This window comes from Nocardia jiangsuensis, assembly GCF_042650385.1.
Lineage (GTDB): Bacteria > Actinomycetota > Actinomycetes > Mycobacteriales > Mycobacteriaceae > Nocardia > Nocardia jiangsuensis.
The window spans coordinates 264,365-319,538 of the sequence record NZ_JBHSAX010000003.1; the positions used below are offsets into that span (position 1 = coordinate 264,365).

General features: G+C 71.0%; 57 protein-coding genes (2 of these 57 cut by a window edge). 17 read left to right on the forward strand and 40 right to left on the reverse strand.

The window, feature by feature from the left end; genetic code table 11:
• Positions 1–884, reverse strand: the 5' portion of a protein-coding gene (locus ACFO0B_RS03135; protein WP_378610742.1) for an ATP-binding cassette domain-containing protein. 82 nt of this gene lie to the left of the window's left edge; 884 of the gene's 966 nt are visible here — the first part of the coding sequence; the start codon lies at positions 882–884; the stop codon falls past the left edge of the window.
• 443 nt (positions 885–1,327) lie between these two features.
• On the opposite strand from ACFO0B_RS03135, the gene ACFO0B_RS03140 reads away from it, so the two are divergent.
• From ACFO0B_RS03140 to ACFO0B_RS03155, 4 genes are all read left to right on the forward strand, one after another.
• A complete protein-coding gene (locus ACFO0B_RS03140; protein WP_378610743.1) occupies positions 1,328–2,746 on the forward strand; it encodes a condensation domain-containing protein in 1,419 nt (472 codons plus the stop codon).
• Positions 2,743–4,179 (forward strand): condensation domain-containing protein, encoded by a 1,437-nt coding sequence (locus tag ACFO0B_RS03145; RefSeq protein WP_378610744.1) that lies wholly within the window; start codon positions 2,743–2,745, stop codon positions 4,177–4,179. The genes ACFO0B_RS03140 and ACFO0B_RS03145 overlap by 4 nt, the downstream gene beginning before the upstream one ends.
• Entirely contained in the window at positions 4,160–5,443 is a 1,284-nt protein-coding gene (locus ACFO0B_RS03150) for a peptide synthase (RefSeq protein WP_378610745.1), read from the forward strand. Before ACFO0B_RS03145 ends, ACFO0B_RS03150 begins: the two co-directional genes overlap by 20 nt.
• Positions 5,444–5,558: 115 nt before the next feature.
• Positions 5,559–6,065 carry an O-acetyl-ADP-ribose deacetylase gene (locus tag ACFO0B_RS03155; RefSeq protein ID WP_378610746.1) on the forward strand — a complete coding sequence of 169 codons (507 nt, stop codon included), beginning with the start codon at positions 5,559–5,561 and terminating at the stop codon, positions 6,063–6,065.
• A 28-nt stretch (positions 6,066–6,093) separates the two neighbouring features.
• On the opposite strand, the gene ACFO0B_RS03160 is transcribed toward ACFO0B_RS03155, so the two are convergent.
• From ACFO0B_RS03160 to ACFO0B_RS03240, 17 genes are all read right to left on the reverse strand, one after another.
• Positions 6,094–6,747 carry a GAD-like domain-containing protein gene (locus tag ACFO0B_RS03160; protein ID WP_378610747.1) on the reverse strand — a complete coding sequence of 218 codons (654 nt, stop codon included), beginning with the start codon at positions 6,745–6,747 and terminating at the stop codon, positions 6,094–6,096.
• Between the two features lie 131 nt (positions 6,748–6,878).
• Positions 6,879–7,313 (reverse strand): NADAR family protein, encoded by a 435-nt coding sequence (locus ACFO0B_RS03165; RefSeq protein ID WP_378610748.1) that lies wholly within the window; start codon positions 7,311–7,313, stop codon positions 6,879–6,881.
• Positions 7,314–7,344: 31 nt separating this feature from the next.
• Complete coding sequence (locus ACFO0B_RS03170; RefSeq protein ID WP_378610749.1) at positions 7,345–8,121, reverse strand: MerR family transcriptional regulator; 777 nt, start codon at positions 8,119–8,121, stop codon at positions 7,345–7,347.
• Between the two features lie 41 nt (positions 8,122–8,162).
• Positions 8,163–9,695 (reverse strand): flavin-containing monooxygenase, encoded by a 1,533-nt coding sequence (locus ACFO0B_RS03175; protein ID WP_378610750.1) that lies wholly within the window; start codon positions 9,693–9,695, stop codon positions 8,163–8,165.
• Positions 9,692–10,591, reverse strand: a complete 900-nt coding sequence (locus ACFO0B_RS03180) for a ferritin-like domain-containing protein (protein WP_378610866.1) — start codon at positions 10,589–10,591, stop codon at positions 9,692–9,694. Before ACFO0B_RS03180 ends, ACFO0B_RS03175 begins: the two co-directional genes overlap by 4 nt.
• 39 nt (positions 10,592–10,630) lie before the next feature.
• The gene (locus tag ACFO0B_RS03185) at positions 10,631–11,629 is read right to left on the reverse strand and encodes an alpha/beta hydrolase (protein WP_378610751.1); all 999 of its coding nucleotides are present in this window, start codon (positions 11,627–11,629) and stop codon (positions 10,631–10,633) included.
• A 58-nt stretch (positions 11,630–11,687) separates the two neighbouring features.
• Positions 11,688–12,701, reverse strand: a complete 1,014-nt coding sequence (locus tag ACFO0B_RS03190; RefSeq protein WP_378610752.1) for a fused (3R)-hydroxyacyl-ACP dehydratase subunits HadA/HadB — start codon at positions 12,699–12,701, stop codon at positions 11,688–11,690.
• A 38-nt stretch (positions 12,702–12,739) separates the two neighbouring features.
• A complete protein-coding gene (locus tag ACFO0B_RS03195) occupies positions 12,740–13,765 on the reverse strand; it encodes a protein kinase family protein (protein ID WP_378610753.1) in 1,026 nt (341 codons plus the stop codon).
• A 76-nt stretch (positions 13,766–13,841) separates the two neighbouring features.
• Positions 13,842–14,066, reverse strand: a complete 225-nt coding sequence (locus tag ACFO0B_RS03200) for a hypothetical protein (protein WP_378610754.1) — start codon at positions 14,064–14,066, stop codon at positions 13,842–13,844.
• Between the two features lie 10 nt (positions 14,067–14,076).
• A complete protein-coding gene (locus tag ACFO0B_RS03205; RefSeq protein WP_378610755.1) occupies positions 14,077–15,057 on the reverse strand; it encodes an NAD-dependent epimerase/dehydratase family protein in 981 nt (326 codons plus the stop codon).
• 55 nt (positions 15,058–15,112) lie between these two features.
• On the reverse strand, positions 15,113–15,670 hold the full coding sequence (locus ACFO0B_RS03210; RefSeq protein ID WP_378610756.1) for a TetR/AcrR family transcriptional regulator: 558 nt from the start codon (positions 15,668–15,670) through the stop codon (positions 15,113–15,115).
• Positions 15,671–15,702: 32 nt separating this feature from the next.
• A complete protein-coding gene (locus tag ACFO0B_RS03215) occupies positions 15,703–17,154 on the reverse strand; it encodes a DHA2 family efflux MFS transporter permease subunit (protein WP_378610757.1) in 1,452 nt (483 codons plus the stop codon).
• A gap of 10 nt (positions 17,155–17,164) precedes the next feature.
• The gene (locus tag ACFO0B_RS03220) at positions 17,165–17,740 is read right to left on the reverse strand and encodes an NADPH-dependent FMN reductase (RefSeq protein ID WP_378610758.1); all 576 of its coding nucleotides are present in this window, start codon (positions 17,738–17,740) and stop codon (positions 17,165–17,167) included.
• A 33-nt stretch (positions 17,741–17,773) separates the two neighbouring features.
• Positions 17,774–19,216: an NADP-dependent phosphogluconate dehydrogenase gene (gene gndA / locus ACFO0B_RS03225; protein WP_378610759.1), complete on the reverse strand. Its 1,443-nt coding sequence runs from the start codon at positions 19,214–19,216 to the stop codon at positions 17,774–17,776.
• A gap of 290 nt (positions 19,217–19,506) precedes the next feature.
• A complete protein-coding gene (locus tag ACFO0B_RS03230) occupies positions 19,507–20,472 on the reverse strand; it encodes an alpha/beta hydrolase (protein ID WP_378610760.1) in 966 nt (321 codons plus the stop codon).
• A gap of 27 nt (positions 20,473–20,499) precedes the next feature.
• Positions 20,500–21,213 carry an alpha/beta fold hydrolase gene (locus ACFO0B_RS03235; protein WP_378610761.1) on the reverse strand — a complete coding sequence of 238 codons (714 nt, stop codon included), beginning with the start codon at positions 21,211–21,213 and terminating at the stop codon, positions 20,500–20,502.
• A 109-nt stretch (positions 21,214–21,322) separates the two neighbouring features.
• A complete protein-coding gene (locus ACFO0B_RS03240; RefSeq protein WP_378610762.1) occupies positions 21,323–22,333 on the reverse strand; it encodes a GlxA family transcriptional regulator in 1,011 nt (336 codons plus the stop codon).
• Between the two features lie 74 nt (positions 22,334–22,407).
• Here ACFO0B_RS03240 and ACFO0B_RS03245 point away from each other — a divergent pair, with 74 nt between their 5' ends.
• On the forward strand, positions 22,408–22,995 hold the full coding sequence (locus tag ACFO0B_RS03245; protein ID WP_378610763.1) for a TetR/AcrR family transcriptional regulator: 588 nt from the start codon (positions 22,408–22,410) through the stop codon (positions 22,993–22,995).
• Positions 22,996–23,209: 214 nt separating this feature from the next.
• On the opposite strand, the gene ACFO0B_RS03250 is transcribed toward ACFO0B_RS03245, so the two are convergent.
• Positions 23,210–24,499, reverse strand: a complete 1,290-nt coding sequence (locus ACFO0B_RS03250) for a family 1 glycosylhydrolase (protein ID WP_378610764.1) — start codon at positions 24,497–24,499, stop codon at positions 23,210–23,212.
• 231 nt (positions 24,500–24,730) lie between these two features.
• Here ACFO0B_RS03250 and ACFO0B_RS03255 point away from each other — a divergent pair, with 231 nt between their 5' ends.
• Positions 24,731–25,357, forward strand: coding sequence for a TetR family transcriptional regulator (locus ACFO0B_RS03255; RefSeq protein ID WP_378610765.1), 627 nt, complete (start codon positions 24,731–24,733; stop codon positions 25,355–25,357).
• A 198-nt stretch (positions 25,358–25,555) separates the two neighbouring features.
• Here the strand turns inward: ACFO0B_RS03255 and ACFO0B_RS03260 are convergent, their stop codons facing one another.
• Positions 25,556–26,215, reverse strand: coding sequence for an HAD family hydrolase (locus ACFO0B_RS03260; protein WP_378610766.1), 660 nt, complete (start codon positions 26,213–26,215; stop codon positions 25,556–25,558).
• A gap of 53 nt (positions 26,216–26,268) precedes the next feature.
• Positions 26,269–27,162 (reverse strand): SGNH/GDSL hydrolase family protein, encoded by an 894-nt coding sequence (locus ACFO0B_RS03265; protein WP_378610767.1) that lies wholly within the window; start codon positions 27,160–27,162, stop codon positions 26,269–26,271.
• Between the two features lie 99 nt (positions 27,163–27,261).
• On the opposite strand from ACFO0B_RS03265, the gene ACFO0B_RS03270 reads away from it, so the two are divergent.
• Positions 27,262–27,873: a hypothetical protein gene (locus ACFO0B_RS03270; RefSeq protein ID WP_378610768.1), complete on the forward strand. Its 612-nt coding sequence runs from the start codon at positions 27,262–27,264 to the stop codon at positions 27,871–27,873.
• Between the two features lie 43 nt (positions 27,874–27,916).
• On the opposite strand, the gene ACFO0B_RS03275 is transcribed toward ACFO0B_RS03270, so the two are convergent.
• From ACFO0B_RS03275 to ACFO0B_RS03290, 4 genes are all read right to left on the reverse strand, one after another.
• Positions 27,917–29,503, reverse strand: a complete 1,587-nt coding sequence (locus ACFO0B_RS03275) for an MDR family MFS transporter (RefSeq protein ID WP_378610867.1) — start codon at positions 29,501–29,503, stop codon at positions 27,917–27,919.
• Between the two features lie 60 nt (positions 29,504–29,563).
• On the reverse strand, positions 29,564–30,037 hold the full coding sequence (locus ACFO0B_RS03280) for a MarR family winged helix-turn-helix transcriptional regulator (protein ID WP_378610769.1): 474 nt from the start codon (positions 30,035–30,037) through the stop codon (positions 29,564–29,566).
• A 117-nt stretch (positions 30,038–30,154) separates the two neighbouring features.
• Positions 30,155–30,790: a pentapeptide repeat-containing protein gene (locus ACFO0B_RS03285; RefSeq protein WP_378610770.1), complete on the reverse strand. Its 636-nt coding sequence runs from the start codon at positions 30,788–30,790 to the stop codon at positions 30,155–30,157.
• 36 nt (positions 30,791–30,826) lie between these two features.
• On the reverse strand, positions 30,827–31,270 hold the full coding sequence (locus tag ACFO0B_RS03290; RefSeq protein WP_378610771.1) for an anthrone oxygenase family protein: 444 nt from the start codon (positions 31,268–31,270) through the stop codon (positions 30,827–30,829).
• 88 nt (positions 31,271–31,358) lie between these two features.
• Between ACFO0B_RS03290 and ACFO0B_RS03295 the strand changes: the two genes are divergently transcribed.
• Positions 31,359–31,949, forward strand: a complete 591-nt coding sequence (locus ACFO0B_RS03295) for a TetR/AcrR family transcriptional regulator (protein WP_378610772.1) — start codon at positions 31,359–31,361, stop codon at positions 31,947–31,949.
• A 193-nt stretch (positions 31,950–32,142) separates the two neighbouring features.
• Here the strand turns inward: ACFO0B_RS03295 and ACFO0B_RS03300 are convergent, their stop codons facing one another.
• Positions 32,143–33,090, reverse strand: a complete 948-nt coding sequence (locus tag ACFO0B_RS03300) for a GlxA family transcriptional regulator (protein WP_378610773.1) — start codon at positions 33,088–33,090, stop codon at positions 32,143–32,145.
• A gap of 98 nt (positions 33,091–33,188) precedes the next feature.
• On the opposite strand from ACFO0B_RS03300, the gene ACFO0B_RS03305 reads away from it, so the two are divergent.
• The gene (locus ACFO0B_RS03305) at positions 33,189–34,070 is read left to right on the forward strand and encodes a DJ-1/PfpI family protein (protein ID WP_378610774.1); all 882 of its coding nucleotides are present in this window, start codon (positions 33,189–33,191) and stop codon (positions 34,068–34,070) included.
• Here the strand turns inward: ACFO0B_RS03305 and ACFO0B_RS03310 are convergent.
• Entirely contained in the window at positions 34,043–35,299 is a 1,257-nt protein-coding gene (locus ACFO0B_RS03310) for a glycosyltransferase (RefSeq protein ID WP_378610775.1), read from the reverse strand. The genes ACFO0B_RS03305 and ACFO0B_RS03310 overlap by 28 nt on opposite strands.
• Before the next feature lie 78 nt (positions 35,300–35,377).
• On the opposite strand from ACFO0B_RS03310, the gene ACFO0B_RS03315 reads away from it, so the two are divergent.
• Positions 35,378–35,956 carry a TetR/AcrR family transcriptional regulator gene (locus tag ACFO0B_RS03315; RefSeq protein WP_378610776.1) on the forward strand — a complete coding sequence of 193 codons (579 nt, stop codon included), beginning with the start codon at positions 35,378–35,380 and terminating at the stop codon, positions 35,954–35,956.
• Positions 35,957–35,959: 3 nt separating this feature from the next.
• Here ACFO0B_RS03315 and ACFO0B_RS03320 read toward each other — a convergent pair whose 3' ends face one another.
• The 3 genes from ACFO0B_RS03320 to ACFO0B_RS03330 all read right to left on the reverse strand — a co-directional run bounded on the left by ACFO0B_RS03320 (position 35,960) and on the right by ACFO0B_RS03330 (position 37,967).
• The gene (locus ACFO0B_RS03320) at positions 35,960–36,586 is read right to left on the reverse strand and encodes a TetR/AcrR family transcriptional regulator (protein ID WP_378610777.1); all 627 of its coding nucleotides are present in this window, start codon (positions 36,584–36,586) and stop codon (positions 35,960–35,962) included.
• Between the two features lie 10 nt (positions 36,587–36,596).
• Positions 36,597–37,097 (reverse strand): DUF1772 domain-containing protein, encoded by a 501-nt coding sequence (locus ACFO0B_RS03325; protein WP_378610778.1) that lies wholly within the window; start codon positions 37,095–37,097, stop codon positions 36,597–36,599.
• A gap of 87 nt (positions 37,098–37,184) precedes the next feature.
• Entirely contained in the window at positions 37,185–37,967 is a 783-nt protein-coding gene (locus ACFO0B_RS03330) for an MBL fold metallo-hydrolase (RefSeq protein ID WP_378610779.1), read from the reverse strand.
• 162 nt (positions 37,968–38,129) lie between these two features.
• Here ACFO0B_RS03330 and ACFO0B_RS03335 point away from each other — a divergent pair, with 162 nt between their 5' ends.
• Entirely contained in the window at positions 38,130–38,885 is a 756-nt protein-coding gene (locus ACFO0B_RS03335) for an SDR family oxidoreductase (protein ID WP_378610780.1), read from the forward strand.
• Between the two features lie 37 nt (positions 38,886–38,922).
• On the opposite strand, the gene ACFO0B_RS03340 is transcribed toward ACFO0B_RS03335, so the two are convergent.
• The 5 genes from ACFO0B_RS03340 to ACFO0B_RS03360 all read right to left on the reverse strand — a co-directional run bounded on the left by ACFO0B_RS03340 (position 38,923) and on the right by ACFO0B_RS03360 (position 43,181).
• Entirely contained in the window at positions 38,923–39,432 is a 510-nt protein-coding gene (locus ACFO0B_RS03340; RefSeq protein WP_378610781.1) for an SRPBCC family protein, read from the reverse strand.
• Positions 39,433–39,467: 35 nt separating this feature from the next.
• Complete coding sequence (locus tag ACFO0B_RS03345) at positions 39,468–40,673, reverse strand: PrsW family intramembrane metalloprotease (protein WP_378610782.1); 1,206 nt, start codon at positions 40,671–40,673, stop codon at positions 39,468–39,470.
• The gene (locus ACFO0B_RS03350; protein WP_378610783.1) at positions 40,670–41,341 is read right to left on the reverse strand and encodes a hypothetical protein; all 672 of its coding nucleotides are present in this window, start codon (positions 41,339–41,341) and stop codon (positions 40,670–40,672) included. The genes ACFO0B_RS03345 and ACFO0B_RS03350 overlap by 4 nt, the downstream gene beginning before the upstream one ends.
• A gap of 68 nt (positions 41,342–41,409) precedes the next feature.
• On the reverse strand, positions 41,410–42,600 hold the full coding sequence (locus ACFO0B_RS03355) for an NADH:flavin oxidoreductase (RefSeq protein WP_378610784.1): 1,191 nt from the start codon (positions 42,598–42,600) through the stop codon (positions 41,410–41,412).
• Positions 42,597–43,181 (reverse strand): TetR/AcrR family transcriptional regulator, encoded by a 585-nt coding sequence (locus tag ACFO0B_RS03360; protein WP_378610785.1) that lies wholly within the window; start codon positions 43,179–43,181, stop codon positions 42,597–42,599. The genes ACFO0B_RS03355 and ACFO0B_RS03360 overlap by 4 nt, the downstream gene beginning before the upstream one ends.
• Positions 43,182–43,284: 103 nt before the next feature.
• Here ACFO0B_RS03360 and ACFO0B_RS03365 point away from each other — a divergent pair, with 103 nt between their 5' ends.
• Positions 43,285–43,932, forward strand: coding sequence for a TetR/AcrR family transcriptional regulator (locus ACFO0B_RS03365; RefSeq protein ID WP_378610786.1), 648 nt, complete (start codon positions 43,285–43,287; stop codon positions 43,930–43,932).
• Positions 43,933–44,118: 186 nt separating this feature from the next.
• On the opposite strand, the gene ACFO0B_RS03370 is transcribed toward ACFO0B_RS03365, so the two are convergent.
• Positions 44,119–44,961, reverse strand: a complete 843-nt coding sequence (locus tag ACFO0B_RS03370) for an LppX_LprAFG lipoprotein (protein ID WP_378610787.1) — start codon at positions 44,959–44,961, stop codon at positions 44,119–44,121.
• Positions 44,962–45,389: 428 nt separating this feature from the next.
• On the opposite strand from ACFO0B_RS03370, the gene ACFO0B_RS03375 reads away from it, so the two are divergent.
• The 3 genes from ACFO0B_RS03375 (at position 45,390) to ACFO0B_RS03385 (ending at position 49,984) form a co-directional block, all read left to right on the forward strand.
• Positions 45,390–46,853: a fatty acid desaturase gene (locus ACFO0B_RS03375; RefSeq protein ID WP_378610788.1), complete on the forward strand. Its 1,464-nt coding sequence runs from the start codon at positions 45,390–45,392 to the stop codon at positions 46,851–46,853.
• Positions 46,854–46,984: 131 nt separating this feature from the next.
• Positions 46,985–48,097, forward strand: coding sequence for a type III polyketide synthase (locus ACFO0B_RS03380; RefSeq protein ID WP_378610868.1), 1,113 nt, complete (start codon positions 46,985–46,987; stop codon positions 48,095–48,097).
• Between the two features lie 36 nt (positions 48,098–48,133).
• The gene (locus tag ACFO0B_RS03385) at positions 48,134–49,984 is read left to right on the forward strand and encodes an ATP-binding cassette domain-containing protein (protein WP_378610789.1); all 1,851 of its coding nucleotides are present in this window, start codon (positions 48,134–48,136) and stop codon (positions 49,982–49,984) included.
• 44 nt (positions 49,985–50,028) lie between these two features.
• Here ACFO0B_RS03385 and ACFO0B_RS03390 read toward each other — a convergent pair whose 3' ends face one another.
• On the reverse strand, positions 50,029–50,658 hold the full coding sequence (locus tag ACFO0B_RS03390) for a hypothetical protein (protein ID WP_378610790.1): 630 nt from the start codon (positions 50,656–50,658) through the stop codon (positions 50,029–50,031).
• 101 nt (positions 50,659–50,759) lie between these two features.
• Between ACFO0B_RS03390 and ACFO0B_RS03395 the strand changes: the two genes are divergently transcribed.
• Positions 50,760–51,686: a DUF5996 family protein gene (locus ACFO0B_RS03395; RefSeq protein ID WP_378610791.1), complete on the forward strand. Its 927-nt coding sequence runs from the start codon at positions 50,760–50,762 to the stop codon at positions 51,684–51,686.
• Positions 51,687–51,750: 64 nt separating this feature from the next.
• Here the strand turns inward: ACFO0B_RS03395 and ACFO0B_RS03400 are convergent, their stop codons facing one another.
• Positions 51,751–52,755, reverse strand: a complete 1,005-nt coding sequence (locus ACFO0B_RS03400) for a polyprenyl synthetase family protein (protein ID WP_378610792.1) — start codon at positions 52,753–52,755, stop codon at positions 51,751–51,753.
• Positions 52,752–53,711 (reverse strand): terpene synthase family protein, encoded by a 960-nt coding sequence (locus tag ACFO0B_RS03405; protein WP_378610793.1) that lies wholly within the window; start codon positions 53,709–53,711, stop codon positions 52,752–52,754. The genes ACFO0B_RS03400 and ACFO0B_RS03405 overlap by 4 nt, the downstream gene beginning before the upstream one ends.
• Positions 53,712–53,910: 199 nt before the next feature.
• Between ACFO0B_RS03405 and ACFO0B_RS03410 the strand changes: the two genes are divergently transcribed.
• Positions 53,911–54,411 carry an SRPBCC family protein gene (locus tag ACFO0B_RS03410; RefSeq protein WP_378610869.1) on the forward strand — a complete coding sequence of 167 codons (501 nt, stop codon included), beginning with the start codon at positions 53,911–53,913 and terminating at the stop codon, positions 54,409–54,411.
• Position 54,412: 1 nt separating this feature from the next.
• Here ACFO0B_RS03410 and ACFO0B_RS03415 read toward each other — a convergent pair whose 3' ends face one another.
• Positions 54,413–55,174, reverse strand: the 3' portion of a protein-coding gene (locus tag ACFO0B_RS03415; RefSeq protein WP_378610870.1) for an NDMA-dependent alcohol dehydrogenase. It continues 366 nt past the right edge of the window; only the last 762 of its 1,128 coding nucleotides appear in the window; its start codon lies beyond the right edge, outside the window; its stop codon occupies positions 54,413–54,415.

Genomic DNA, 55,174 nt, shown 5'->3' on the forward strand with positions numbered 1-55,174 from the left:
ACCTCGAGCACCTCGACGTCGCTGTCGCGCAGCGCGATCAACAGCTCCGGGAGCCGGGCATTGTCGATGGCGGGTACCGCCAGCCTGCCCTCGCCCGCGGAGACCGCGGCGGTGTCGCCGAGGAAACGGTGCACCACCCCGATGGCGACGGTGAGGTCGGGGTCGGGCACCCGCAGCGTGAGGGTGGCGGTGCCGATGCCGGCCTTGAGCTCGTCGGCGGTGCCGTCGGCGACCAGCCGGCCGTGGTCGATGACCACGATCCGGTCGGCGAGTTCGTCGGCCTCGTCCAGATACTGCGTCGTCAGCAAGACGGTGGTTCCCTCTCGTACCAGATCGCGGACGGTCTGCCACATCTGCGCGCGGGTCCGGGGATCGAGTCCGGTTGTCGGCTCGTCCAGGAAGAGCAGCGGTGGCCGGGCGACCAGGCTGGCGGCCAGGTCGAGGCGGCGCCGCATGCCGCCCGAGAAGTGCTTGAGCGCGCGGTTTCCCGCCTCGGTGAGCCCGAATTCGTCGAGCAGCTCGTCGGCGCGGTGCTGTGCCTCGCGGCCGGAGCGGCCGAGGAGCCTGCCGAAGATGGCGAGGTTCTCCCGCGCGGTCAGCTCCTCGTCCACCGAGGCGTACTGCCCGGTGAGGCCGATCAGCGAGCGCACCGCGGTGGCCTCGCGCACCACGTCGTAGCCGAAGACCGCCGCGCGCCCGGCATCCGGCCGCGTCAGCGTCGCGATCATCCGGACCATGGTGGTCTTGCCCGCCCCGTTGGGGCCGAGCACCGCGCAGACACTTCCGGACGGGACCGTCAGGTCGATACCGTCCACGGCCCGGAAAGCGCCGAAGGATTTGGACAGCCCCGTTGTTTCGATGGCGGGAACCGGGCCCCCGGACATGATTACCCCCTGCTCGCTCGAGTGTCGGAATTAAAGTACAGCATTGCTCTAAATCGCTTGCGACACTGCGAAGCGCTGCGCCAGCATATGGTCCGCAATGGGCTGGAGCAATGTGATGAGCAATCCGTGATTCGATACGCTCCCCGCCATGGATGGGTGAAACCGCGCGTTCACACAAAAGAAATTTTCGAGCGGTCGCCGATAGCCAGTTCGATCGGCCCCGAAACCCTTACCAGGCAGTATGTCCGAAAATATTGATGGTGATGAAGGCCACTCGGGGTCGGTGAGAGGGTTCCCGGGTGGTCCCCCTACGCTGACAACGGTGTGCGGATCAGGTTTCGGTGCAGGGGCCGCAGAGTAGCGATTTTCGAAACGCAGGCTTTTTACGTACATTCTCGTCGTCGTCAGCATGCGGTCAGCAAAATGAATGGGGCGTCTTCCAGATGGAATTCACAGAGCTTGCCGACTACCCGCTGCCCGCGGGCACCCTCACCGAATGGGTGCCCGCCGTGCCGGGTGATCCGTGGCGTCCGGACAACCGGCCGCTGAGCTGGATCCACGAGGAGCACTGCGCCCGAAGACAGGCCGATTCCGGCCCCGGTTCGTGGCTCGGCACCATCTTCGAGATCCCGGATCGCTACGACGAGCAGGCGCTGCGGGAGACGCTCCGGCGCTGGATCGCCCGGCACGAGACCTTCCGGACCACGGTGCGGCCCGGCACCGAGGGCGCCCCGCGCTGGAACCGGTTCGGCGTCCGCGCCGACGAAGTCGACGTCGCGCCGCGCCACGTCGGCGCGCTGCGCACCGGAACCCGCGTCTACCAGCACATCACCGACTTCTTCGAGGCCAGGCTGGCACCGACGCGCTGGCCGCACTGCCTGCTCGCCACCGTCACCGATCCGGTGCCCGCCCGCCCCGGTGGCGGCTTCCTGCTGGTCTTCGGCGCCGACCACTCGGTCATGGACGCGTACTCGATGATGCTGGCCATCAGCGAGATCCAGCGCCTCTACCGCGAGGTGCGCACCGGCGAGCCCGCCGCGCTGCCCGAGGTCGGCAGCTGCGTGGACTACGGCGGCATCGAGCGCGGCTACGGCGACGAGCTGACCCCCGCGCACCCGGCGGTGCGCGGCTGGCAGCAGTTCCTGCGCCGCTGCGGCGATCGCTTCCCCGGCTTCCCGCTCGACATCGTCTCCCCGCGCAGGCCGACCCCGGGCAGGCACCAGAGCGGCCTCTCGGCCTGGTCGCTGACGGCCGAGAAGGCCGCCGCGTTCGAGCAGCGCTGCCGGGCCGCGGGCCACTCCGTGCAGACCGGCGTGCTGGCCACGGTCGCGGCGGCCATGCGCACGCTGGCCGGCACCGACACCCTCGACTTCGCCATGCCCATGCACACCAGGCACCAGCCGGGCGACGTGCACGCCATGGGGTGGTACGTCGGGCTGGCGCCGGTGCGGATCGAGAGCGGGGGCGCCGACGGCTTCGACGCCGTGCTCGACCGGGCCGCCACCGCCGTGCGCACGGCCCGCCCGCTGGCCCGCTACCCGTACCCCCGGGTCGCGCACCTGCTCGGGAATCCGTCGGTGCCGCGCTTCGTCGTCTCCTACCTGGATGTGCGCGCGGTCCCGGACGCCGCCGAGTGGCGCCGCTGGGCGGTGCGTCCGCTGCGCAGCGGCGAGACCTCCGACGACGAGGTGTACTTCTGGATCGCGCGCTCGCCGGACGGCCTCGCCATCTCGGCGCGCTTCCCGAGCAACGAGGTCGCGGCCGCCAACGTGCACCGGTTCATCAACACCGTCTCCCAGCTGCTCGGCACCGTCGCCACCACCGGTGAGCTGCCGGTCTCCGCCATGGCGGTGCACGGGTGATCATCACCGCCCTCGCCAACTGGAACCCGCCCGCGGGCAGCGTGCTCGAATGGCATCCCGCCGGTCCGCCGCAGGCCGAGCCCGACCCGGGGCGCGCCTCTTTCCTCCAGGAGAACCACGTGCGCGGGGTGGCGGCCGGACAGCGGGCCGGCCGCGAGCACCACGCCTACCTGGCCACCGCCACCGAGGTGGCGGGTGAGCTGGACGCCGCGGCCATGAGCCGCGCGGTGGAGCGCTTCACCCTGCGGCACGCCGGGCTGCGCACCTGGCTCGAGGTGGACGACGGCGCCGTCACCCGGATGCGGGTGCCGGAGAGCGCGGTCGCCTTCGAAGCCCGTCCGGCCGGTGAGACCGAGGGCGGTGCGGCGTTCCGGAAGTACGCCCTCGCCCGCTTCTCCCGCGAGGCGATCGTGACCTCGTACCCCGGCTTCGTGGTCGGCGCGGTGCGCAGGCCGGGATCGTTCACGCTGTACTACGGCTGCGATCACGCGCTCAGCGACGGCATCTCGCAGGCGCTGGTGCTGCCCGAGCTGCTCGAGCTGTACCGGGCCGAGGCCACCGGGGCCGCGCTCGGCCCGTTCACCAGTGCCACGGCAGGCGGTTTCCCGGAGTACGCCGCGGCCGAGCACGCGCTGGCCGCGGAGTTCGGCCCGGAGAGCCGGGAGATCGCCGAATGGCTGGAGATCGTGCGGCGCAACGACGGCGCGCTGCCCAGCTGCCCGGTCGATCTCGGGCTCGCCCCCGGCGAGACCGCGCCGATGCGGCCGATCGAGTTCGACCTGCTCGACGCCGACGGCACCGCCGCCTTCGAGGCCGTGTGCAAGGCCGAGGGCGTGCGCTTCATCGCCGGGGTACTCGCCGCGGTGGCCGTTGCCGACCTGGAGATCGCGGGGAAGCCGGACTACTACGGCATGATCGTCACCAGCACCAGGGACCGCGGCGACTACCTGCTGTCGCAGGGCTGGTTCTGCAATTTCGCGCCGGTCGCCTTCCCGGTGCGCTCGGCCGCCACCTTCCGGGACCTGCTGGCGCACGCGCACGCCGGCTACGAGCGCGCGCTGCGCCTGGCGGCGGCGCCGGTGCAATCGGTGATCACCGCGCTGCTCATGTCCGGCGCCGACCCGGCCAAGGTGGCGGCGAGCCCGAACATGCTCTCCTACATCGACTTCCGCCGCTTTCCCGGTGCGGGCAGCTCGGAGTACGAGAACGGCATGCTCTTCACCGGCGAGGGTGCCACCGGCAATGCCTCGCTCTGGATCAACCGCGACCGACGCCACCTCTACCTCGGCTGCCAGAGCCCGGGCACCGCGGCCGCCCAGGCGGCGCTCGCGCCCTACCACGCGCGGCTGCGCGAGATCTTCGCCGAGGTGGCCGGGGCCGGTGATCGTGCGATCCGCCCGCGGGAGGTGATCGGTGCGGGTCACCACCGCTGACCGCTTCGCCCCCGCGCCGGGCATCTTCGTCGAGTACCGCCCGGAGTCCGGGCCGGGGGAGCCCTCGCCGGTCCCGCCGTCGTTCAACCAGGCGGTGCACCTGGCCGGGGGCGGGAACATCTGGCTCGCCGCGGTTTTCGACGTGCCCGGCCCGGTCGACCACGCGCGGCTCGCCGCCGCCTACCGCGCGCTGATCACCAGGCACGGCACGCTGCGCAGCTCCTTCGCGCCGGGCCCGGTACGGCTGCGGCACCCCGTGCCCGCGGTCATGCACCGGCTGCCCGGCGTCCCGGTGGCGGCGCTGCCCGCGCTGCTCGACGAGCGCTGCGGCGCCTTCGGGCACCCGTCCTACCTGCTCGGCGTGATCGACCGGCCGGACGTCGCCACGGTGCTCTGCGCCTTCGACCACGCCCACGTGGACGGCTACTCCATCGCGCTCGTCATCGACGACCTGCGCCGCCTCTACAGCGGCGAAACCCTGCCGCCCACCGGCGATTTCGTAGACCATTGCGCCGAACAGGCGCGCCTCGCGGTCGCGCCGGACGACCCGCGGCTGCGCGGGTGGCGTTCCTTCTTCGGCCCCGGCGGGGTCCGGCCGCCGGAGTTCCCGCTCGACCTCGGCGTCGCGCCCGGCGAGACCGCACCGCAGTCGGTCGAGCTGCGCATGCTGCTCGACGGCGCGGGCGCCGAACGATTCGACGAGTGGTGCCGCGAACTCGGTGCCCGTCCATTCGCCGGGGCGCTCGCGGCGCTGGCGCATGCCACGCACGCCTGCGGCGGCCCGGACCGGCTGCGCCTGGTCTTCCCCATGCACACCAGGCACGACGAGCGCTGGCGCGCCGCACTCGGCTGGTTCACCACCAATGTGCCGGTCGAGATCCCGGCCCTGCCCGACCCCGCCGCGGCCACCCGCGAAGCCGCCACCGCCGTGCGCGCCGCCATCGCGCTCGGCACCCTGCCGCTCGGGGCCGTGCTTCCGCATCTCGGCGGGCTCGCGCTGCGCCGCGGCGACATCTTCATGGTCTCCTGGATCGACTACCGCACGCTGCCCGGCGCCGCGCACCACGACGCCATCGGCGCCAGGCACATCTCCGCGGTCGGCCGCGCCGACGACGCCCAGTTCTGGTTCTCGCGCACCGATTCCGGGCTCGCACTGCGTATCCGCCACCCGGACACCGCCACCGCAGGCGCCACCATCGCCCGCCTCACCGACCAGCTCGCCGAGGCTCTCACCGGACGAACGCGCCTGCTCACCCGCACCTGAACGAATTCGGTTCTTCGATAGAGCGACCCTCAGGAACTCCTGATCCCCGACCCGGCGCGGTGCGCGGAATCTGTTCTGATCTCGCCTCGTCGCCGGAAGTGACGACAATGGCTTCATGGTCGAACTCGTGCTGGTCCGGGGCGATATCACCGAGCAGGATGTGGACGCGGTGGTGAACGCGGCGAATTCGTCACTGCTCGGTGGCGGGGGCGTCGACGGGGCCATTCACCGCAGGGGTGGTCCGGCGATCCTGTCCGCGTGCCGGGACCTGCGGGCGTCGCACTACGGAAAGGGGCTGCCGACCGGTCAGGCCGTCGCGACGACCGGCGGGAATCTGCCCGCGCGATGGGTGATCCACACGGTCGGGCCGGTGTGGTCGGCGCAGGACGACCGATCGGAGCTGCTGGCCTCCTGCTACCGCGAGTCACTGCGGGTGGCGGACGAGCTGGGTGCGCGAACGGTCGCGTTCCCCGCCATCTCCACCGGGATCTACGGTTGGCCCATCGACGACGGTGCCCGCATCGCGATCGAGACCGTTCGGGCCGCAGGCACCACGGTGCGGGAGGTGCGTTTCGTCCTGTTCGGCTCTGCGGCCCATGACGCCTTCGCCGCTGCGGTGTGATGTCGGGAAATTTCCGCGCTCGGTGCGATCAGTCGAGCGTTACTTCGGGTTCCTGGAGCGCGAGCAGGGCGGCCAGTTCGGTGGTGGCGTCGGCGAGCACCGCGTGCTCGGCGCGGATGGCACCGTCCTCCTGGATGCGCGGCGCGAAACTGTAGACGGTGTCGTGCGAGGTGCGCCCCAGCCGCTCGACGATCCGCTCGAACAGCTCCTCCTGCATGTCGAAGCCCTCGGTCGGGTGGTCGGCGTCGACCAGGAACTGATTGTCCGGGAAGGTCAGGAGATCGGTGATCCCCATATCGATCCACTCCTGTCCGGCCAGCGTTTCGGGCCGGAACAGGTGGACGCCGGAGAAGAGCGGGTCGATGTCGATCTTCTGTCCCAGTCCGGGCCGGAAACAGTAGATCTTGCCGTAGGCGGTCCGGAAGATCGGAATCTGATCGCCGGCGTACTCGGCGGGAAGCTCGACGCTCGCCAGCCAGGCCTCCACGATCGGCTGCCAGCGGTGCGGATCGCAGGCCCACAGCAGCCCGTCCCCGAACCCGCCGAACCCGAGCTCCCGCCACAGGTCGAACACGAGCTCGGGGAGCCGCCCCGCGTACTCGGCGAAGTAGCTCGCCGGCACCGGGATCGGGTCCATCGGGTCACCGTGCCTGGACAGCAGGTCGAGCAGTTCGATGCGCACCGCCCGCATCCTGCCAGTCACTCCGCCCGCAGCGCGCCCCTGGCCGCCATGAGCGCGAACCCGAGCAGGTTCGACCCCGGCCAGCTCCCGGGATCGTCGGAGCGCGGATCGTCACCCGCGAGCCCGATACCTCACACCCGGTCCACCGGACTCGCCTCCACCAGCACCCGCTCCCCGGTGCCGAGCAGATAGTCCCGCAACTCCGGGTGCGCCCCGAACTTGGCGGTGCTGCCCGCAATTACGACGGCGTACCGGTGTTCGGCCCACACCGCGTCATCGAACCCGGGCACCGTGCGCCCCAGGTCCTCGGCCTGTTTGGGATGCCCGGCGGCGAGCACCCGCGCGGCCACCTCGTCGGCGCCGAAAAGCGTTGCCTTGCGCCACATCATGTAGTGCTCGGCGGTAGCGAAGGACAACCCCTCCACCTCGAACGCGGCCGGCCACCACTGGCTCAGGCAACTCGCCCCGACAGTCCCGTCGGCCCGCGGCCGATGACCCCAGAACTTCAGGTACTTCACCCGCTCACCGGCCGCGACGGCGGCGGTCAGCTCCTGCACCGATCGCATCCGAGCAGTGTGCCGCCCGCACCCACCGCTGTCACTCGATATTGACGCGCCCGACCCGATTCCCGGCCGCCACCTCCAGGTACGCCCCCAGCTCCGCTCGAAGAACCTGCTCCAGCGCCTGCGCGAAGGTGCTCTGCACGACGCTCATGCCCAGCTCGCGCAGGTGCTCGAGCAGCGCGGTGGTCGCCGCGATCTCGGCGGCGGAGTCGGGCAGCCACCCCGGCCCGTGCTGGGCGACGATCTGCTCCTCGGCGGTGGTGATCATGAGCCGCGCGATCTCCTCGACCTTGGGCATCATGGCGGCGAAGACGTCGATGAGGCGGTGCAGGTCGAAGCCGTAGCGGTGCAGGGCGGCGAAGGTGTCCAGGAGTTCGGGGCGGGTGAACTCGACCAGGTCGTCGTCGATCCGGGCGAGGCCGAGCTCGGAGAGTCGGTGCAGGTCGTGGTCGGCGACCGGGCGGTCGTCGTCACCGCCGAGGAAGGCGTGCACGAGCTCGCGCGGCACCGTCACCGGGTCGCCCGCCTTGCCCCAGGTGGCGGTGACGGCGTGCTGCAGGCCGAGGATCTCGGTGAGATCCTTGCCGGTCTCCCAGCTCGTGATGAAATCGGCGATGTGCCCGGTGGTGAAGCCGCGCTGCAGCAGCGCGTCGATGATCTTGAGCCGGGCCAGGTGCGAGTCGTCGTAGATGAGCGCACGCCCGCTGCGCCTGGCGGGGGTGGGCAGCAGGCCGCGCTCCTGGTACGCGCGCACATTGCGGGAGGTGGTGCCCGCGGCCCTGGCGAGATCGTCGATGCGGTACTCCGCCATCGCCCGCCGTCCTTCCGTCGCCCCGCTACCCGGCCTCGACCTTAGCCGAACGGCACCGCGATCCCGGGTGCGGCGCGAACCGGCTGCCGCGGGGTGAGCACGTAGTCGTCCAGATCCACGGTCGCCAGCTCGCGGACGTACTGGGTGCCGAACCCGGGGTACATGGTGGCGTTGAAGCCGTCCTCGGTCAGGTACCAGCTGCGGCAGCCGGAGTTCCAGGTGGTCGAGGCGAGCCTGCGCTGCAGCCGCGCGTTGTACCGGTCCTGCACCTCCCGGCGCACCTCGAGCCCGCGCAGGTCGCGGCTCAGCAGCACGCCGATGGCCTCGGAGAGGTACTCGAGCTGCGCCTCCATGTAGACCAGCGCGGAGTTGTGCCCCGGCCCGGAGTTCGGGCCGAAGGTGAGGAACAGGTTGGGGTAGCCGGCCACGGTGATGCTCTTGTACGCGTACGCCCCGCCGCTCCACTCGGCCGCCAGCTCGCGGCCGCCGCGCCCGCGCACCGGGATCGGGGTGCCCTGCTTGGAGACCTCGAACCCGGTGGCGAGCACCAGGCAGTCGGCGCGGTGCTCGATGCCCTCGGCGGTGCGGATGCCGTTCGCGTGGATCCCGGCGATCGGCCAGGTGACGAGCTTGCAGTTGGGCTGCTGCAGCGCCGGGTAGTACTCGCTGCTCATGAGCAGCCGCTTGCACCCCGCACGGAAGTCGGGCGTGAGCTGGCGGCGCAGCCACGGGTCGCGCACCTGGGCCCGCAGGTGCGCCCGCGCCACCGACTCGACCACCCTGGTCAGCGGCGAATTCCAGACCACACCGAGCGCCACCGACTCGTGACCCCAGAACCACGCCTCCCGCGCCAGCTTCTCACCCGCCGGAACCTGCCGGTAGAGCTCGCGCAGCAGCGGCGAGGTCCGGTGGTTCAGCCGGGGCAGCACCCAGCCCGCGGTGCGCTGGAAGACCCGCACCGACTCTGCCCGCCGCACCAGCTCCGGCACGATCTGCACCGCACTGGCTCCGGTGCCGACCACGGCGACCCGCTTGCCCGCGAAGTCGTACTCGTGGTCCCAGCGCGCGCTGTGGACGACCTTGCCCTCGAACCGGTCCAGTCCGGGGATGTCCGGGTAACCGGGCTCGGCGAGCGGCCCCGAGGCCAGCACCACGCTGCGCGCCCACAGCGTCGGCTGGTCCGCGAGCGACACCTCCCACAGCCCGCTCGGCTCGTCCCAGGCGATCCCGGTGACGGTGTGGCCGAAGCGGATGAGCTGCCGCACGCCGAACTCGTCGGCCATGTGCTCGATGTAGCGCAGGATCTCTGCGCTGCCGGAGTAGGTCCGCGACCAGTCGGGGTTCGGCGCGAAGCTGTAGGAGTAGAGCCGGGACGGGATGTCGCAGGCGGCGCCGGGGTAGGTGTTGTCCCGCCAGGTGCCGCCGATCCTGCTGTCCCGCTCCAGCACCGCGACATTGCGGATGCCCTTCTGCCGCAGCCGGATCGCGGCGCCGATGCCGGCGAACCCGGCGCCGATCACCACCGCGTCCAGCGGCGAGCCGCCGCGCCCGGGCAGGGCCGTCACGCCGCTCACGCGACCGGCTCGTAGGTGAGCTCCTGCGACCAGCTCGGCTGTTCGGCGAGGAAGCGCTGCGGGATCCGGGCGGTGAGCTTCACCATGGCGTCCGCGAAGAGGTGGTAGGGGTGGTCGCGGTCGATCACCCAGTCGCCGTGCATCTTCACGATCCGGTACATGGGCACCCGGTTGGCCTGCGGCATCCGCTCGCCGACCTGCTTGAACTTGCGCATGGCCGAGTACAGCTTCTCCTCGTCCACGCCCATGGCGACGATGTTGTCGCGCATCTTGTTGAGCAACGGCACGTAGCTGAGCACTCCGACGATGAACGACGGCTTGGCCCAGCCGCCGACCAGCTCGATGGCGAGCTTGCGCGCCCCCGAGTGCCCGAGCAGCTCCATGACCGCGTAGTCGGTGGCCAGGTGCCGCGACTCGTCGGCGTTGATCTTCTTGAAGACCTCCTGCGCCACCGGGTCCTCGATCTCGTCGGTGACGAACTTGATCAACGCGCCGTCCAGCGCCACCTCGAGCATGGGGATGACGGTGCCGAGGAAGGACAGCGACATCTCGTCGGCGTGCTTGTCCAGGAAGTCGATCACCAGTTTGACGTTGATGTTCGGCTCGGGGATCTCGTCGCCGTCGAGCATGCCCCAGCGCCGCATGAGCGCGAGCTCGGCATTGGCGTGCCGCTGTTCCTCGGCGTGGAAGTAGCGGTAGATCTGTTTCAGCGTCTCGGTGGGCGCCTTGGTGGCCATGGCGGCGAAGCCGCGCGCGCCGACGTTCTCGATCCACATGAGATCGGCCATGAAGGGCTTGAGCTTGGCGTGCAGGGCGGGGTCGATGAGCTCGGCGCCGGGGGCGTCCCAGTCGAATTCGGCCAGCGCCCACTGCTTGGCCTTGATCTTGGCGAGCATGGAGTCGAAGTCCACGACGGTTCTCCTGTCGGTGCGGGGTCAGGCCGGGCGGGCGATCGGGGCGTCGGCCTCGGCCAGGGCGGCGGCGACGAAGGTCGCGGTGTGGTGCAGCGCGGCGGCGGCCTCGGGGACCAGCAGCGGCAGCGCCTGGAAGACGTGGATGCGGCCGGGCCAGAGCTGCAGCTCGCAGCGCTGCCCGGCGTCGGTGAGCATGGTGTGCAGGTGACGGGCGTCGCCGGCCAGCATCTCCTCGGCGGCGGCCTGCACGAAGAACGGCGGCAGCACCGCCCCCCGCTGTGCCGTGAGCCGCAGCCGCGGCGAGTCGAGCTGCTGGCCCTCGGTGTAGAGCGCGAGCATGGGCCGCCCGGTGGTCGCGGGCGCCATCGGATCGGGGCGGGCCCGGTCGTGCTCCTCGGCTAGCGCGAAGGTGAGGTCCATGAGCGGCGAGAAGCAGAAGACGCCCGCGGGCTGTGGCGTGCCCTGCTCGGCGTGCTGCAACACCAGGTCGAGCGCGAGGTGACCGCCTGCCGAGTCACCGCCGATCACGAGATCGCCCGGCCGGTGACCGGTGCCGAGCAGGTACGCGTACCCGGCGGCGATGTCGTCGGCGGCGGCCGGGAAGCGGTGCTCGGGCGCGAGCCGGTAGTCGACGACGAAGACCGGCAGCCCGGTCGTCGAGGAGAGCCGCGAGGCGAGGCCGCGATGCGTGCGCGCCGAGCAGACGACGTAACCGCTGCCGTGGATGAAGTAGATCGCGCGCGACCCCTCGGCGACGCCGGCGGCGCGCACCCACTCCCCGCGCACGCCCTGTTCGCGTACCTGCCGCACCTTCGTGCCCGGCAGGACCGGTCCGAACGCCGCCATGAGCCCGGCGACGATCTGCCTGCCCGCGAAGATCCCGGCGGCATTGAGCGGCAGCGCGCCGTTCAGGTGCCGCAGGCTGCGGGCGGAGAGCTCCGCCGCGACCCGGCTGCGCAGCGATGCCGCGGCGGGGACCGGCCTGGCCCGCGAGGTCACCGTCGACCGTGGGGTTGTCATGGTCAACAGCATCAGCCCCCTATGTGCCATTTGTCAATGGCACATAGGGGGGAGGTGGTCAGGCGAGGCGGACCTCGGCCGTGGCGAGCCCGAAGATCTTGCGCCCCGCCGACTTGGCGATGATGACGACGACGGCCGTCCCGGCCTCGGCATCGACCGACTTCACCCGCCCGGTGAACTCCACCGTCCCGGCCTCGAGCGCCTCGATGACGGTGTAGTTCGACAGCCGGACCCCGTAGCGGAGCACCGCGCCCGGGTCGCCGAGCCAGCCGGTGACGAACCCCGCGCCGAGCCCCATGGTGAGCATGCCGTGCGCGATCACGTCGGGCAGCCCCGCCAGCGCGGCGATCCCGTTGTGCCAGTGGATGGGGTTCGCGTCCCCGGAGACCCCGGCGTAGTTCACCAGGTCACCGCGGGTCAGCTGCACGGTCCGAGCGGGGAGTTCGTCCCCGGCGGCGACGTCGGGGAAGCGGATCGCCGTGCGCGGGGTGCGCGTGCGCGACTCGGGCGAGAGGCGCTGTTCGACAACGGAATCGTTCGGCGGCTCGTCGGCGACGGAGGTCGTGCCGAGCCCGCTCATGATGACCCGCTCGATCGCCCCGCTGACATCCGCGGCAACGTCCGCACTGGTCAGCCCCACGACGGTGGTGTGCATGACCTGCGCTACCTCACCGGTCGGGTCGCTGAACGTATTCGTGATCGTGAGCAGGTCCTTCCCGCCGATCCGGCGCACCGAGGACAGCTCGACATCGCTGACCAGCCGGTCGCCGGTGAGCACCGGCTTGTGCATCTCGAAGACCTGATCGGTCTGCACGATCACGGCGTACCCGGCCAGCACGGTCTCCAGCAGCTTGCGATTGGCCAGCATGGCGACGGTGGAGATGAACGTGGTCGGCGCGATCAGTCCCTGGTATCCGAGCTCGGCGGCGGCGTCCTCGCTCCAGTGCGCCGGGTGGAAGTCCTGCACCGCCCGCGCGTACTCGCGGATCTTCTCCCGCCCGACCTCGTAGAAGTCGTCCGCACGGTAGCGATACCCCACCAGCCCGGCCGCATCGAATGCCGCTTCCACCACAGTTTTCCTCCGAGATTCACGCGTGAAGGGCCACCCTCTCACATCGGCATCCCGCTCAGCAGACGGCGGACCTCCCGGTCCGGATAGGGGGTGCTGCGGCTCTGGTCCAGGAACGCACGGAAGAACGGTGACATCGCCGCGGCGAAAGGAGCGTTCCGGAGAAGGACCGTCGCAACCTCGTCGGAGACGCCCTCCGGCTGCCTTCCCGCGGCGAAGGCCCGCACCAGCCCGGCACGGTCCTGCCGCCCGTAATGCGCGGTGACCAGCCAGTTCGCCAGGTAGCTCGCGGTGTAACCGCGGTCGTAGCTCCGGTTGCGGCCGAAGAACGCGGTCTCATCGGGCGAGAGATCGAACCCGGTGCTGAGCGCGAGGCCGTAGTCGGCGAAGTAGAGGCGGTGCCCGTCGGTCAGGATGTTCTCGAAGTGCGCGTCGAGGTGCAGCAGCCCGCGGCTGTTCATGAAGACGGCGCCCGCGGTCAGTTCCCGCTCCACCACGGCGACGGCCCGGCCGCCGTCACCGAGCCACTCGCGCAGGTTCTGCGGGATGTACTCGAGGAACAGCGCGATGCTCGCCGAGGAGTCCCGCAGGGCCTCGATCCGGTGGCGCACCTGCGGCCGGTCGCCCCAGTAGCCGACAGCGCGATCGATATCGGCCAGCTCCTCGGGCAGCGGCGCCGAGTCCGGCAGCACCCGCCAGTGGTACATCAGCGGGAAGCCCTGGTATTCGCCGGCGAGCACCCAGTTCGTCGTCATGGTGTGCACGGCCAGTTCGCGCCAGGCCCCGAAGCCCGGTGAGCCGATGCGGCCGACACCGTACTGGCAGAAGGGTGGCAGGTCGAACAGGTTAGCCGTCGACCGGACGTGCTCGGGCCGCCGTTCGAGGTCGGTGAGCGGCACCCGCTTCACGAAGACCGAGGTGCCGTCGACCTCGAGCAGCGCCGATCTCCCACCGATGCCGGCGCCGATCGGCGGGGCCGCATCCACGAGGTCGCGGAGCGCATGATCGCCGAGCATTCCCAGGGCTGTGGAAACGGCGCTGTAGGCGCGCAGACGCAAGTTCACCACGCGGGCCCGCGTTCGCGGGTGATCGCGTACTCGACCTCGCCATGTTCGACCGCCATCATTTCGGCGAAGATCCGGGTCAGTCCGAGATTCTCGAAGCCGTGGCGAAGCAGTTACGAGCCCGATCCAGTATCCGCCGGTCGCGGCGGTGCGCCGCCTCGATCTGCGGCAGCGAACGCGCGGTGCCCTCGCCCAGGTAGCGCATCACCTCGGGGTCCGAGTCCAGCTCGATCTGGTAGTCGAGGTGTTCTTCCGCGAGCGGAACCAGCGTGAGCCGGTCGGAGTGCAACACAGCTTGTGGCATCGATCCATTGTCACGTGCGACCGAGAGTGGCTCCAGCGGTTTCCGCCTCTCCGAATCGGTCCTCCACCAGATGATCCGCCCACTCGCGCAACACTGTCTCGGCCGGCGGCATCACCAGCCCCGCCCGCTCGGCGAACGCCTCCGCGGCGGAGGTGTCGTAACGATCCTCGGACAGAAAGGCCAGCCGCTCCCGATCCACGCCGGTGAGCGCGGCGGGCAGTCGACGCAGCACCCCGAGCGGAACGGTGAAGCGCGGCGCGGGCACGCCGAGGTGCGCCGCCAGGAAACGGATCAGGTCGGGAAGTGCGGGGCTGTCCGGGTCGAGCACGGTGTAGGCGGCGCCCGCCGTCTCCGGGTACTCCGGAATCCGCGCGAGGAATTCCGCGAAGTAGGCGAGCTCCACGATCGGCACCAGGGTGCGCCGCCCGCCCGGAATGGCGGGCAGCTTCCCCTGCCACAGGTCGCGCACCATCTCGGCCAGGCCGATGTACTGCCCCGGACCGAGGACCGTGCTCGGATTCGCCACCGTGACCGGGATATTCAGCTCCCCGGAACGCTGCCACAGCGCCCGGTCACCCTCGGTCTTGGACGCCTCGTACGCGCCGGCGCGGTAGTCGGGCCGATGCCCGGGGACCGACACCCGATACCCGCTCACGTGCACCAGCCTGCGCAGCGCGGGCAGCCGCGCCGCCCACTCCAGCACGTGCACCGCCCCGTCGACGTTCACCGCCCTCGCGGCGGCGGCGTCGAGGCCGAAGGCGAAGCGCGCGGCGCAGTTGTAGACGTCCTCGACATCGAAGGAATGTCGCAGTCCGAGATCGGGTTTCGTGATGTCCGCGGTGACCACGGTCAACCCCGGATGCTCGACCCGTACCCGCGATTCGCTACCCGGCCGTACCGCGGCGATCACCGTCCGGCCCTCGTCCAGCAGCCGGGCGACGAGCGCGCCACCGATGAACCCGGCGGCGCCGAAGACGATACTGTCGGTCACGACGACCTCCTGAATTGACTGGTCCACATATTTCTGAGCCACGCGCGAACCGCACTCACCCCAGCAGCACCCGGGCGGTGCGCAGCGCACGCTCCAGCGGCACCCGGCTGCGCTGAGCCTGCGCGAGCAGCAACGCCCCCTCGATCAGGGCGAGCAGCGCGGACGCGAGATCATCGGCGTCATCCCGCCCGGCGGCGACCAAGCCGAGCCGAATGCTCTCGGTCCAGCGCGCGAAGACCTCCGCACAGGCCCGCTGAATGGGATCGTGCGTCCCGGACACCTCCAGCGCGACGGCCGCGATCGGACACCCGCACTCCCACCCGGACTCCTCCAGCCGATCCCCGAACGCGCCGAGCACCGCAGCGACGGCACCGACCGGATCGCTCGGATCCACATCGGCCAGCACCGACTCGACCACAGCAGCCGCCCGCCGGACCGCCTCGGCCACCAATTCGTCCTTCCCGCCGGGGAAGTGGAAGTACAGCGACCCGCGCGGGGTGCCGCTGTCCGCCAGAATCTGGTTCAACCCGGCACCGTAGTAGCCGCGCCGCTCGATCGAGGCGAGCGTCGCGGCCACCATGCGCTGCCGGGTCTCGGCACCCTTGCTACCCATGACCAGAAAGTAGACCGGTCATCATATTGATGTCAACCTTTGCGCCGCGGCAGGAGCAGTGCCGGAATCAGGGCCAGCGCCATGAGCGCGGGAGCGACCAGGTACGAGTCCTGGAACGCCCGCGCCAGTGCGGGAGCCAGCGAGGCATGCGCCTCCGCGCCCATGTGGTGCAGCGCCTGCAACCCCCCGTCGACCGGGAGCAGCGCGGTCAGCACCACCGAGGTGACGGCGGTGCCGATGGCGAGCGCGGTGGTGTTGACCATGTTCACCGTCGTGGTCCCGCTCGCCTGCTGCTCCGGCGCCAGGCTGCGGGTGGCGACGGTGATGGCGGGCATCATCGTGCCGCCGCCACCCGCACCCATGAGCACCATGGCCGCGCACAGCCCCCAGTACGAGGCGTCCGCGTCGAGCTGTGCCCGGAAAAGCAGGAAGCCGAGCAGCCCGACCCCGATCGACACCGGCAGGTAGCGCCCCGGCGGCACCCGGTCGATGATCCGCCCCGCCACCTGCATGGCGCACCCGGACGCCAGCGCGAACGGAATGCCGAGCGCCCCCGCGACCATGGCCGACTCCCCGCGCACCACCTGGAAGTACAGCGGTAGCAACAGCATCGACCCGAAGTACCCGGCCGCGAACAACGCGAGCACCGCCGCGGCCGCCGCCACCGACCGGTTGCGCAGCACCCGCAGATCCAGCAGCGGATTCGCCGCGGTGAACCCGCGATACCCGAACGCCGCCACCAGTGCCGCCCCGATCAGCAGGGGGCCGAGCACGGCGGGGGAGCCGAAGCCGCCGCGCTCGCCCGCCGCGGTGACGCCGTAGATGAGCAGCGCCAGCCCCGGCGACATGAGTGCCAGCCCGATCAGGTCGAGCGGCTTGCGCGGCTCGGGCACGTCGGCCGGGAAGACGCGGACGGCGAGCAGCACCACCAGCGCCGCCACCGGGACGTTCACGAAGAACATCCAGCGCCAGGAGACCTCGTCGATCAGGTACCCGCCGAGCACCGGCCCGGCCAGCGGGCCGACCAGGATGGCCAGCCCGAGCGTGCTCATCAACCGGCCGAGCCGCTCCGGGGTGGCCGCGGCCGCGCGCAACAGAATCGTCATGCCGACCGGCATGAGCAGCCCGCCGCCGACGCCCTGCAGCACCCGGAAGGCGATGAGCGAGCCGATGTCCCAGGCCAGCCCGGCGAGCAGCGAGCCGAGCGCGAAGAAGACCACCGCGAAGAGGTAGAGCCGCTTGGCGCCGAACCGCCCGATCGCCCAGGCCGAGGCGGGCACGACCGCGCCGAGCGCCAGCGCGTAGCCGGTGGCCACCCACTGGATGGTGGCGAGGGGCGCGTCGAAGTCGATGGAGAGCCGGTGGATGGCGACGTTGACGATGGTCTGGTCCAGCGTCGCCATGATCGAACCGACCACGAGGACCAGCGCGACGGTCATCGGGTCGCGCTCGGCGACGACGGATTTCGTGAGGGTGTTCGTCACGGGCTCGTCCTCAGCTGCCGTAGGGGCGGTTCGCGCGGGCGGTGCGCAGGGCCTCGCCCCACCAGACGAGCTGGTTCAGCAGCGTGGCGGCGGCGGCATCGGACTCGGGGTCGGCGCGCAGGCGGCCGCCTTCGGCACGGCCCCACGGATTGTGGAAGCTCACCGTGTCGCGCACGGTGACGGCGTGCAGCTCGGCGAAGACCCCGCGCAGGTGCTCGACCGCGCGCAGCCCGCCGGAGACGCCGCCGTAGCTGACGAAGGCGACCGGCTTGGCGCGCCACTCCGCCGAGTGCAGGTCGATCAGGTTCTTCAGGGCGCCGGGGTAACTGTGGTTGTACTCGGGGGTGACGACGACGAAGGCGTCGGCGGCGGCAAGCGCGGCCGCGGCCGGAGCCAGCCCCGGCGCCGGGGCGCCGAAGGAGTGCGGCAGCTCGATATCGCCGACGTCGACGACAGCGGGGGTCAGCTCGGGACGCGCGCGAGCGCGGTCGAGGAACCACTCGGCCACGGCCGGGCCGAGCCGGCCCGGCCTGGTGCTGCCGACGACGACGGCGATCTGCAATGGTTCGGTCACGGTGGAGTTCATGACTCCACCGTGACTCCTCAACCATTGTTAAGGTCAAGCGGATACTTCGCTGCGATCCCCGCTCCACAGCGTGTGGAACTTGCCCTCGGCGTCGGTGCGCTCGTAGGTGTGGGCGCCGAAGAAGTCGCGCTGGCCCTGGGTGAGGGCGGCGGGCAGGCGTTCGGCGCGCAGGGCGTCGTAGTAGGAGAGCGAGGAGCCGAAGGCGGGCACCGGGATTCCGAGCTGGATCGCGGTGGCGACCACGCGGCGCCAGCTGTCGATACCGGTCTCGATCGCATCCCGGAAGTAGGGCGCCAGGATCAGGGAGGGCAGCTCGGGGTTCTCGTCGTAGGCCTCGGTGATCCGGTTCAGGAACCTGGCGCGGATGATGCAGCCGCCGCGCCAGATCCGGGCCAGGTCACCGGGGGTCAGGTTCCAGCCGTATTCGGCGCTGCCGGCGGCGATCTGATCGAAGCCCTGGGCGTAGGCGATCACCTTCGAGGCATACAGCGCGCGGCGGATGTCCTCGGTGAAGGTCTCGGCATCAGTGGGCTTGTCCGCCAGCGTGCCCGAGGCCAGACCTCGAGCGGCCGCACGCTGGGCGCGCGAGCCCGAGATGGCGCGGGCGAAGACCGCCTCGGCGATCCCGGTCACCGGAATACCCAGGTCGAGGGCGGATTTCACGGTCCAGCGGCCGGTGCCCTTCTGCTCGGCGGCGTCCACGATCACATCCACCAGAGCCTTGCCGGTCTTGGCGTCGACCTGGTTGAGCACCTCGGCGGTGATCTCGACCAGGTAGCTCTCCAGATCGCCGGTGTTCCACTGGGTGAACACCTCCGCGACCTGCGCGGCGTCGTAGCCGAGCGCGTCGCGGAACAGGTGGTAGGCCTCGCCGATGAGCTGCATGTCGGCGTACTCGATACCGTTGTGCACCATCTTCACGAAGTGCCCCGACCCGTCCGGGCCGATATGGGTGCAGCACGGCGTGCCGTCGACCTGCGCGGCGATCGACTCCAGCAGCGGGCCGAGGGATTCGTAGGACTCGGCCGGGCCGCCCGGCATGATCGAGGGGCCGTTGAGCGCGCCCTCCTCGCCGCCGGAGATGCCCGCGCCGACGAAGTTCAGCCCGCGCTCGCGCAGCGCGGCTTCGCGCCGGATGGTGTCGGTGTAGAGGGCGTTGCCGCCGTCGATGATGATGTCGCCGGGCTCCATCGCCGAGGCCAGGTCCTCGATCACGGCGTCGGTGGCATCGCCCGCCTTGACCATGATCAGCACCCGGCGCGGCTTCTCGAGGGCGTCGATCAGCTCGGCGATGGTCTCCGTGCGGACGAAATCGCCGTCGCCGCCGTGCTCGGCCAGCAGGGCGTCGGTCTTGGCGATGCTGCGGTTGTGCAGCGCGACGGTGTAGCCGTGCCGCGCGAAGTTCCGGGCGATATTGCTGCCCATGACCGCGAGGCCGGTGACCCCGATCTGTGCACGCGCGGTGGGGTTCGTCATGAACCAGCTCTCCTCGTTCGACGGTGGTTGGTGGCGGCGCGGGACCGCAGGCTTCTTCTTACCCTGCGCCGCCACCGGCGCCGTCAGCGGACGGCCGCCACCGCCCGCTCGATCAGCTCGGCGACACCGGGACGTCCGGCCGGGCGGTAGCCTCCGCGCCCCCTGCAGCACCGCCGGCGCCACCGGACGCTGGTTGACCGGCCATCAGCGTGGCGGCCTCGGCATGCACATCTGCGGCGAACCGTGCGGGGACTCGTCCTGCCTCATAGTCAGCATGATCGTCGGCGCGCTCATGCGGGGTGCAGCGCGGCGCGCAGGGTCGCGACGGCCTGGGCGACGGCGGCCTTGGCGGCCTCGGTGTCGTGCAGGGTGTTCAGCATGACGAAGTCGTGCACGATGCCGCCGTAGCGCACGGCGGTCACCGGAACGCCCGCGGCGCGCAGCTTGGCCGCATACGCCTCGCCCTCGTCGCGCAGGACGTCGGCCTCGGCGGTGATGACGAGCGCGGGCGGCAGCCCGGCCAGCTGCTCGGTGCTCGCGCGCAGCGGTGAGGCGGTGATCTGCGCCCGGTCCTCCGCGCTGGGGGTGTACTGGTCCCAGAACCACTTCATTCCGTCGCGGGCCAGGAAGTAGCCCTCGGCGAAGCGGTGGTAGGACTCGGTGTCGAAGGCGGCGTCGGTGACCGGGTAGAAGAGCACCTGCTGCACGAAGCTCAGGTCGCCGCGCTCCTTGGCGAGCAGGGTGAGCGCGATGGCCATGTTGCCGCCGACCGAGTCTCCGGCGACGGCGATCCGCGCGGCGTCCAGCCCGTGTGCGGCGCCGTCGCCGACGACCCACTGCGCCACCCGGTAGGACTGCTCGTTGGCGACCGGGTACCGCACGTCGGGGGAGCGGTCGTACTCCGGGAACACCACCGCGGCGTTCGCGCCGACCGCGAGGTCGCGGACCAGCCGGTCGTGGGTGTGCGCGTCACCGAAGACCCAGCCCGCGCCGTGCGTGTAGACGATCACCGGCAGCGCGCCCGCCACGCCCTTCGGCCTGACGATCCGCGCCCTGACCGACCCGGTCGGGCCGCCGTCGACGGTGACCCACTCCTCGTCGATCTCCGGCTTCCAGATCTCCGAATCCTGGACGCCGTCGACGGTCTCGCGCCCCTCCTCGGGGTCGAGCTGGTAGAGGAAGGGCGGCTCGGAGGTCGCGTCCACGAACGCCTGCGCGGCGGGCTCGAGCGAGAGGCCGTGCGGATTTCCTGCCATGGCGGTTGCCTTTCTCGATGGAACGTTTCAGGACAGTGCGGCGAGCGCCTCGGTGAGCACCGCGACCACCGCGTCGGGGTGGGTGCGCATCACCAGGTGCGGACCGTCGATCTCGACCACCGAGCGCAGCCCGGCGCGCTGGTAACCGAAGCGCTCGACGTCCGGGTTGATGGTGCGGTCGGCACTCGAGACGATGCCCCATCCCGGCTTGGTCTTCCAGGCCGCCACGCTGGCCGGTTCCCCGAAGGCGACGGCGGTGAGCGGGCGCTGCGAGACGGCGAGCACCGCGGCCTCGGCCGGATCCAGCCCCGCGGCGAAGACCTCGGGGAACTTGTCGACATCGACCGAGACGTCGGTGCCGGGCTCGCCGCCCGGCACCGGGAACGGCGTGTAGACCAGCGCGGACGCCAGGTCGGAGTCGGGAAAGCCACCCTGCAACCGGCCCAGGCTCTCGCCCTCGTCCAGCGCGTAGCCGGCGACGTAGACCAGCCCGGCCACGTTCTCGGCCACCCCGGCCACGGTGATCACCGCGCCGCCGTAGGAGTGCCCGGCCAGCAGCACCGGGCCGTCGATGCCCTCCACCACGGCGCGGATCGAGGCCGCGTCGGCGGCGAGGCTGCGGTTGTAGACCGGTGGGACGACCACCCGGTGCCCGGCGGCGAGCAGCCGCTGGGTGACCGGAGCCCAGCTCGCGGCGTCGGCGAAGGCGCCGTGGACCAGGACGATGGTGGGGGAGGACATGGATTTCCTTTCCGAACCGGCACATGCCGGCGCGCTGTCGAGTCTTCGCTCGTCGGGTTCCCGGTGCCCCGCCTCATCGGCCCGGAAAGCCACCGATCGGGACACCGGGTCATGAGCCGACCACCGCCAGCAGCGGGGCGCCCGCGCTGCCGGTGGAGCGGAACCGCTGCTGATACTTGCGCGGCGAGATCCCGAGCCGGGCCACGAACGCCCGGCGCAGCGCCTCGCTGCTGCCGTACCCGGCCGCCATCGCCGCCTCGGTGACGCCCGCGCCCGAGTGCAGCAGGTCGCGCGCGACGCCGAAGCGGATGAATGCCACGTACTCCGCGGGCGAGCGCTCGAGCTCGGCGCGGAACAGCCTGGTCAGGTGCCTGACGCTGACCCTGGCGTGCGCGGCGAGGCTCTGCACGGTGTGCGGTGCCGCCGGGTCGGCGCAGATCAGGTCGACCACCGCCCGCACCAGCGGGGTGCGCGGCGCCGGGCCGCTCAGCGAGGCGGAGAACTGCGACTGCCCGCCCGCCCGCTGCATGTACACCACCAGGGACTGCGCCACCCGGCGCGCCACGTCGGCGCCGTGGTCCTCCTCGACCAGTGCCAGCGCCAGGTCCATCCCGGCGGCGACCCCGGCCGAGCTGTAGAGCGTGCCGTCGCGCACGAAGATGGCGTCCGGGTCCACCGCGGCTCGCGGATACCGCCTGGCCAGGTCGGTGGTGAACTTCCAGTGCGTGGTCGCCCGCCTGCCGTCCAGCAGCCCGAGCTCACCGAGCACGTAGGCGCCGCTGCAGACCGAGGCCAACCGGCGGGTGCGCGCCGACAGGTGCCGTGCCGCCGCGAGCACCTGCGGGGTGGCCCAGGTCGACAGCGGCCGCTCGCTGCCCGGGATCACCACGGTGTCGAACCGGCCCGCGTCCGCGGCCGCCCCCGCGACCTCGACCCTGGCGCCTATCGAGGTGCTCACTTCGCCACCGTCCGGCGAGAGCAACACCACCTGGTAACCGTTCAGCGACTGATTCGCCTCCACGAATACCTCCGCAGGTCCGGCGAAGTCCAGCATCTTCACGCCGTCGAAGAGCAGGATGCCGATGCGGCGTCTTGCGGGTCCAGCGAACTCCGAGCACATACCGAGCAGTATTATGGAGTCGCGGCTCCACAACAACCGGAGTGCGCGAACTCGCCATCGGATACCGTGGCGCCATGGGACGCCCACGACGGTTCGACGAGTCGAACCTGCTGGACGCCGCGACCGAACTGTTCTGGACCCGCGGCTACGACGACACCTCGGTCGAGGACGTCTCCCGCGCGACCGGCATCGGCAACGGCAGCATCTACGCCGCCTTCGGCAGCAAGCGCGGCCTCTTCCTCGCCGCCTACGGCCGCTACTGCGAGCGCCGCGCCGCGCTCATCCGGGAGGTCATGGAGTCCGCCCCCGGCGCACCCCGCGACGCCGTCCGCGCCCTCTTCCACGCCGTCCTCGAGGGCTGCGCCGAGCACCCGGACCGCCGCGGCTGCCTCATGCTGAACAGCATCGCCGGGCTCGGCGTCCGCATCCCCGAGGTGGTCGATATCGGTGCACGCGCCACCTCGATCATGGAGCGCGCCGTCGCCGAAAGGCTCGTCGTCGCCGACGGATTCGATGTCGACGTGGTGGCGGCCCAGGTGATCCTGGTGGCGCAGGGGCTGATCCAGGGGAGCAGGCTGGGTGTGCCACGGGAGCGGCTCGAGGCGATCGCCGACGTGTCGGTGGCCGGGCTGCCGATCACCGACGACGTCGCGGTGGCGTGACGCTTCTCGGTCTCCGCTGAACCACAGGTAGCTCGATCGCGAATCGCTGTGAACGCGGCATCTGGGGAGGTCGGTTCCGTGGCGACGGGGGCAGTCGCGGATGAAGGAGTTGGCGCGTCCGCGGGAGTTCCCGGCGCGCGGGACCCGGACGAGCTGATTCGAGGCCGACGCTGTCGACGGCTTCTGGATATCGCCGGACAGCCACGAGGATGGACTATGGCTCTACCCACACCGGATCACCGCAACTGTCGGGTAGCGCGATCAGTGAGCACGGTGCCGGTCGGCGCGTCGGCCGGTAGGTGGCGGGCACCCCGTGGTGTTCGGTGATCTCGCGGTAGGCCGTCACCGCGACTGTCGGGCGGCGGGTCAGGGCGGGGTCGTGGACGGCATCGACGCTGTAGAGACCGAAGCGGGAACCGTATTCACCCCACTCGTAGTTGTCGGTGAGACTCCAGTAGTTGTAGGAGACGATGTCGATGCCGTCTCGGCGGGCGCGCTGAATCCAGTAGACGGTGTCGCGAAGATGGTCGTCGCGGCGGTACCCGTCGGCACGCTTCTGATCCGCGTCGGTAGCCAATCCGTTCTCGATGACCCGCAACGGCTTGTTCGGATATTTGGCGGCGAAGTAGCGCAGCACGTAGTACATGCTCTCCGGTGATTGCGGCAGATTCCAGAACGAGCCGCCCGAGGCGACGAACGCCGGCAACTCCGACGGCGCGATCGAGTAGTACTGGTCGACGCCGATGAAATCGAAGGAATCGACCATCCGGTCGGAGAACACGGCTTCCAGCGCCGGCTCCACACCGGGCAGTGGGATGTAGGCGATGTTCGAGGAGACCTGCCCCCCTGGCTGCACGGCATGGATGTAGGTCGTGATCGCTCGGTGAGCCTCGATGAGCCCATCGACCATGAGCCCGGTGTTCGCCGGCGCCAGACCGCCGTATGTCAGTTCCCGTCGGACGTACTCGCTGGGCTCGTTGAAGGTGATCCAGATCGGCTCGGCCCAGGAGTAGCGATCGACGACTCGGCGCCCGAAAGCGGTCAGGTCCGCGGCCATCTCCGGGTTGTTCCACCCCCCGCGATCGACTGCCCAGCCTGGATGGACCCAGTGATTCAACGTGATCATCGGGCGCATGCCCGCGGCGATGATGCGCCCGATCACCGCATCGTAGAACGCCCAACCGGCCGCGTCGTCGATACCGGGCTGCGGTTCGATGCGCGACCACTCCACCGACAGGCGATAGATGTCCACCCCGATCGAGGCCGCCCTGGCAACGTCGCCCTCGTACTGGTGGAAGAAGTCAACGGCGTTTCCCACCGGCTCGGGCAACTTCCCGTCGTTGCCGTAGCGCAGGTAGTTCGAGTCCTGGTTGAAACCTTCGGACTGGAAACCGGATTGAGCGACCCCGAACTCGAAATCCGCCGGTAACGCGGGAAGGTCTTCGGCCCGTGAGGGCGCCGCGAGGGTGGTCAGAGCCAGCACCGAGACCACTACGGACAGCATGCCGGTGACAGTTGCCGATCGGCGCATAGCTTCTCTCGTCCGGAACTCATGAACTGCGTCGTATCCACCCGGGGGCGGGCAGTCGACCTGGGTGAACAGCGATCACGCCGCGCGTGCCGCTCGACACGTCGTATTCAGATACGTTTGCGTATCCGGATACGTCGGTGTCTTCGGTATTGTTGTGTTCGGACCGAGCAGTGTCAAGGAAGCACCCATCAGAGAAGGCTCGCCATGCCCCGGTTGACCCGCGCCGAGAGCATGCAGCGCACCCGTAACCTGCTACTCACCGCCGCCGAGGAGGTCTTCGCGGAGAAGGGCTTCACGCAAGCCTCCCTCGAAGACATCGCCGACAGGGCCGGCTACACCCGGGGTGCGGTCTACGCGCACTTCGCCGACAAGGAAGATCTGTTCCTCGCGCTTCTCGGAGACTGGCTCGATCGCGACATCGAAGAGAGCGAAGAAATCCTCGCTCCGGGCGGTGACGCCATGCAGACGGTCGACACTCTGCGGGGTCGGGGCGGCAATCGCTTCGCCGACCGCAAACGTTTCGTGCTGATGCTCGAATTCCGGCTCTATGCGATGCGAAATCCGCTGGCGGCACCGGCATTACGCGACTACGACCGAAGATCCCGAGACTGGTACGCGCGTTCTACCCGGCGGGTCATCGAAGGAATGGGACTGCCCCTGCCCGCACCCGCCGAGCAGATGGCGCTGATGGCACTCGCCCTCGAGCACGGTATAGCTCTGCTCGCCCACACCGATCCCGAGGCGATTTCCCAAGACGCCTATCTGGACGCGGTGGCCCTGTGGGGCACGGCGCTGATCAGCGCTGCCGAGAGAGAACGCGGCGCGCGGTAGTTGGCTCACCGCGGCAATCCACACCAGCGCCATGGTCGAGGCGGTTGAGAGTCGAGTGATGCGCGAGGTGGTCATCGAGACCGCGTTCCGGCTCTTCTCCGAACAGGGGGCCGCAGCACTGTCGCACGGGGGCGACTCGCCGCCCCGGTCACCGCTCGGTCTTGCCTGCAGCTCCGGCGCCGAACCCGTGCTTCGCGATCAGAGCAGTTCGCCGATGGGGCTCCGCTCGACCTCACGCAGCAGCTCCGCGACGTCGTCACAGACGAACTCCACGCCGGCGGAGGTGAGTTCGTCGCGCGGGACACCTCCACTGAGCACGCCGACGGCGCGCACCCCGACCTCGGTCGCGGCTTTCGCGTCCCACACCGTGTCCCCGACGAAGACCGCCCGCTCGGCGGGGACGCCCGCGCGGTCGAGGGCGACGCGGACGATGGCCGGGTCCGGCTTGGCCGTCTCCACGTCGTCGGCGTCGGTGACGGCGTGCAGGATCGAATCGCTGTCGAGCAGGTCGCGCAGGCGGGCGAGTTCGTCGGGCGGGGCGGAGGTGGCGAGGACGATGCGCAGGCCGCGGTCGTGCAGCGCGTGCAGGATCGCGCGGGCGCCGGGGAGCAGGGTGAGCTCCCCGGCGGACTCGCCGTAGTAGCGGGAGTGCAGCTCGTCGGCGCGATCGGCGTCGACATCGGGGGCGAGCGTCTCGATCAGGGTGTCGCCGTCCATGCCGATCGCGCGGTGGATGCGCCAGCTCGGCACCACCGCACCCGCCTCGCGGAAGGCGCGGTGCCAGGCGCGGGTGTGCTGGTAGTTGGAGTCGACGAGGGTTCCGTCGATGTCGAACAGCACGGCGGCGGGGTCGGGCACGGGCTCCTCCTCGGGTCGGGTGCTGCCCGGCTACCCGACCTGCCGCGTGGGAATCAGCCGCCGAGGGTCGCGAGTACCGTGCTCGCCTGGTGGTCGACGCCGAGCTGGTTGGGGTGGAAGGGCAGCGCGGGGCCGGGCGGGTCGGCGGTGACCGGGATCAGCCCCTCGACCCAGCGGACACCGGGGGCGCGGCAGGCGTCGTGCCCGACGCTGCCCGCGTAGGTGTTCGCGAACTCCACCCCGGTCTGCCTGGCGACGGCGGCGAGCATGGTGTTCAGCTGGGAGAGCTTCTCGGCGAGCCAGTTCACGTCGGTCGGCGAGATCGGGATGATCGGGTAGCAGGGGTCGCCGACGGCGACGCCGTCCAGGTAGTTCAGCATCACGATCCTGGCGTTCGGCGAGCGCTCGGCGATGCCCCTGATGGTCGCGGCGATCTTCGGCTCGGCGGCCTCGATCCGCTGTGTCATCTGGTCGACGCCGTTCACCACGAACCGGGACACGCACGGCGAGAGGGCCGGGTTCGGGGTGATGCAGGTGCGCACCGTCGCCGCGAGCCCGACGTCGTTGCCGCCGATCAGGATCGTCACCAGGTCGGTGTCCGGGGTGAGCCGGTCGAACTGCGGTTCGTTGTACGACGGGTACTGGTCCTTGCCGAGCGGCTGGTCGACCGTCATGTCCTCGGTGGTGGCGCCGGCGCAGGCGGCGTCCCGGAAGGTCGGGACGTTCAGCGCCTCGGCCACCTGCCTGGCGAAGTTCTGCGTGCGCTGCAGGCAGCCGAGCGGCACGAACTCGGCGTTGAGCAGCGCGGGGTTCAGGGTGGCGCCCGCGGACCAGGAGTCACCGAGCGAGACGTACTCCTGATATTCCGGCGGCTGTGCGGTGACGAGCGGCGCCGTAGCGCAGGTCAGCAGTGTTCCAGCAAACGCGGCAAGAGTGGCTCGCCACATGGGCACCTCCGGGTCTCGTTGCGGGTGAGCCTGGCAGCTGACAGCGTGCCAGCAGATCACCCGCAACGGGTGAGATCGTCCGTTTCGCTAGGGTGTGGCGTGATCTCCGCGCTCCTGCTCCTCACCGCGCTCGTCCAGCTCGCCTGCGTGGCCCTGCTCTGGACCCGCACCACCCGGCCCGCCCGTGTGTGGCTGCTCGGGGTGGTCGGGCTCGGCGTCGCCTACGACTCGGCGATCATCGGGCTGGGGGCGGTGATCGGCGAGGGCGCGTTGCTGGAGACGATCAGTCTCGGCCGCTTCGTCGGCCACGCCCTGCTCACTCCGGTGCTGGTGCTCTGGGCGGCCGACCGGGTGGCCGCGGGGCCGCGGCTGCGCTTGTCGTCGATCGCGCTCACCGCGGTCCTCATCGCGTGGGGAGTGTTCGAACTACCGCACCTGGAGTTGATCCCGGAGGAGTACGCCGACACCCTGCGCTACGCCTCCGCCGAGCCCGCGCCGCCGATCGTCCCGCTGGTCGTCACCGTGGTGCTGCTGGCCGCGAGCATCCGGCTGCTGCGCCGCGAGTCCCGGTGGGAGCCGCTGGTGGGAACGGTGCTGCTGGTGCTCGCCTCCGGCGCGGCGGTCGTGGTGCCGCCGCTGGGCAATATCGGCGAGGCCGCCATGCTGGTCGGGCTCACCGCGGCCGAGCTGCCGCGCCGGTCGAGGAGATGAGAAACGGGCCCCGGATCGCTCCTGGGCCCGCTGCTCGGGGGAGTCAGTGCTGGAGCACGCGCTCCCTGGGGGTGTCGTCGACGGTGTTGCCGGTCCGCGGCGTCGTCCCCGGCTGCATGGGATCGAGCGCGGGGTCGATGTCGATCGTGGTGCGCAGCGGCTTGTTCGGCAGCAGCATGGTGGCGATCAGGGCGATCACGCAGGCCACGGCGGCGACCAGGAAGATGCGCCCGGTGGCGTCGCCGTAGGCGGCGCGCACGATCTCCAGGACCGGGGCGGGCAGCGACTTCAGGTCGAGGGTGCCGCCGTTGGAGCTACCGGCCGGGATCCCGAGCGCGGCGAAACCCTCCGCGGAGAGCTCACCGACCCGGCCGGCCAGGATCGAGCCGAGCACCGAGACCCCGATCGCGCCACCGAAGGTGCGGAAGAAGGCGACATTGCTGGAGGCGGCGCCGATGTTCTGCACGCTCACCGTGTTCTGCACGGCCAGCACCAGGTTCTGCATCGTCATGCCGACGCCGAGGCCGATCACGGTGATGTAGGCGCCGACCAGCCACAGGTCGGTGGCGTGGTCGATGGTGGAGAGCAGCCCGAAGCCGATCACCAGCAGCACGCCACCGAAGACCACGAAGCGCTTCCACTTGCCGAACCGGGTGATCAGCTGACCGGAGGTCACCGAGGCGATCAGCATGCCCGCCACCAGCGGGATGGTCAGGACGCCCGCCGCGGTGGGGGAGTAGCCCCGTGCGGTCTGGAAGTACTGGCCGAGGAAGGTGGTCGCGCCGAACATGCCGACACCGACCGCGATGGAGGCGATGATCGCCAGCCCGGTGGTCTTCTCCAGCACGATGGGCAGCGGCACGATCGGCGACTCCGCCCGGCGCTCCACCCACACGGTGGCGGCCAGCAACAGCAGGCCGGCGCCGACGTAGAGCGCCGACTCGCGGGAGAACCAGTCGTAGTAGCCGGCCTTGCCCGCGAACGAGACCCAGATCAGCAGCACCGAGACGCCCGCGGTGAGCAGCGTCGCGCCCAGCCAGTCGATGGAGCCGCCGGTCTTGCGCTCGGTGGGCAGCCGCAGCGTGCGCTGCAGCAGGAACAGGGCGATCACGGCCAGCGGCACGCAGACGAAGAAGCACCAGCGCCAGCCGAGCGGGCTGTCCACGATCACGCCGCCGAGGATCGGGCCGCCGGACATCGAGACCGCCATGGTGGCGCCCATGTAACCGGAGTACCTGCCGCGCTCGCGGGGCGAGACGATCGAGCCGATGATGGCGACGACCAGCGCCGTCAGCCCGCCCATGCCGACGCCCTGGATGACCCGGGCCACCAGCAGCAGCGGCACGGTGTGCGCGAAGCCGGCGATCACCGAGCCGATCACGAAGATCACGATGGCCGACTGCACGAGCAGTTTCTTGTTGAACAGGTCGGCGAGCTTGCCCCAGATCGGGGTGGTCGCCGCGTTGGCGAGCAGCGCCGTGGTGATGACCCAGGCGTAGGCCGTCTGCGAACCCTTCAGGTCGCCGATGATGGTCGGCAACGCGGTCGCGACGATGGTGGTGCTCAGCAGCGCTGTGAACAGCGCGGCCAGCAGACCGGTCATCGCTTCCAGGATCTCGCGGTGACTCATGGCGGCCGGATCTCGGTCTTTCACCGCCTCGGCTGTGGTGGACATCGAATACCTGACTTCCTATCGAACCGGCTGGTGCTCGCCCGCGCCGGTGCGGAGAGCGTGTTCGGTGAGCTTCTCCCGGAGGGAGCGGATGGTGCTGCGGGCGCGTTCGGCGTCGTCGTCGCCCCAGTCGTCGAGCAGGGCGGCGATGACCTCGGCGCGCTCGACCCGGATCCGGCGCAGCAGTGCGCGGCCCCGGTCGGTGATGTGCAGGACCGTGGCCCTGCCGTCGGTCGGATCGGGATGCCTGCTCAGCAGGTCATCGGCGACCAGTTCAGCGACGTGGCGGCTCAGTGCCGACGGGCTGAGGCACATCGAGACCGCCAGATCGCCCTGCCTGCACGGGCCGTGCTCCTCCAGGGTGACCAGCACCCCGAGGCCGCCGGCGAGCAGCCGCTGGTCCTCGTTCCTGGCGATCGAGACCTTGATAGCCCGGCCCATGAGGTAGAGCTCGTCGATCAGGCTCTGGGCCGTCGTGCTCGACACCGCCATCTCCACCACTCCAGGGACAGACCATTTGCTTGCTTACGTCAAGCAACTATACGACGGTTGCTTGACGCAAGCAACTAGTTTGCGGGCGTGCGGTGGGTCACGCCCGAGATGTCCGGATCAGTCTCTGACCAGCAGTCCGATCGACGCGGCCAGCAGGGGAGCCAGCTCGAACAGCTGGGTTCGCGAGATGATTGCGCCACGCAGCGCGGGCACGCCTTCGGTGACCGTGATGCTCGCCGCCTCGCGCAGATCGACCTTCTCCAGCGTGGTGTCGCGGAGCGCGAGCTCCACCCGGCTGCCGGGAAAGGTGACGCTGGTGAGCTTGGCACCGCCGAGGTCGACGTCGCGCAGGACGCAGTCGCGGAACGTCACCTCGCGCAGCTGGGCCCCGCGGAAGTTCGCGCCGTCCAGTTTGCAGCCCTCGAAGGTGACCCGGCGCAGCCTGGCGCCGATCAGCTCCGCGCCCGCCAGCACCGATTCGACGAGTTCGACGTCCTGCCAGGAGGATTCGGCCAGGGTGGCGCCGGTCAGGTCGGTGTTGCGGAACCAGGAGTCGGCGAATCTGGTCGCGGTGAGGTCGGTGACGGTCAGCCCGGCCGCGCGCAGGGCGCACTCGGTGAAGCGGGCGTTGCGCACGGTGGCGTTGCGGTGCTCGCCTTCGATCAGGGCGCAGTCGTAGTCGCCCTCGTCGTCGAGTGGGTCGTCCAGGGGGCGGAGGCGGGCCGCGAAGGGGAGGTCGTCGAGTTCGCGCACGTCGTGCACCCTAGTGGTCGGTGCCGACAGGGGCGTTCACCGTGCGGCGGTCAGCAGGGCGAAGGCGGCGACGATGATCGCGACGCGGACGTAGTGGTAGCGGTCCCAGCGGTTCGACTGCTCCTTCCAGACCTCGGGGCGATTCTCGGCGGTCCACGTCTTGGCCCGGTTGTTGATCGGGACGAGGAGCAGCAGCGACATCACCACGCTCACGATCAGCAGTGCGGCGGCGGTGACCACGAGGCCGGTGCCGGGGTCGCGCCAGGCGGTGACGGCCCAGATCGCACTGAGGGCGAGGGAGCCGAAATACCAGAACGGCATGAGGGTGCCGAGCATGCGGCCGCCGTGCGCGCGGCCGAGCAGGCCGGCGTCGCCGGGGAGGCCGTCGAGGATCCGGTTGATCACGAAGGCGACGGAGAACTCCACCCCCACCATCGAGCCGACGATGACGACTGTGCCGATTTCGAGTGCGTCGAGCATGGTGACCTTTTCTACCTAGTGTTGCTAGTTGTCGGATCAAGACTAGAACTGTCATCGGCCACTTGTCTAGCGATGCTAGCATCGGGTCATGTCGGTACAGGAACGGAAGCAGCGTGAGAGGGCGGACCGTGAGCGGCTGATCGTGGCGACCGCCCGCGAACTCGCCGCGCGGGACGGCTGGGACGCGGTCACCACCCGGCGGCTCGCCGAGCGCATCGAATACAGCCAGCCTGTGCTCTACAGCCACTTCCGGGGCAAGCGCGAGATCATCGGCGCCGTCGCTCTCGAGGGTGCCGCCGAACTGGCCGCGGCAGTACGGAGCGCGGCCGGCGCGGCCGACGGGCCACGCGCCCGGGTCACCGCCCTGGCCGACGCCTACCTCGACTACGCCGCGCGCAACCCCTCGGTCTACGACGCCATGTTCCAGCTCGACGGCGGACTGGCCTTCGCGAGCGAGGACACCCCGGAGCCCCTGCGGGATGCCTTCGCGGCGCTGCTGGAAAACCTCGCCGAGGTCGCCGGGGACGGCGTCGAACCCGGGCTGTTCACCGAGGTCTTCTGGTCGGCCCTGCACGGTCTGGCCACCCTCACCCGCGCGGGACGGCTGCCGCCGGGCGAATCCGCGCGGCGGGTCGAGCTGCTGGTCGATCGGATCGCCGCGCTGACCTCGGAGGTGTGAGGCGCTGTCGCGCCGGACAGCGTGGCCACGGTGCCCGAGGTCGCCGCAGCGCCGGCGGTACCCGGTCGACCGGACGGCAGGAACGGTGTCGAGCACGGGAAACCGTCCGTGCTCGGCGGACCGGCGTGGTGGCGCGAGCGCGTCCACCACCGGGACATCACCGGACATCACCCGCTGACTTGCCCGGCGCGACCTATTCGGACGGCCCCGCCCGGAATGTCGACCGGTACGCCGCGGGCGCGGTGCCGACGCGCCGGACGAAGTGGTAGCGCAGGGTCTCGATCGAGCCGAAACCGGCGGCCGTGGCGATACGTTCGACCGGCAGATCGCTCGTTTCGAGCAGCTCCCGTGCCCGCTGGAGGCGTCGGTCGAGGAGCCACTGCGCGGGGGTCGTTCCGGTGTGGGCCCGGAATCGCCGGGACAGGGTGCGGACGCTCACCGAAGCCGCGCCCGCGATGTCGGCGAGGGACAGGGGAGTGGCGAGGTTGTCCTCCATCCAGCGCAGGGTCGGTGCGAGGTCGTCGGCGTGCGCGCCGGGGGCCGGGCGCTCGATGAACTGGGCCTGGCCGCCGGAGCGCTGGGGTGGGGTGACGATCTGCCGCGCGATGTCGGCGGCGACGGTCGCGCCCCGGTCGCGCCGCACCATGTGCAGGCACAGGTCGAGCCCGGCCGCGACACCGGCCGAGGTCAGGACCGGTCCGTCGTCGATGAACAGGACCGAGGGGTCGACCGTGACAGCCGGGTAGCGCCCCGCGAGGTGGTCGGTGAGCATCCAGTGCGTCGTCGCGCGGCGGCCGTCGAGGAGTCCGGCGGCGGCGAGCACGAAGGCACCGGTGCAGATCGAGGCCACCCGCGCCCCGCGGCGCGCGGCCTCGCGCACCGTGCGCAGGACGCGCGGGTCGGGTGCTGCGTCGGGGTCGGCGCCGGGGACGATCACCGTCTGCGCGTCGAGCGCGTCGCCGAGGCCGTAGCGCGAGGAGAAGGTGAACATCTCCGCACCCGCGGCCGTGGCAATGGAGTTCCGCTTCCGCTGGGCGCACACCCGGACCCGATATCCGGGTGCCAGGGCGAAGACCTGGCACGGCGTGGTGAGCTCGAAGCCGACGACCCCGTCGACCGCGAGCACGGCGACGGTATGCATGGCTGGATCCTACGCCACCGTGGCAATCAGGCCACTGTCCGGATAGGTCGATCGCCGAGATACTCGGGATGTAACCACAACGGCCATGGGAGGATTCGATGACATTGCGCGTGCACACACTGCTCTACGACGGGGTGGAGGATCAGGACTTCATCGGCCCGATCACCGCACTCGGCACCGTCGACGGGGTCGAGCACAGCTTCGTCACCGTCGACGGTTCCGGCACCGTGACCACCGCGGCGGGACTCGAGCTCACCGTCCGCACCCCGTGGTCACCGGAGGACGCCGACCTGCTCGTCATTCCCGGCGGCGGCTACGGCCCGGGCTCCGCGGTCGAGGAGCAGCGCAGCACGGTGCCGCTCGCGCTGGCCGCGGCCAGGGGCCCCGGGCTGACCCTCGCGGCGGTGTGCACCGGAACGCTGCTGCTCGCGGCAGCGGGAATCACCACCGGACGCCGGTGCACGACCCATCACATCGCCCTGGACGACCTCCGGCGGCAGGGCGCGATCGTCACCTCCGGTCGCGTGGTCGACGACGGCGACCTGGTGACCGCAGGCGGCGTCACCTCCGGCATCGACCTGGGTCTGCACCTGGTCGAGCGGTTCTTCGGCGCCGAGAGCGCGGCGCAAGCCGAGGAGATCCTCGAACACGAACGCCGCACCGAGCCGTGGCAGGCGGAGCCCGGTGTCACCTTCGTCAACGCCATCGAGATCCCGGCCGAGCGGATCGAGGAGTTCATCCGGGAGTGGCGCGAGCGTGCCGCGCTCATGCGGACCGCCGCCGGTTTCCGCGATGTCCGCCTGCACCGGGCGATCCTGCCCGGCGCCCGCTTCCAGCTGGTCGACATCGCGCACTGGGACAGCGCCGAAGGGTGTCAGGCGGCCGGGCTCGATCCCGCGGTCGTCACCTCGGTGGACGAGGCGGGGACGATCGCGGCCACCCACCCGGCGATCTATCGGGTCGCGGCCGAATTCTCCTGACGCAGCGCGGGTGCCAGCCCCTCGGCGGCATCCGCGAACCGCGCGGCCCCGCCGTGTGCCCGTAACGTCGCGGCGGCGGCGCGGGCGCCGGGCGTCAGGGCGCGGGCGCGCTCGACGGCCACGCGCAGCGAGCGGGCATTCAGTTCCTTCGACCGCAGCGTGACCCCGGCACCGGCCTCGCTGACCCGCCGCGCGATCTCCGGCTGATCCCGCCCGAAGGGAACGACCACCGCCGGCACGCCCGCGGCCATGGCCTTCGAGACGATCCCGAATCCGCCGTGCGTGACGACGGCGGCACAGTGCGGCAGCACGTGCCCGTGCGGCACGAAGCGCTCGACCCGGATGTTGCCCGCGCTCGTCAGCGCGGCGCCCTCGTACGCCTCGGCGAGGGTGAGCAGCACCCGCACCGGCTGGTCGCGCAGCGCCTCGACGGCGATCCGGGCCAGGTCCTCGTCGCCCTGGTAGTCGGTGGAGCAGGTGACCAGGACCCACGGGTCGCCCGGCTCGTCCAGGTAGGCGGGGCGTTCGGCGGGCAGATCCCAGGGCTGGGCGCCGACCAGGTGGACGTGCGGGGGCAGGTCGGTGCGCGGGTACTCCAGCGGCTCGCCGGTGAGCACGATCACCGCGTCCTGGGCGGTGAACTGATCGAGCGGGGAGCGGAACTCGGGCAGCCCGGCCGCGCGGCGCAGCTCGTTCAGGCCGGGCAGCATGGCCCTGCCGAACATCCGCTCGACCAGCTTCCACCCCACCGCGTCGCGCGCCCGGCCGAGCGGGCCGGACAGCGGCTTCAGCCCGAGGCCGTAGGGCGGGATGCCGCGGCCGCGCACCGGAAGCACCGAGGGCAGCACCATGGCGGTCGGCAGCGGCGACGCCTGGGCGCGGGTCTGCGCGCCGTAGGCGATGGAATCGACCAGCAGCACGTCGGGGCGGTGCTCGGCGACGGCGGCATCCAGGTCGGGGCCGTCGAAGCGGCCGCGGCGCAGGAGATCGACCTGGCCGCTGCGCAGCCGCTCGGTGTCGGAGGTGGCACGGAAGTCGGTGACCTCGACCGCGGTGACGCGGGGGTCGACGGCGTCGGCGGAGAGCCCGGCGGTGCGCAGCGGGCCGACCAGGGCGGGCAGGGTGCGCACGTGCACCTCGTGGCCGCGCCTGCGCAGCTCGAGCAGGCCGGGGACGAGGGGAAGGGTGTGGCCGGTGGCCGGGGCGGTGTAGACGAGGAAGCGGGTCATGGCAGGCTCCGTTTCAGGTGACTTCTGTTAGTATGGGACTAAATTGATTTGTGTCAAGGCCAAAGGGAAGTAGGTGCGATGACGCGCCGATACGAGATGACGGCGAGGGCGAAGGCGCGCGAGCAGACCAGGGAGGCCATCCTGGACGCGGCGATCGAGCTGTTCGTCGACGCCTGGTACGACGAGGTGACGATCGCCGACGTCGCTGCCGCGGCAGGGGTTTCGTCGCAGACGGTCGTGAACCACTTCGGCAGCAAGATCGGGTTGTACGTGGCCGGGCTGGCCGAGCGGTTCGCCCCCGCGGTGCGGGCACAGCGGTCCGAGGCGGTGCCGGGCGACGTGGAGTCGATCGTGCGAACGGCGGTGCGCGACTACGAGCGCACCGGTGAGGGCACCTGGCGGCTGCTCGCGCTCGCCGAGCGGATGCCGGAGCTGCTGCCGATCATCGAGGACGGGCACCGCTCGCACCGGGACTGGGTGGAGACGGTCTTCGCCGCGGAGATCGAGCGCCGCCCGCACGAGCGGGACCGGTTCGGTGACCTGCTGGTGGTCGTGCTCAACGTCGGCACCTGGCGCAGTCTGCGGCGCGAGCAGGGGCTGAGTCAGGAGGCCACCGTCGAGTACCTGATCACGCTGGTCGGCGCGCTCCTGAAGTGAGGCTCAGCGCGAATGCTCCAGGTAGGCGACGATGGCGGCGGTGAAGCCGCGGCGCGCCTCGTCCAGATCGGCGTAGGTGCCGAGCTGCTTCTCCGAGACGATGCCGCGCATGGCGCCCGGCAGGAACGAGGCGACCTCGCGCACCCGCTCCGGGTCCACGTCGAGATCGGCGAAGGCCTTCTGACAGGCGGCGTTCCAGCCGGCCCGCCAGGAGACGAGCTCGGCCGCGGTCTGCGGGTAGAGCCGCTCCAGCTCGGCCGGGTCGCGCGGGAGCGCGGCGCGCAGCGTCTCGATGGCACGCGAATCGGTGCCGGTCAGGCCGTGGTAAAGCGTGTCGACGGTGGCGGCGACGCGCTCCCGGAGCGAGCCGCCCGGCGCCAGCCCCACCGGGAGCTCGCCGCGCCGCTCGGCGGTGCGGTGCAACACCGCCGCCCACAGCCCGTCGATATCGCCGAACTGGTACTTCACCGCCCCCCAGGTGACCCCGATGTCCTTGGCGATCCGGTTGGCCGAGACCGAGCCGGGATCGCCGGACGCCAGCGAACTGAGCGCGGCCTCGAGCATGGACTCGCGGGTCGCCGCGCCGCGGCGGTTGGTGCGCCTGCTGCTGCTCGGGGCCGTTCCGGTCATTCCCGCGATGCTAATCGGCGACCGGCCGCGCCCGGTCGCCGGAGAGCGAGAGGGCGCGCAGCGCGCAGAGCCAGCCCGCCCCGCCGAGCGCCATCCGGGCGTAGTTCGCCGACGTCCACAACTCGACGAAGGAGGCGGCGCGATCGGGATCCCACCCGGCGCCGTCGCGCTGGAAGAGCACCATCTGCGGCACGAACCAGCCGTAGCTGACCAGCGCGTAGGTGGTCATCAGCAGGGCGGCGGCCAGCCACCAGCGCCGCATCGGCCCCGGTGCCCGCCAGGCGAAGCCGATGTTCACCAGGGCCAGCAGCGCGACCAGCGGCGAGACGAAGGGCCAGAACGCCTTCCCCGCCCGCTCGAAGCCGGAATCGGTCATGGCGGCGAGCGTGTCCGCGGGCGGCACCTGCTCCCACAGGTGCACCACGATGACCTTCTCGTACCAGCCCGCACCGAACTGGATGCCGACGAAGATCACCAAGAGCCAGAGTGCGATGGCGCGTGCGCGTGTCATACCGGAAACGCTAGGTCGCGCGGGCGAGCCGGGAATCCGGGCTCGACCCGGATCCCGACCCCGGAATCTCCCCCGGGGAGGGAACTCTCAGCCGAGCGAGCCGGCCAGCAGCGAGGCGTCGTGCGCGCAGACGATCCGCAGGTCGGGCTCGCCGCGCTGGTGGAGTTCGGCGAGCCGGGCGTGATTCTCCCGCACCCGGTGCCGGTCGTAGGCGACCGACGACTCCATGACCGACAGCGGGAACGGGACCTTGGACCGGCCGTCCAGCGTGGCCGGGTGGTAGAAGGCGTCACCGGCGTGCAAGATCCAGCGGCGCCCGGCGTCCACCGCGACGCAGGCGTGCCCCCTGGTGTGCCCCGGCAGGGCGATGAGCACGATGCCGGGCGCGATCTCGGTGAGCTCACGGGCGGCGGCGAAGCCGCGCCACGGCTCGCCCGCCGGATTGTGCTGCACGAATTTCGGGCCGTGCGCCCACTGCGCGGCGCGGAAGCGCATCCGCTCCCGCGAGGTCGGCTCGGTGACGGCGCCGCGCAGCTCCGCCGAGGTCAGGTGCACCTGGGCGTGCGGGAAGTCGGCGAGCCCGCCGATGTGGTCGGCGTCCAGGTGGGTGAGCACGATGTGCCGCACATCCTCGCGCTCGAACCCGAGCCGCTGCACCTGCCGCGCGGCCGTCTCGTTCGGCTCCAGCGCGGGCCGCAGCAGGTGCCGCACCGGGCCGATCCTGGCGGCCGGGTCGACGATGTCGCGCAGGCCGAAGCCGGTGTCGACCAGCACCAGCGACCCGGGTGCCTCGACCAGCAGGACATGACAGACCAGGTCGGCCGTCGCGGGGGGATGCATGCTGCCACAGTTCAGGTGGTGGACTTTCACGGGCGCGTTCCGTCGTCGTCGAAGGGGAAGGGGGAGTCCGCCTCGGCCACGACGGCGGACACCGACAACCTACGGAATGCCGGGCGTTTGCGCGCCCGGTTGTCACACATCCATTCGCCGTGTCGTCACCCCATCGACAGCCACGAAGCGAAGGAGCACGACATGCGGGTAGCGGTACTGGGGGCCGGCGGACTGATCGGCGCGGACGTGGCCGAGATACTGACCGGTCGTGGACACGAGGTGATCGCGCTGACGCGGGCGGCCGGGGTGGACGCCTACACCGGCGCCGGACTGGAGTCGGCGCTGGTCGGAGCGGACGCGGTCGTCGACGCGGTGAACTCGCCGCTGCAGGAGACCGAGGCGGTGCGCGAGTTCTTCGGCACCGTCGCGCGGCGGGTGCAGGCCGCGGCGGCCTACGCGGGGGTGCAACACATCGTGCTGCTCTCGATCATCGGCATCGACGAGACCACCGCCGGGCACTACGCGGGCAAGCTGGCCCAGGAGCACGCCTACCTGGAAGGGGCGGTGCCGGTGCGGATTCTGCGCGCGGCCCAGTTCCACGAGTTCACCGAGATGATGCTGAACTGGACCACCGTCGGCGACACCGCCACCGTGCCGCGGATGCGCACCCAGCTGGTGGGCGCGCGGACCGTCGCCGAGCGGCTCGCCGATCTCGCGCTCGCCGCCGACGCGCCCGCGCGGCTCGAGCTGGCCGGTCCGGAGCCGCTGGACCTGGTGACCGCGGTGCGGGCACTCGCCGAGCGGCGCGGCACGCCCGCGCACGTGCTGGAGTCCACCGACGACACCGCGCCGGACGCCGCGCTGCAGGCGGGCGGCGGGCTGCTGCCCGGCCCCGCGGCGGAGCTGGCCGGCCCCACCTTCGCCTCCTGGCTGGACCGGCGGCGACCGGTCGGCTGACCGACCGGTCGCCATCTTGGCCCGTCCGGCCAATTGGTCAGCCGACCTGCTGGGACTCCAGGACCTCCTTGAGCCGAGCCAGGGTACGCCGGATATTGCCCCGCTGGAATTCGGCGAAGCCGGGCTTTCCGGTGACGAGGCGGTCGAAGACCGAGGCGACCGCGTCCGGCCACTTCGTCCGGTCGTCGGTCCAGGTCTCGGTGACCCGCGTGCCGCCGTCGACCGGCTCGAAGCGGTACTCCCAGGAGGCGATCGCCACGCGGAGCGCGGGCTTGCGCACGCCCCAGCGCCGCACCTGGAAGGCGAAGCGGCGGCCCGGCTCGGCGGCGGTCACCACGCAGCCGGTGTGCCAGCGGAGGCCGCGGCGCACATTGGCGCCGACGAAGGTGTCGCCGACCTGGGCCGGGCGGCCGGGGGCGTCGAGCACGGCGCCGGTGTTCTCCGGGCTCCAGCGCCCCATCCGGGTGACGTCGGCGATGTTGTCGTACGCGGTCGCCGGGTCGACGGCGATCACGATGCTGTCGGTGATCTGCATGGTTCGGGCCATTCCCGGACTCTACGCACGCCGAGCGGCCACCGACGTCAGAGCGGCACCGGCAGCATGGCCTCGCTCGGCGGCCTGCCGTCCCGGAGCCGGGCCACCTCGGCCCTGGCGAACTCCACCCGCGGGGTCACCTCGCCGTGCTCGGCGGCGAGCGCGTCGGCGAGGTCGTGCACGGCGTCGAGCACGTGCCCGCGGCGCCGCCGCGCCGCGCGGTCCGCGCCCGCCCGCCGGAACGCGCGCCGGGCCTTGGCGTTCCCGCACGCGGCGAGCGCCTCCTCCGAGGTGATCGCGCCGGTTGCCACCTCGGGCGCCAGGATGTCGGCGAGGAACTCGCGCTCCCTGCCGACGGTCAGCGCGAACACCCGCACCACGATCGCCAGCGCCACCGCCATGATCAGCACGATCAGCCCGATCGCCGCGCCGATGCCCGCACCGGCGAAGTTGGCCATCGAATCCCACAGCCCGTGCAGCAGCATGGCGGTGCCGATCAGCAGCAGCCCGCGCCCGATCCGGCGCGGCTCGGCCGGACGCCCGAGCAGGTAGACCAGACCGGCGCAGAACAGCGCGGTGTAGAGCAGGTGGCCGGTGGCGCCGGTGGCGACCCGCAGGAAGACCGTGCCGAGCGCGGCGTCCACCTGGTTGGCGCCGAACTGGGCGGCGCCCGAGTTCATGCCGTAGGCGATGTCCTCGATGATCTCGAAGCCGAGCCCGAGGAACGCACCGAGGATGAAGCCGTCGAAGGCGGTGCGCACCAGCCGCGGTGCCAGCGCGATGAGCAGCAGCAGCCCGAAGCCCTTCGCCGTCTCCTCGGTGAACGGCGCGGCCAGCCCGGCGCCCCAGTCCTGGGCCCAGGCGTGCCCGAAGAGCTTGCCGTAGATGCCGATCAGTGCGGTGTTGGCGTAGGAGGCCATGGCCCAGGTGGCCGCGAACCCGCCCCAGCAGAACGCGACCACCAGGATCTTCGTCGGCTGGCGAGCGTAGCGGTCGATGTGCTGGGTGAACCACCAGAGGAGGGCGCCGTAGACCGCGAACACCGCGGCGGTGACCAGGATGGCCCGGCTGTAGGCCCCGTAGGTGTTGCCGATCCGGCTCGCGAACAGCAATGCCCCGGAGGCGGTGAGCAGCACGTAGACCCAGAACGCGAGGTTGCGCGGCTGGTAGAAGGTGAAGGAGCGGCCCCAGCCGGACTGCTCGATCGCGAGGACGCGGACCCGGTCGATATCGCCGGTCGAGGTGGTCGTCACGGTGCCCGCTCTCCGATCGGACCGAGCCCGGCGATCATCGCGCCGACGTCGGTGAGAATGTCCTGGTCCGGTCGCGCGGGGCCGACCGCAACGATCTCCACCCCGGTGCCGTCGAAGACGAACGCGGCGAGCACGCCGTCCAGCTGGGCTGCCGCGAACCGGGTGACGACCCCGGTCGCGCCCCGCTCGGTGGTGATCGGGGTGGCATCGCCGGTCGCCGTCAGCCCGTGGCCGCCGGAGAGCGCGGCGTCGGTGCGCTCGATCTGGTCGAGCAGCGCGTTCGCGTCCCCGTCGAAGGTGCCGGTCTGCACGGTGAACCGAATGCCGTTGCGGGCGAGCACGGCCACCGTCGGGTAGCCCCGGCCGCTCGGCTCGTCTGCGGCGCGTTCGCCGTCGACCAGCGCCCAGCCCGGCTCGGCCGGGAAGGTGATCCCGCCGTCCAGGGCGATCACGTCACCGGCCACGGTCACGTCGTCGTCCGGCAGCGCCGCGTCCAGCCGCGGCAGCAGCACGCCCTGCAGGAATGCCAGCGCGAGCACCACCAGTGCGGGCAGCAGCGTCCGCCGGTCCATCCCGAACCAGCGCCGGTCGACCGGGACCCAGCGATCGCCGGGGTCGAAATACGATGCCGTCCCGGCCGTTCCGTGCTCCCTGGCGTGCGTCCCCACGGGACCTCCCTCTCGGTATCGCCGACACGATAACCCGGAGATTGCCCGAGGGCGAGCGGAGACCCGGCTCAGCCGGGAGCATCGGCCACCGGCTGGTCCGGGCGGTCCAGCACGCAGCGGGTGCGGTGGAATATCGTCGTCATGCAGACATTGCAGTGCGTGCAGAGCGATTCGGTTGCTGGGTCGGCGCGCAGCCGCTGCAGCAGGTCGGGCTCGCGCAGCAGGGCCCGTGCCATGGCGACGAATTCGAAGCCCTTCGCCATCGCCAGATCCATGGTCGCCCTGGTGGTGATCCCGCCGAGCAGCATGAGCGGCATGCTCAGCTCGCGCCGGAACTGCTGCGCCAGGTCGAGCAGGTAGGCCTCGCGGTAGGGGTACTCGCGCAGGAAGAAGCGGCTGCCTGCCCGCAACCCCCAGCTCAGCGGCGGGGGAAAGACGCGGGCGAATTCCCGGTGTGGCGCGTCGCCGTGGAACAGGTACATGGGGTTCAGCAGCGAGCTGCCCACGGTCAGCTGGAGTGCGTCGAGCGCGCCGTCCCCCTCCAGCCAGCGCCCGATCTGCAGGCTCTCCGGCAGTTTCAGCCCGCCGCGCACACCGTCGTCCATGCTCAATTTGGCGGTGACGGCCATGCCGGTACCGACCCGCTCGCGCACCACGGTGGCGATCTCGCGCGCGAACCGGGCCCGGTTCTCCAGCGCTCCGCCGTACTCGTCGCGGCGGCGGTTCAGCAGCGGGCTGAAGAACGCGCTGACCAGGTAGTTGTGCCCGAAATGCAGCTCGACGGCGTCGAATCCGGCGTCCTGCGCCAGCACCGCGGCCTCGGCGTGCGCGCGGACCAGCCCGCGCACCTCGGCCGCGCTCGGGCGCCGGGTGGCGGCCATGCCGAGCGGGCTGAACAACCGGCTCGGCGAGAGCGCGGGGGCCCGGTTCGACGCGGCGTTGGCGACCGGGCCCGCGTGGCCGAGCTGCGCGCTCACCGCGGCGCCCTCGGCGTGCACGGCGTCGGCGAGCCTGCGCAGCCCCGGCACCGCCTCCGGGCGCATCCAGATCTGCCTGCGCTCGGTGCGGCCCTCCGGCGCCACCGCGCAGTAGGCGACGGTGGTCATCCCGACCCCGCCGCGCACCGGGCGCAGGTGGTACTCGATCAGGTCATCGGTGACCAGCGCGTCCGGGGTGCGGGCCTCGAAGGTCGCGGACTTGACCACCCGGTTCCGCAGCCGGACCGGCCCCAGCTGGGCCGGGGCGAACACGTCGTTCATTCTTCCTCCGGAGAGAGTGCGAGCCCCGCGCTCACGAACGCGGTGAGGGCTGCCACCGCGGCGGGGGAGAGCACCCGGTCGCCGGCGAGCGGGTCGCCGAACTGGCCGAGCACGAGGTCGAAGGTGAGCAGCCAGCGCCGCTCGGCGGTGGCGGCGTCGAGGCCGGGCACGAGGTCGCGCAGCAGCGCCACCCACGGGTCGAGCCGGAACCAGGTGGCCGCCCAGCGCACCGGGCGCCTGCCGAGCACGAGGCGGGCCAGCAGGTGCAGGTAGAGCCGGCCGGTGGGGTCGGCGGCGAGCTCGGCGAGCGGCGCGATCAGCGCCGCGACCACCGCCCGCACGTCGGGGGAGCCGGCGGCGAGATCGTCGAGCGTGGTCTGCCAGAGCGGGCCGAGCCTGGCCTCCAGCAACGCGGCGACCAGCGCCTCCTTGGAGCCGAAGTGGTAATGCACGGCGGCCGGGTTCAGCCCGGCGGCGGCGCACACCGCGCGCACCGACACCCGGTCGTACCCGGCCTCGAGCAGCAGCCGCTCGGCGCTGGTGAGGATGCGTTCGCGCGTCCCGGTATCGGCTCGTCCCACGGCAGAATTAGAACACGTTTCAATCGCGTGTTCAATCACTGATTGAACTCCGGCGGCGGGACCGGGCGGAATGCCGGATCTCCCGCTCCCGCACACTGGAGCCATGAGACGACCGGCGTGGAACGGCTCGCCGCCGAGCGGCCCGGAGGAGGCGCGCGAGCGCATCCTGACCGCCGCCATGCGGTGCATCGACACGCACGGCGCGCGCCGGACCAGCCTTTCGCACGTGGCCGCGGAGCTCGGCGTGATCCGGCAGACGGTGTACCGCTACTACCCGAGCACCGAGGCGCTCGTCGCCGCGGTCGGGTACGCGGCGCGGGACAGCTTCGTCGACCGGCTGGTCGCGCACCTGGCCGGACGCGCCGATCCGGCCGAGCTGGCGGTGGAGGGACTCGCGTTCACCGTCGAGGAGCTGCCGGGGGAGCGGTACCTGACCGCGCTGATGAGCACCGGGCAGGGAACGGCGTTCTCCCGGTACGCGCTGTCGGAGGTGGCGCTCGGCGCTTGCCGGGAGGCGTTCACCCGCACCGATGTCGACTGGGCGGCGCACGGTTTCACCGGCGCCGAGTTCGACGGGCTGATCGAGTTCCTCGTCCGCGTGCTGCTCTCCTTCGTGGCGGAGGGAGCGGAAGCCGCCGCGCCGCCGCGGCGCGGCGCGGAGCTGCGCGCCTACCTGCGCCGCTGGGTGGCGCCCGCAGTGCGCCCCGAGGCCGTGGCCTGCGTCCGGCCCGTCCGGGCGATCGCCGGGTAGCGTCGGCATGCTCGGCACGAGCGCGGGGTACCGCCGGCGCGGGTGTCGCGGGGCCGCCGGCGCGAGGTAGCCGCGGGGAGAGTTCGCCACGGGCACTGTCGCGGGAACGCGAAAGGCCGGGTGGCCGTCGCGGATTCGCGGCAGGCACCCGGCCCGGAGTTCCGGCCCGCGCGGGCCGGGTAACCGTCAGTTGGCGGGTTTGGTCACCGTGACCGGCTCGGCCCAGTCGGAGAGGGTGACGTTGATGGTGCCGTCACCCTTCTCGATCACGGCGCGCACCAGGTTCGGCCCGTCGCCGGCGGAGGGCGCGTCGGACGGCTTGGCCGCGGCCGAGGTGCTCGGCGGCGCGACGTCGGCGATGTAGAGCGTGATCGGGAAGGTGCCGCCGCCCTCGCCGACCCGGGGCACGATCGGGTCGATGACCGCGGAGTCGATGGTGCCGCTGACCTTCACGACCGCGGTGCCCTCGACGCTCTCGCGCCCCTCGACCTTCGGGTTCTGCACCTTGGCGATCACGTTCGCCAGGCCCTTGTCCTTGTCCAGGATGATGCCCGGATCGTAGACCTTCTCGGAGGGGCCGAGGTCGGCGAACTTGCCGTCCTCCAGCTTGACCCAGATGGACTTGTCCACGACGACGAAGTCGGCCTCGACGAACGGCGCGTCCGGCTTGGTCCGCACGGTGGCGCTGCCCTGGGCGGCGCCCTGGCCCTGCGGCTGGTTGGTGACGTCCGCGTCGACCTTCTCGACCGGCAGGTTCTGGATGTTCTCGACCTCCAGCTCCAGGTGCACGGCCTGCAGGGTCTGCGTGGTTCGCGCGGACTCCTGCACGATCTGCGCGGCCTCGGGCAGCGCGCCGGTCGCGGTCGCGGCGGTGCTGCTGCTGCTGGTGCTCGAATCGTCGCTGCCGCAACCGGTCAGGACGGCGGCGAAGAGCGAGGCCGCGACGGCGGCGGTGCCGAGGCGCACCGGGGTGAGCCGGCGGGTTGCGCGCCGGGCGACGGTGGATTCGGACGTTGTCGGGTCACTCATGGTTGCCCCCAGAGAGTGCGTGGTCGCAGGCGACCGGGGTGGAGTGGCAGCAGGCGCTGCCGGGGTGGGCGCAGCGACCCCTCCGGCGGAGGAAGAGCCCTTCGCCGGCCGTGATCTCCGGTGGCCGACCCATGGCCTGACCACGGTCGGAAGCCGCTGCGGGCCGGAACGTTACCCTGTGCGCGGTCGTCTCGCATAGAGCCGTCGGCAAACGCGTCGCGACCCGGTTCCGGCTTAAGGAATCGTTCAGTGCGCTGTAGGCCAGACGACGCACCATACTGAGCATGACCACCGAGACGGACCATGTGACCTGGGATAACCTTCCGGGCCGAACCGGCGTGGAGCCGGGCCGCTCGGTGTCTGAAATCAATTCCCGGGTCCGAGCGATACGGCCCGAGACACCGCGGAACCCAGCACGAAGGACACCGATGACCGACACCCGCCCCGCGACGGAGGAGCAGGACTTCCGTCGTCCCCCGCCGCCCGACGGGCCGCCCCCGATCTCGAACGTCTGGATCTACAACGGCCGGGCCTACGACCTCAGCGACTGGATCTCCAAGCATCCGGGCGGCGAGTTCTTCATCGGCCGCACCAAGAACCGGGACATCACCTCGATCATCGGGTCGTACCACAAGAACCCGCAGGCCGTGGAGCGGATGCTGGAGCGCTACGCGCTCGACCGCGACGCGACGCCGGAGGACATCCACCCGAAGAACAACGCGCCGGACTTCCTCTTCAAGGAGGGCTTCGACAGCTGGCGGGACACCCCGAAGTACTCCTTCGGGAACTCCGACGACCTGCTGCACCGGGTGCGCGCCCGGCTCCGCGAGCCCGCGCTGGCCGCCCGGATCAAGCGGATGGACACCATCTTCAACATCGTGGTCGCGGTGCTGGCGGTGGCCTACTTCGCGGTGCAGGGGCTGCGGCTCTTCGAGCCGGGCTGGATGCCGCTGCCGGTCTTCGTGATCGCCATGGTGCTGCTGCGCAGCTCGCTCGCCGGCTTCGGGCACTACGCCATCCACCGGGCGCAGAAGGGCATGAACAAGGTCTGGGTGAACGCCTTCGACCTGAACTACGTGGCGCTCTCCTTCGTCACCGCGGACGGCCACGCGCTGCTGCACCATCCGCACACGCAGAGCGAAGTCGACATCAAGAAGAACGTCTTCACCATGATGATGCGGGTACCTCGGCTCTACCGGATGCCGGTGCACACGCTGCACAAACTCGGACACACGCTGACCGGCATGACGATCCGGCTGCTCGACGTCTGCCGGCTCACCCGCAAGGTCGGCGTCAAGGAGATGTACGGCTCGATGCGCGGCGCGCTGCCGCACTTCATCGGCTCCTTCGGCGTGCGCTTCCTGCTCGTCGCCGAGCTGGTCGCCTTCACCATCGCAGGCGACTTCCTCGCCTGGTTCCTGCAGTTCGTCATCTCGCTGTGGATCAGCACCTTCCTGGTGGTGGCCAGCCACGACTTCGAGCTGGACACCGAGGAGACGCACACCGACACCGAGGACTGGGGCATCAACCAGCTCCAGCAGGCCTACGACCTGAAGGTGGTCGGCAACCGCTACGTCGACTGCTTCCTCTCCGCCGGGCTGAGCTCGCACCGGGTGCACCACGTGCTGCCCTACCAGCGCAGCGGTTTCGCGAACATCGCGACCGAGGACGTGCTGCGCGAAGAGGCGGAGAAGTTCGGGGTGGAGTGGCTGCCCGCGAAGAGCTTCTTCACCGACCGCTTCCCGAAACAGATCCGGACATACTTGCTTTCCCGCTCCGACGAGGCGAAAGAACGCAACTGGGGGTTCGTGCGCGAGCACTGCTCGCCGTCGGCACTGAAGACCTGCGCCGTCTACACGGCCCAGGGCTTCACCGGAATCGGCACCGTCTGAGCCGCATTCCACCGTCACTGCATCATTGCGAAAGGTAGAGGATCGTGTCTGTAACGATCGATGAGGGCAAACGCCCGGGGACAACCCGCCTGCGGGCGGATGGGGAGCACGGGCACGACATCGCGACGCGGATGCTGCCGCCGGCACCGCCGACCACGGTCGGGGTGATCGAGAGCATCGCGACCGGATCGCCGCTGCGGGTCTTCGACCAGGCGGCCGCCGCCGAGCGGGTCGCCGAGCTGTTCGGCGACGAGCGGCAGCGCACCCGGATCGCCCGGGTGTACCGGAAGACCAGGATCGACACCCGCCGGCTCGCGGTGGATCCGCTGGATCCGGAGTTCCTCGCCTACAGCCGCGAGCCGGGCACCATCCGGGAGCGGATGAACCTCTTCCACGAGCACGCGGTCCCGCTGGCCGTCGACACCGCGGGGCGGGCGCTGGCCGGGATCGAGGATCCGGCCGAGATCGGGCTGCTGATCTTCGTGACCAGCACCGGCTTCATCGCCCCCGGCGTCGACGTCGCCGTGGTCAAGCGGCTCGGGCTCTCGCCCGCGGTGGGCCGGGTGGTGGTCAACTTCATGGGCTGCGCCGCCGCGATGAACGGCATGCGCACCGCGGTCGACTACGTCCGGGCACACCCGGACAAGAAGGCCATGCTGATCTGCATCGAGCTCAGCTCGGTGAACGCCGTCTTCGCCGACGACGTCAACGACGTGATCACGCACAGCCTCTTCGGCGACGGCTGCGGCGCGGTGGTGATCGGCGCGAGCAAGGTGCACCAGCCGCTGACCCCGGGCAAGGTCGTCATCCGGGACAGCTTCAGCCACCTGCTGGACGACGCCGAGGACGGCATCGTGCTCGGCGTCAACCACAACGGCATCACCTGCGAGCTCGCCGAGAACCTGCCGAGGTACATCTACGACGGCGTCGACCCGGTGGTCACCCGGCGGCTCGCCGAGCACGGGCTGCGCAAGTCCGACGTCGCGCTGTGGGCGATCCACCCGGGCGGCCCGAAGATCATCGAGGAGTCGGCGCGCTCGCTCGGGCTGCCGAGCGAGGCCGCCGCGGTGAGCTGGGACGTGCTCGCCGAGCACGGCAACATGCTCAGCGTCTCCCTGATCTTCGTGCTGCAGCGGATGGTCGGCCTGGCCGATTCCACCGCACCCGTCTCGACCGGCGTGGCGTTCTCCTTCGCCCCCGGCGTCACGCTCGAAGGCATGATCTTCGACATCATCCGCCGGTAATCGCACCCGCCGGCACTTCCGAAAGCACAGAAAACCATGCAACTCATCAGATTCCTCATCTCGATCTCCCTGGTGCGGATCGCGGGCGTCGTCGCGGCCGGTCTGGTGGCCGGCGCGGCCAACACCTACCTGGTCACCCTCATCAACAAGGTGGTGGCGCCGGGGCCGCACCCGGACGACCTGCTCACGCGGTTCGTCCTCACCGGAGTCGTCCTGCTGGTGAGCGGCCTGATCTCGCAGATCCTGCTGATCCGGCTGGCGCAGGAGGCCATCTTCCGGCTCCGCGCCGACCTCAGCGGCGGCGTGGTCTCCGCGCCGCTCGAGCACCTGGAGCGGCTCGGCTCGCACCGGCTGCTGGCGACGCTCACCGAGGATGTGCGCTCGCTGTCGCAGGCGGTCACCGCGATCCCGGCGATCTGCATCGACGTCGCGACCATCGTCGGCTGCTTCGTCTTCCTCGCGGTGCTGTCGGGGCCGATCTTCGCGATCAGCGTGGCGGGCACCCTGGTCGGCATCTGCTGCGTCGAGCTCTTCCTGCGCCGGGTGCGGGCCATCTACCACCGGGCGCGGGAGAACGAGGACCTGCTGCTCAGCTCGTTCCAGGCGGTCACGCTCGGGATCAAGGAGCTGAAGCTGCACCGCGGCAGGCGCCGCGACTTCATGGACCGGCACCTGCTCGGCTCGGCGCGCACCCTGCGCGACCAGAACGTCGACGCCAGCCAGAAGTTCTCGGTGGCACAGGGGCTCGGGCAGTTCCTGCAGCTCGGCACGATGGCGCTGGTCCTGTTCGCCATCGCCGCCGCGCTCGACCTGCCACGCGATGTGATGGTCGGGTACGTGCTGGTGACCACCTTCCTCGCCATGCCGATGCAGAACTTCATGCACCGGCTGCCCGACCTGGTCCGCGGTGACGTGGCGCTGGCCAAGATCCGCACCATGAACCTGTCCATGGCGACGCTGCACAACGAGGAGCAGCTGCCCTACACCGAGCGTCCGGTGGTCGAGTCGGCCCGGCTGGAGCTGAGCAATGTCGGCTACCACTACGCCGGCGAGCCGCCCGCGCCGTTCGAGGACGGCCCGGGCGCGCCCCCGCCACACCCGGGCGGACGGCCCGGCGCGCGTTCCGGTGGCAGGCCGCCCGGTGGCCCGCCTCCGCGCGGGGCACACCCCGGGCACCCGCGTCCCGGCGGGCCGCCCGCCGCGCCCGCCCCGGATGTCAACGGGCGCCGCCGCATCGACCACGGCGGCCGGGACCACCACCCGGTGCCGATGGGTGCGCCGGTACTGGAGGCCGCGGAGGCCTCCGGGTTCGCGCTCGGACCGCTGGACCTGGTCTTCGAGCCGGGGCAGATCACCTTCGTGGTCGGCGGCAACGGCAGCGGCAAGTCGACGCTGGCCAAGCTGATCACCGGGCTGTACGTGCCGCGCACCGGCTCGATCTCGCTGAACGGCGAGAAGATCGACCACGAGAACGTGGAGTGGTTCCGGCAGAACTCCTCGGCGGTGTTCACCGATTTCCACCTCTTCGAGGACTACCTCGGCTTCGACCGGCCCGGCATCGACGACGAGGTGCGGCACTACCTGGAGCAGCTGCAGATCGCGCACAAGGTGACGGTGCGGGACGGGAAGCTCTCCACGATCGCGCTCTCGCAGGGGCAGCGCAAGCGGCTCGCGCTGCTCACCGCGCTGCTGGAGGACCGCCCGATCTACCTCTTCGACGAGTGGGCCGCCGATCAGGAGCCGCGCTTCCGCGATGTCTTCTACGGCGAGATCCTGACCGACCTGAAGCGGCGGGGAAAGACCGTCATCGTGATCACCCACGACGACCGCTACTTCGACCGCGCCGACCAGCTGGTCAAGCTCGATTTCGGCCGCGTCGCCGCCTGACCGCCGACAGACCCCGCGAGAACTCGCGGGGTCTGTCGCGCTGCTCAGACCGCGACGGCGTGGCCGACCACGATCGGGCCGTACGAGTTCCGCGCGTGCACCTCGACCAGCTCGGCGCCGGGCGCGGCAGGATCCAGCTGGTTACGGACCGGGCCGAAGGACTCGTGCGTCGCCAGCCGGGCCGCGCTGCCGGGGCGGATGCCGACCGCGAGCTCGCCGGTCGAGGTCTCCAGCCGGAGCACCCCGCTCGCCGCGTCCTCGACCCGGATGTCGCCGCGCGCCACCACCGCGGTGACCGCGCCGCGCGGCCGCTCGATCCGGATGTCGCCGTCGGCGACGGTCAGCGCGCAGCCGTCGAAGGCGCCCGCGGTGCGCAGCCCGCCCATCGCGAGGCCGGCGGTCAGCCGGGAGCCGGTGGGCACCAGCACCTCGACCTCGACCGACGGGGTGCCGCCGAACGGGTTCCAGCGGCCGCGGGGCAGCCGAACGGTCAGCTCGGTGCCGGTGAACTCGACGCGGAACTGCGCCGCGGCGCGCACGTCTGTCTTGTTCGACGGGTCGGCGGGGCGGATCTGGACCACGGTGTCGGCGCGGTCGGAGGCGGTCACGGTGACATTTCCGACGGGCACGTCGACGGTGGCGGCGATCGGGGCGGGGGTGCTGAAGACGGTCATCGGAACTCCTATACGTAGGTGTATATGTATAGGGTAACTATAAGTAGAAGTGTACGTATATGCAAGCCTCCGATTCGGCAAATCTGTGGCAAGCTCGGAGCATGAGCGGGAATTGGCCTCGGTTGCGGGTCGCGGAGTGGACGGACACCCGGGACACGCTGCACATGTGGACCCAGATCGTCGGCAAGATCCGGATGGCGCACGCGCCGCTGGTCAACCACTGGTGGGAGGTCGCGCTGTACGTGAGCCCACGCGGGCTGACCACCTCGGCGATTCCCTACGCGGACGGTGTCTTCGACCTGGAGTTCGACTTCGTCGAGCACCGGCTGCTGGCGCGGACCAGCGCGGGGGAGAGCCGGGCGGTGGCGCTGGAGCCGAAGAGCGTGGCGGACTTCTACGGCGAGGTGACGGAGACGCTCGCCGCGCTGCGGGTGCCGACCACCATCCGGCCGGTGCCGAACGAGGTCCAGGTGGCGATCCCGTTCGAGCAGGACACCACGCACGCCTCCTACGACGGTGCCGCGGTGCAGCGGTTCTGGCGGCAGCTGATCCAGGTGGATCGGGTGTTCGGGATCTACCGGTCGCGCTTCGTCGGCAAGTCGAGCCCGGTGCACTTCTTCTGGGGTGCCATGGATCTCGCGTGTACCCGGTTCTCCGGCCGCACCGCGCCGCCGCATCCGGGAGGTGCGCCCAACTGCGCCGATTGGGTGATGCTGGAGGGGTACTCGCAGGAGCTGGCGAGCTGCGGCTTCTGGCCCGGCGGGGGCGAGGAGGGCGCCTTCTACGCCTACGCCTACCCGGAGCCGCCCGGCTACTCCGAGCACCCGATCGGCCCCGAAGCCGCCGAATACCGCCGCGAACTCGGCGAATTCGTGCTGCCGTACGAGGCTGTCGCCGAGTCGGCCGACCCGGACCGCACGCTGCTCGAGTTCCTCGATTCCAGCTACGAAGCCGCCGCGACGCTGGCCGACTGGGACCGCGGCTTCCTCGAGGACGATCCGCAGCGGTTGCGCAAGCACCTGCGCTGAGGCTCGGCCCCGGTACACCGAGGGCGGAGCCCGGGCCGGGGCGATCGAGCGGGTGCGGCGGCGCTCAGCCCGCCTCGAGGATGGCGGCGGCGAGCTGGGCCAGCTCGCCGCGCGCCGCGGGATCCAGCGCGAGGCCGTCGATCTCGCCCCAGGCGGCCCTGGTGCGGGCACTCGCCTCGCCCTCGGTCCACGCCCTGGCGCCGGTGGCCTCGATGAGCGCGATCACCCGGGCGGTCGTGGCGTCGTCGAACTCGGCGTCGGTGGCGTAGATGTCGCGCAGCTCGGACGATGCCGCAAGGGCGTAGACCACCGGGGCGCTCTTGCGGCGAGCCCGCAGGTCCGAGGCGGGTTTTCCGGTGACGGCGGTGTCGCTCCAGATGTCGAGCAGGTCGTCGGCGAGCTGGAAGGCGATGCCGAGGTCGGTGCCGAACCGGTCGAAGCGCTCCGCCTCCGCCCCGGCCGGGCCGAAGAGCGCGCCGAAGCGGCAGGCGCAGCCGAAGAGCGAGCCGGTCTTACCCGCGAAGGTGGCCAGGCAGTCGGCCACGCTCACCTCGGTTTCGGCGCTGGCGCGCAGATCACGCTCCTGCCCCTGGCCGAGCTGCCGCAGGGTGACGGCGAGGTGGCTCAGCGCGGCGCGCGCGGCCGGGTGCTCCCGGTCGGCGAGCACCTCGAAGGCGAGCCCGATCAGCGCGTCCCCGGCCAGGATCGCCTCGCCGATGCCGAAGTGCGCCCAGACCGTGGGGCGGTGCCTGCGCAGCAGATCGCGATCCATGACGTCGTCGTGCACCAGGCAGGCATTGTGCAGCAGCTCGACCGCGGCCGCCGCGGGCAGCACGTCGGCGGTGCGCGCGCCGGTGGCGTCGGCGCAGAGCAGCGTGAAGGCCGGGCGCAGCAGCTTGCCGTCGAGCCGGCCGGTGGGGGTGCCGTCCAGCTCCAGCAGGCCGAGCTGGTAGCCGCACATGTGCCGCAGCGGGCCGTCGAGCCGGTCGATCGCCGCGCTCAGCACGGGGAGGAGCTGCTGCCGGGTGCGGGCCAGAATGGGCTGCACCGGATGCGAGAGCACGGTCATCCCGCGGTCCCCCCGTCCGCGCCGACGCGGTAGCGGCCGGAGCTCGCGGACCAGTCCAGGTGTCCGCGCATCCACGACCGCATCCCGGCCAGGTAGGCGCCGAGCTCGGCGCGGTGCTCCGGATGCGCGGCGAGCACCTCGGTCTCGGCGCCGTGGAAATCGCGCAGCCGCTCGGCGGCGCGGGCCCGGCCCAGCTCCACCGCGGCCCGTCGCTCCACCCCGCGCCAGTGCTCGAGCAGGATGACCAGGTTGTGGTACTCGCCGAGCGCGGCCTCCTTGTCCAGCGAGACCAGATCGTTGGTCCAGCACACCACGTCGCAGGCGGCGTCGATGGCACGGGTGAACGCCGCGCCGCGGTACACCGCCTCCGGCAGCTCGATCCGCTCGACCACCTCGATGAGATCCATGCACGGATAGATCGCGCCGGTGTGCCTGCGCCGCTCCAGGTACTCGGCCTCGGCCGGCACGACGCCGCGCACCCGGTTGTCCACCTCCCACACCACGGCCAGCGCGCACTGGGTGGCGTGCCCGGTGAAGCGGTGCCGCCAGACCTCGCCGGTCGCGGGGGCGGTGCGCCGCCACAGATCGTCGAGGGCGCGCACGATGCCCGGCGCGCCGGGGTCGGTGGCCCGGCCCGCGAGGACCGCCATGATGGCCGTGAGCAGCGTCGCCAGCTGGTCCGGCGAGCGGCCGAGCGAGCCGTCGTCCAGCAGGTCGTCCAGCAGGAAGAGCCAGGCCAGCCAGTCGGTCACCAGCGCGAGGCCGCTGGCGTCGGCGGCCGGGTAGGTAGCGGCGGCGAAGGCGCCGAAATCGGTCTCGGTGAACCGGGCGCGCACCGCGTCGCGCTCGACCAGGCCGTGGCCGTGCACCCAGGCGTCGACGTGCGCGGCGGCGGCGTCGCGGTGCGGGTTGTGCCGGGGCGGTAGTGCCAGGAAAGCGTCGGCGAATGCGCTCATCGGCGCCCCGCAACCGTCATCGTCCCGCCCTTCCACCGAATAGGTCTGGGGCGGAGACTATCTCGGATCGCCCCGCGCCGCCCGGCGGGGGCGGGGTAAGGCGCGATCGGCTCATTCGGACATCTGGTGGTCCATGTTTCGCAGAGGGTACGGTGAAAGATCAGCTACGAGACCTCGGGAGGATTCAGCCGTGCCCACCCTGCACCCCTGCGAACCGGTCGACGCCGACTTCGTGAGCAACGCGCCGAACCGGTTCCGCAACAGCGTCGATCTCGCCATCACCCCCGCGCAACTGTTCGAGGTGCTCGCCGACGCCGAAGCCTGGCCGCGCTGGGCCGGCGTGATCACCGAGGTCACCTGGACCAGCGCGCCGCCGATCGGGGTCGGTACCACCAGGACCGTCGAGATGCGCGGCGGGATCATCGGCGACGAGGAGTTCCTGATCTGGGAGCCCGATCGCCGCATGGCGTTTCGCTTCAACGCCTGCTCGACGAAGGCGGTGGCCGCCTTCGCCGAGGACTACCTGGTGGAGCCGACCGCCGGGGGCTGCCGGCTCACCTGGACGCTGGCGAACCGACTGGCCGGGCCCGCGCGGTTCACCGGCGCGCTCGGGCAGCCGCTGATGAACGCGACCTTCCGCCGCTTCCTGGCCAACCTGCGCCGCTACACAGACGAGCGCTTTGCCCCGGTGGCCGGGTAGCTCACCAATCCGCGTCGGTGTACCGGACCACACCGCGGATGTTGCGGCCCTCGAGCATGTCCTGGTACCCGTCGTTGACCTGCTCGAGCCGGTACTGCCTGGTCACCATGTCGTCCAGGTTGAGCTTGCCGACCTGGTACATGGAGAGCAGGTGCGGGATGTCGTAGTGCGGGTTGCCGCCGCCGAAGATGGTGCCCTGCAGGTTCTTCTGCAACAGGGTGAGCATCGCCAGGTTGAGCGTGGTCTGGTTGTCGATCAGGTTGCCCATGGCGGTGAGCACGCAGGTGCCCGCTTTGGCGGTGATGCCCATCCAGAGGTCGACGTCGCCGCCGCGCACCTCGCCGACGGTCACGATCACCTTCTTGGCCATGCCGCCCGCGGTGATCTCGGCGCAGGCGGCGGTGGCCTCCTCGGTGGTGGCGTAGGCGTGGGTCGCGCCGAACTTCAGCGCCTGCTCGCGCTTCCACGGCACCGGGTCCACCGCGAAGATGTGCCGCGCGCCCGCGTTCACCGCGCCCTGCAGCGCGGAGATGCCGAGCCCGCCGATGCCGATGATCGCGACGTCCTCGCCGGGTCGGATGTTCGCGGTGCGCACCGCGGAGCCGTAGCCGGTGGTGACGCCGCAGCCGACCAGGCAGGCCACCTCGAACGGGATCGACGGATCGATCTTCACCACCGAACTGCGGTGCACCACCATGTACGGGGCGAAGGTGCCGAGCAGCGACATGGGGTAGACGTTCTCGCCGCGGGCGGTGATCCGGAA

Bases quoted from the DNA above. Each gene is read 5' to 3' on its own strand.
- ACFO0B_RS03140 (WP_378610743.1), top strand. From the start codon at position 1,328: ATGGAATTCACAGAGCTTGCCGACTACCCGCTGCCCGCGGGCACCCTC.
- ACFO0B_RS03155 (WP_378610746.1), top strand. From the start codon at position 5,559: ATGGTCGAACTCGTGCTGGTCCGGGGCGATATCACCGAGCAGGATGTG.
- ACFO0B_RS03165 (WP_378610748.1), bottom strand. From the start codon at position 7,313: ATGCGATCGGTGCAGGAGCTGACCGCCGCCGTCGCGGCCGGTGAGCGG.
- ACFO0B_RS03170 (WP_378610749.1), bottom strand. From the start codon at position 8,121: ATGGCGGAGTACCGCATCGACGATCTCGCCAGGGCCGCGGGCACCACC.
- ACFO0B_RS03180 (WP_378610866.1), bottom strand. From the start codon at position 10,591: ATGCTCGCCAAGATCAAGGCCAAGCAGTGGGCGCTGGCCGAATTCGAC.
- ACFO0B_RS03185 (WP_378610751.1), bottom strand. From the start codon at position 11,629: ATGACAACCCCACGGTCGACGGTGACCTCGCGGGCCAGGCCGGTCCCC.
- ACFO0B_RS03200 (WP_378610754.1), bottom strand. From the start codon at position 14,066: ATGCCACAAGCTGTGTTGCACTCCGACCGGCTCACGCTGGTTCCGCTC.
- ACFO0B_RS03210 (WP_378610756.1), bottom strand. From the start codon at position 15,670: ATGGGTAGCAAGGGTGCCGAGACCCGGCAGCGCATGGTGGCCGCGACG.
- ACFO0B_RS03220 (WP_378610758.1), bottom strand. From the start codon at position 17,740: ATGAACTCCACCGTGACCGAACCATTGCAGATCGCCGTCGTCGTCGGC.
- gndA (WP_378610759.1), bottom strand. From the start codon at position 19,216: ATGACGAACCCCACCGCGCGTGCACAGATCGGGGTCACCGGCCTCGCG.
- ACFO0B_RS03230 (WP_378610760.1), bottom strand. From the start codon at position 20,472: ATGGCAGGAAATCCGCACGGCCTCTCGCTCGAGCCCGCCGCGCAGGCG.
- ACFO0B_RS03235 (WP_378610761.1), bottom strand. From the start codon at position 21,213: ATGTCCTCCCCCACCATCGTCCTGGTCCACGGCGCCTTCGCCGACGCC.
- ACFO0B_RS03240 (WP_378610762.1), bottom strand. From the start codon at position 22,333: ATGTGCTCGGAGTTCGCTGGACCCGCAAGACGCCGCATCGGCATCCTG.
- ACFO0B_RS03245 (WP_378610763.1), top strand. From the start codon at position 22,408: ATGGGACGCCCACGACGGTTCGACGAGTCGAACCTGCTGGACGCCGCG.
- ACFO0B_RS03250 (WP_378610764.1), bottom strand. From the start codon at position 24,499: ATGCTGTCCGTAGTGGTCTCGGTGCTGGCTCTGACCACCCTCGCGGCG.
- ACFO0B_RS03255 (WP_378610765.1), top strand. From the start codon at position 24,731: ATGCCCCGGTTGACCCGCGCCGAGAGCATGCAGCGCACCCGTAACCTG.
- ACFO0B_RS03265 (WP_378610767.1), bottom strand. From the start codon at position 27,162: ATGTGGCGAGCCACTCTTGCCGCGTTTGCTGGAACACTGCTGACCTGC.
- ACFO0B_RS03275 (WP_378610867.1), bottom strand. From the start codon at position 29,503: ATGAGTCACCGCGAGATCCTGGAAGCGATGACCGGTCTGCTGGCCGCG.
- ACFO0B_RS03280 (WP_378610769.1), bottom strand. From the start codon at position 30,037: ATGGCGGTGTCGAGCACGACGGCCCAGAGCCTGATCGACGAGCTCTAC.
- ACFO0B_RS03290 (WP_378610771.1), bottom strand. From the start codon at position 31,270: ATGCTCGACGCACTCGAAATCGGCACAGTCGTCATCGTCGGCTCGATG.
- ACFO0B_RS03295 (WP_378610772.1), top strand. From the start codon at position 31,359: ATGTCGGTACAGGAACGGAAGCAGCGTGAGAGGGCGGACCGTGAGCGG.
- ACFO0B_RS03300 (WP_378610773.1), bottom strand. From the start codon at position 33,090: ATGCATACCGTCGCCGTGCTCGCGGTCGACGGGGTCGTCGGCTTCGAG.
- ACFO0B_RS03305 (WP_378610774.1), top strand. From the start codon at position 33,189: ATGACATTGCGCGTGCACACACTGCTCTACGACGGGGTGGAGGATCAG.
- ACFO0B_RS03310 (WP_378610775.1), bottom strand. From the start codon at position 35,299: ATGACCCGCTTCCTCGTCTACACCGCCCCGGCCACCGGCCACACCCTT.
- ACFO0B_RS03315 (WP_378610776.1), top strand. From the start codon at position 35,378: ATGACGCGCCGATACGAGATGACGGCGAGGGCGAAGGCGCGCGAGCAG.
- ACFO0B_RS03320 (WP_378610777.1), bottom strand. From the start codon at position 36,586: ATGACCGGAACGGCCCCGAGCAGCAGCAGGCGCACCAACCGCCGCGGC.
- ACFO0B_RS03325 (WP_378610778.1), bottom strand. From the start codon at position 37,097: ATGACACGCGCACGCGCCATCGCACTCTGGCTCTTGGTGATCTTCGTC.
- ACFO0B_RS03335 (WP_378610780.1), top strand. From the start codon at position 38,130: ATGCGGGTAGCGGTACTGGGGGCCGGCGGACTGATCGGCGCGGACGTG.
- ACFO0B_RS03340 (WP_378610781.1), bottom strand. From the start codon at position 39,432: ATGGCCCGAACCATGCAGATCACCGACAGCATCGTGATCGCCGTCGAC.
- ACFO0B_RS03355 (WP_378610784.1), bottom strand. From the start codon at position 42,600: ATGAACGACGTGTTCGCCCCGGCCCAGCTGGGGCCGGTCCGGCTGCGG.
- ACFO0B_RS03365 (WP_378610786.1), top strand. From the start codon at position 43,285: ATGAGACGACCGGCGTGGAACGGCTCGCCGCCGAGCGGCCCGGAGGAG.
- ACFO0B_RS03370 (WP_378610787.1), bottom strand. From the start codon at position 44,961: ATGAGTGACCCGACAACGTCCGAATCCACCGTCGCCCGGCGCGCAACC.
- ACFO0B_RS03375 (WP_378610788.1), top strand. From the start codon at position 45,390: ATGACCGACACCCGCCCCGCGACGGAGGAGCAGGACTTCCGTCGTCCC.
- ACFO0B_RS03380 (WP_378610868.1), top strand. From the start codon at position 46,985: ATGCTGCCGCCGGCACCGCCGACCACGGTCGGGGTGATCGAGAGCATC.
- ACFO0B_RS03385 (WP_378610789.1), top strand. From the start codon at position 48,134: ATGCAACTCATCAGATTCCTCATCTCGATCTCCCTGGTGCGGATCGCG.
- ACFO0B_RS03390 (WP_378610790.1), bottom strand. From the start codon at position 50,658: ATGACCGTCTTCAGCACCCCCGCCCCGATCGCCGCCACCGTCGACGTG.
- ACFO0B_RS03395 (WP_378610791.1), top strand. From the start codon at position 50,760: ATGAGCGGGAATTGGCCTCGGTTGCGGGTCGCGGAGTGGACGGACACC.
- ACFO0B_RS03400 (WP_378610792.1), bottom strand. From the start codon at position 52,755: ATGACCGTGCTCTCGCATCCGGTGCAGCCCATTCTGGCCCGCACCCGG.
- ACFO0B_RS03405 (WP_378610793.1), bottom strand. From the start codon at position 53,711: ATGAGCGCATTCGCCGACGCTTTCCTGGCACTACCGCCCCGGCACAAC.